Raw genomic sequence first — 55,776 nt, 5'->3', positions numbered from 1 at the left:
TAGACGGTGCCGTGGGCCTGCTCCAGGGCGTGGAAGTCGACCTCGCCGCCGAGTGAGAGGGTCTGCCAGGTCTTCCCGGCGTCGGTGCTCCTGATCAGCCCGCGGTTGGCGGGCTCGTCGCTGCCCTCGGCGGGGTGTCCGCTGCCGAGGAAGGTGTCGGGCCCGGCGACGGCGAAGCCCATGTAGTCGGCGGTGTCGCCCACCCGTTCCGTGCCGCCGTCGTCGTCGACGGCGACGATGCCGTAGTGGGTGGCGACGTAGAGCTTCCCGTCACCGGGGTTGATGCCGAGCCCGTGGACATGGCCGAGACCGGGCTCCGCGGAGTGGGAGTGGGAGTGGCCGTCGTCGGAGGAGCCCCCGGAGGGGGTGGCGGGGCGGTCGCCGGAGGCGGACGAGCAGGCGGTCAGGACGGCCGCGAGCAGGAGCGCGGCGGCCGCGGGCAGGGTGCGGGTGCGGTTGGGCATCGGGGTTCCTCGGATCGGGTTCGCGGTGTCGGCCGCGTGCGGAAGGACGGTGTGCGGCGCACCCCTCCCACCGGGGAGCGGTGGCGGGTGGCCAGGTGTGCCCGGGCGTGCGGCGGAGTGGGACGGGCGTCTCCGGAGGCGTCAGGGGAGCGCGCGGGGATGCCCGTGACCGGCCGCCGGGCCCGTGGTGGCCGGGGCCCGGCGGCTCTGGGACTACTCCCGGCCGAGCAGCCTGTTCATCTTCTCGATCTCGGCGCTCTGCGAGGTGATGATGTCCTCGGCCATGGACCTGGCCGGGCCGTGGGAGCCGTTCTCCCTCTCCTCCTCGGCCATGGCCACCGCGCCCTCGTGGTGCCTGATCATCAGCTCCAGGAAGGCGGTGTCGAAGGCCTTTCCGGAGGACTTCTCCAGTCCGGCCATCTCGCCGGGGGTCATCATCCCCGTCGTGCCGTGGTCACCGTGACCCGAGTGCCCCGAGCGGTCGGCGTGGGATCCGTGGCCCGCGCCGTCGTCCGACTCGGCGGGAACCCGCTCCCCCCAGGACTCCAGCCAGCCGGACAGCGTCTCGATCTCCGGGTCCTGGGCCTTCTTGATCTGCTCGGCCAGGGCCTTCACCTCCGGTGCGGAGGCCCGGGTCCCGGCCAGGTCGGCCATCTCCACCGCCTGCCGGTGGTGGGGGATCATCCCCTGCGCGAAGGTGACGTCGGCGGCGTTGTGATCGCCCGCCGGGAGCGGGGCGGAGGAACCCGGGGCGGCCCTGTCGTCGCGGCCGGAGTCCCCGGCGGGCCGGTCGCCGCCGCAGGCGGCCAGGACGGCGGCGGCGGCCACGGCGGTCACCGCCGCGGCGATCCGGCGCAGGGCGGAGTGGTGCGCGGTCATGGGATACGACTCCTGCGGAAGAGGCTGTGAAGGGCGCTGGGAAGCGCCGGAGGACGCGGCGGCGCGCGCCACCGCCGCCCCGGTGGGCCGGGCGGGGGCGCACGCGGGGGTTCCTATATGCGCAGGAGCTGGAGTTCGCTCAGGGACGGCGGGGCGCGGCTGCCCGCGGTGGTGGCGGGCAGGTGCCGGACGGCCGCCGGGCCGTCGGGCGAGGCCGCCGCGGTGGCGGGGAGGACGGGCGGCTGCGGCGCGGCGGAGGTGCCGCCGGCCGCGCAGGTGGCGTCCGCGTGGTCCGGGTGTCCGCCCGTGCCGTGCGCCGAGTGCGCGCACTGGGCGCCAACGGGTTCGGGGGACGGGGCCACCGGATGCCCGTGGGCGGGCATCGCGTGGTGTGCGGGAGCGGCGTGGTCCGCGGGAGCGGCGGCCCGGACCGGCGGCCCGGGGTAACCCGGCGCCAGCCCGTGCATCGCCACCAGCCCCGCCAGGACGGCCAGGACCAGCGCCGCCAGAACGGGCAGCGGCGACCGGGCCCATGTCCCCGGGGGGAGCGCGGACGGACGCGACCACCGATTCACACGGCCGATCCTACGGGAGCGTCCGTCAGCCGGGGATAAGTGCGTCCCCCGCGCTCCGGCGCCGGGACGCGGAGGTGGCCCGTAGCACTTCCTAATACCCCCGGGGGCATAAACCGGATCCTGCTACGGTTGGCTTCGAAATACCCCCCGGGGTATTTCTCGAAGGAAGCGAGCAGGAGGTCCGCATGGTTCCCGAGATCGACCAGCAGCGGTTCGCCGAGGCGTACGCGGCAGGTGCCCTCGTCCTCGACGTCCGCGACAGCGGCGAGTACCGCGCCGGCCATGTCCCCGGCGCCCGGCCGGCGCCGCTCGGACTGCTCCCCCTGAAGGCGGCCGAGCTGCCCAGGGAGCGCCCGGTCTACGTGATCTGCCGCAGCGGCGCCCGCAGCGCGCAGGCGACGGCGCTGCTGCGCGACCTGGGCTACGACGCCCGCAACGTCAGCGGCGGCACCGCCGCCTGGGTCGACGCCGGGCGTCCCGTGGTCGCCGGCGACGCCCCCGGCGCACCCGCCTCCCGCGCGGCGGGGCCGGAGATCCCGGAGATCACCGTCCTGCCCGTCGAGACCCCCGGCCTGGGCGACCGCGCCTACCTCGCCCACGACGGCTCGGTGGCGCTGGTGGTCGACCCGCAGCGCGACTACGACCGCGTCACCGCGCTGGCCGACGCCGCCGGAGTGCGCATCACCCACGTGTTCGAGACGCACATCCACAACGACTACGTCACCGGCGGCCTGGCCCTGGCCCGGGAGACGGGCGCGCGCTACCTGGTCAACGCCGACGACGAGGTCTCCTACGAGCGCACCCCGGTCCGCGACGGCGACGTCGTCGAGGTCGGCGCCATGCGGGTGCGGGCGATCCACACCCCCGGGCACACCCACACCCACCTGTCCTACGCACTCCAGGCCGGTGGCGAGCAGCTCGCGGTCTTCACCGGCGGCTCACTGCTGTACGGCTCCACCGGCCGCCCCGACCTGCTGGGACCGGACCACACCGACACCCTGGTGCGGGCCCAGTGGCGCTCGGCGCGCCGGCTGGCCGGGGAGCTGCCGGACGACGCGGCCGTCTACCCCACCCACGGTTTCGGCTCGTTCTGCTCGGCCACCCAGTCCGCCGGGCTGTCCAGCACCATCGGCGAGGAGAAGCGCACCAACACCGCGCTGACCGACGACGAGGAGACCTACGTCGAGCGGCTGCTGGCCGGTCTGGACGCCTTCCCGGCCTACTACGCCCACATGGGCCCGGCCAACGCCGCCGGTCCCGGCGCGCCGGACCTGTCTCCGCCGTCCGTGGCGGACCCGGCCGAGCTGCGGCGCCGCATCGAGGCGGGGGAGTGGGTGGTCGACCTGCGAGACCGTACCGCCTTCGCGGCCGGGCACCTGTCCGGCAGCCTCAACTTCGGCCTGGACGGGCAGTTCGTCACCTATCTGGGCTGGCTGATCCCCTGGGGCACCCCCCTCACCCTGCTGGGCGAGAGCGCCGAGGACGTGGCCGAGGCCCAGCGCGAGCTGGTGCGCATCGGCATCGACCGGCCCGCCGCCATGGCCACCGGGGGCCCCGGTGACTGGGCCGGCGGCGAGCCCCTGGCCGCCTTCGGCCGCGCCACCTTCGCCGAGTTGAAGGCCGCCCTCGACCGGAGCGGCGACGGCGGCGAGGACGGGGAGGGGCCCGTCGTCCTGGACGTGCGGCGCGACCAGGAGCGCGCCGGGGCCCACATCCCCGGGTCGCTCCACATCCCCGTCCACGAGATCCTCGCCCGCGCCGACGAGGTCCCCGCCGGCCGCCGGATCTGGGTCCACTGCGCCGGCGGCTACCGCGCCTCGGTCGTGGCCGCCCTGCTCCACGCCCGCGGCCACGACGTCGTCGCCGTCGACGACGGCTTCGACAGCGCCGGCCCGGCCGGCCTGCTCCGACCCCGGTCCCTGACCCCCACCCCGCCCCACCCCCGCCGGTCCGGCCGGACCGGTCCGACAGAAGGAACACCCCGCATGAGCACCCCCGTCACCCGCCACCTGGACACCGGTGAGCTGCGCGCCGGGCTCGCCTCGGACAGCCCCCCGCGGCTGCTGGACGTGCGCAGCCCGGCCGAGTTCGAGGCCGCCCACATCCCCGGCTCCTACAACGTCCCGCTGGACACCCTGCGCGAGCACCGCGAGGAGCTGACGAAGCACCTGGACACCGACGTGGTGCTGGTGTGCCGCTCCGGCCGGCGCGCCGGCCGGGCCGAGCGCGCCCTCGCCGAGGCCGGACTGCCCGGTCTGACCGTCCTGTCCGGCGGCATGGCCGCCTGGGAGCAGTGCGGCGCCCCGGTCAACCGGGGCCGGGAGCGCTGGGACATGGAGCGGCAGGTCCGCCTGGTCGCCGGCTCCCTGGTGCTGGCCGGCGCCCTGGGCAGCTTCGCGGTCCCCGGGATGCAGGTGCTGTCGGCGCTCGTCGGCGGCGGGCTGGCCTTCGCCGCCCTGTCCAACACCTGCGCCATGGGCGTGCTGCTGTCGAGGATGCCGTGGAACCGCACCGCCGCCTTCGACCCGCGCGCGGCCGTCGCGCGGCTCGCCGACAGCGGCAGGTGACGGGCATGACGCCGACGCTCGCCCTGGTACTGGTGCTGGCGCTGCTGGTCGGGGTCTCCCTGGGGCTGCTGGGCGGCGGCGGGTCGATCCTGACCGTGCCGCTCCTGGTGTACGTCGCCGGTATGGACGCCAAGGAGGCCGTCGCCACCTCCCTGTTCGTCGTCGGCGTCACCTCCGCCGTGGGCGTGGTCGGCCACGCCCGCGGCGGCCGGGTCCGCTGGCGCACCGGCGCCCTGTTCGGCGCCGCCGGCATGGCGGGCGCCTACACCGGCGGCCTGGCCGGCGGCCACCTCCCCGGCCTCGTCCTGCTGGTCGCGTTCGCCGCCATGATGATCGTCACCGCCGTCGCCATGCTCCGTGGGCGGCACGGCGCCGCCCCCGGGACCGGCGACGGGACCGGCTCCGCGCACCGGCGGCTCCCGGTGCGCCGGGCGCTGCTGGACGGAGCGGTCGTCGGCCTGGTCACCGGCCTGGTCGGCGCGGGCGGCGGCTTCCTCGTCGTCCCCGCCCTGGCCCTGCTGGGCGGGCTGCCCATGCCGGTGGCCGTCGGCACCTCGCTGCTGGTCATCGCCATGAAGTCCACCGCCGGATTCGCCGGCTACCTGACCACCGTCCCCGTCGACTGGGCGCTGACCGCGGCCGTCACCTCCGCCGCCGTCGCAGGCAGCCTCGCCGGCGCGAAGCTGGCCGGCCGCGTCCCGGCCGCCGCCCTCTCCCGGGCCTTCGCCTGGTTCGTCCTGGCCGTGGGCACCTTCACGCTGCTCCAGCAGGCCCCGGCCGAGCTGCGGCTGCCCGCCCTCGCCGTACTCGCCTCGCTCGGCACCGGAGCGGGCCTGTGCTACGGCCTGGTCGCCCGATGCCCCTTGCGGCGCGCGGTGCACAGCTCCTAGTGTCCGTCGCTCCGCACGGGACATCCCGGCACAACGGGGTATCCCGTACGGAGTGCGCCGCGGGGTGCGGCGGAATGTTCCGCCGCGTCCCGGCGTTCATTACCCCAGGGGGTATCGCATGATGCCGCCCGGACCGATCCGGAAGGAAGCACCACATGAGCACCGTCGCCCTGAGCGCCACCGACTTCGAGAAGACCGTGACGGAAAACGACATCGTCCTCGTCGACTTCTGGGCGTCCTGGTGCGGTCCGTGCCGTCAGTTCGCCCCCGTGTACGAGGAGGCGTCCGAGGCCAACTCCGACATCGTCTTCGGCAAGGTCGACACCGAGGCCGAGCAGGCGCTGGCGGCCGCCGCGAACATCACCTCGGTCCCCACCCTGATGGCCTTCCGCGAGGGCGTCCTGGTCTTCGCGCAGCCCGGCGCCCTGCCCTCGCAGGCCCTGGACCAGGTCATCGACGCCGTCCGCGGCCTGGACATGGACGAGGTGCGCGCCTCCGTGGCCGCCCAGGAGTCCGGCCCCGCGGACTGAGCCCCGCGGACCGAGCACCGCGGGCCGCGCCCGCGGACCGCGCCCGCGGACCGGACAGATCCACCGGGACGAACCGAGACGAGAGGACGGACCGCTGTGGTCCAGCTTCCCCCCGAGAACGTACGATCGGCCGCCAACCGGCTCCGGCGCGCCCAGGGCCAGCTCGCCGCCGTCGTGCGCATGCTGGAGGAGGGACGCGACTGCGAGGACGTCGTCACCCAGCTCGCCGCGGTCAACCGCGCGCTGGACCGGGCGGGCTTCTCGATCGTCGCCAGTGGCCTCAAGCAGTGCCTGGCCGAGGAGGGCGGCGCCGACGGCGTCGACGCCCGGAAGATGGAGAAGCTCTTCCTCTCCCTCTCCTGATCCCGCTCCCGGCCAGGCCCGCCGCACCGCGCGCGCCCGGCCGGCCCCGGCACCGCCGGCGGCCGGCCGGGCGCGGTTCGCTCACGCCGTCCCCGTGCGGGGCAGTCCGAAGCGCTCCCGGGCCTGCTCGGGGACGAGATCGAGGTAGGCGCCGGGATCCTGCTCGACGACCTTGCGGACGTACGAGCAGAACGGCAGGACGGCCAGCCCCCGGCGGCGGGCGTCGTCGAGCGCCGCGGTGACCAGTCGCTTCGCCATGCCGCGGCCGGTGAACTCCGGCAGGGTCTCGGTGTGGGTGAGGGCGATCCTCCCGCCGGTGATCTCGTAGGCGCAGAAGCCCGCCGGCCGGTCGCCGTCGTGGATCTCGTAACGGTTCTCGGCGGTGTTGTCGCGGATGCTGATGCTCATGGTGCGCTTTCCTTCCCGGTCCGCCGGCCGCCGGAGGCCGGACGCGCGCCGCCGCGCTGCCAGTGGGGTGCGGCGACCGGGACGCGCGGCAGGGCGGAGTCCACCCGGCCGAACCGGTCGTCCCGCGCGGCCCAGGAGGCGTGGGCGGCGTCGATCTCCTCCCGGGTGCGGCCGACGAAGTTCCACCACATCAGGATCGGCTCCTCGAACGGCTTCCCGCCCAGCAGGATCACCCGGGCCGGCTCGCGCGCCTCGACGCGGAGCTCGTCGCGGCCCTCGCCCAGATAGCCGAGCCTGCCGGGGCGCAACGGCTGCCCGTGGACGGCGACGGCGCCCGTCAGGACGATCAGCGCGTACTCGAAGCCGGTGCGCAGCGGCACCGTGGCCGGCGCGCGTAGGTCCAGCTCGACGCCGACCAGCGGGGTGTCGTACCGGGCCGGACTGACGGCCCCGCCGAAGTCGCCGACCAGGACGGTCGCCGCGCCCGCGCCGCCGTCCAGCTCGGCCCGGGGCAGCTCGGTGTGGTGCTCGAAGGCGGCCGGGCCGTGCCGGGTGGCCTCGGGCAGGGCGACCCACAGCTGGACGCCCTCCAGGGTGCCGCGGTAGTGGCCGGTGGCCTCCTCGGCGTGGGAGACACCGCCGCCGGCGGTCATCAGGTTGAGCTGGCCGGGCCGGATCACCTGCTCGGAGCCGAGGCTGTCGCGGTGCAGCACCTGCCCGTCGGTGAGCCAGGTGACGGTCTGCAGCCCGATGTGCGGGTGCGGGCCGATGTCCAGTCCGCTGTTCTCGGTGACGTCGGCCGGTCCCATGTGGTCGGCGAAGCACCAGGCGCCGACCGTGCGCCGGCCCCGGCGCGGCAGCGCGCGGCGTACCCGGAACCTGCCCACCGTCGCCTCGCGGCTCTCGCCGACCTCCACGCACGGGGCGGTGGGATGACCGGCGTCGGCCCGGGTCGGGGGTGCGTCGGCCGTGCCGACCGGTCCGCTCATCGCGGCTCCTCTCGTCCCGCTCTCCTCCCGCGCCGCCGTCCGCCGGGCCGGATCCCGGTGAGAAGGCGCGGTGCGGGGGCTGGTGTACCCGGGTACGCGCCCGGTAAAAGGCGGACGGGAGCCCGTACCCCGGCCGGGTGCGTGCCCGCACCCCCCGCGGGGCAGGAAGCGGAGGGCGGTACCGGCTCCCGGAGCGGCGGCGGCCTGCACGGCGCGGCCCTTCGCACACCGCATCGGAAGGGGAACGCAGTGCCCGCGCTTGAATGGATTCATGTGGACGGTGACCGGCTCGCGGACGAACACGGCCGGACGGTCGTGCTGACCGGCGTCGGTCTCGGCGGCTGGATGAACATGGAGAACTTCGTCACCGGCTACCCCGGCAGTGAGGGGGAGATCCGCCGCCTGCTCCGGGCGGCGATGGGCCGGGAGGCGTACCGCGCCTTCTTCGACGCCTTCCTGACCGGCTTCTTCGACGACGCGGACGCCCGGTACCTCGCCTCCCTCGGCATGAACTGCGTCCGCATCCCGGTCAACTACCGCCACTTCGAGGACGACGGCCGGCCCATGGAGTGGAAGGAGGCCGGGTTCGCCGCCCTCGACCGGGTCGTCACCCTGCTGGCGGAGCACGGCCTGTACTCGGTCATCGACCTCCACGCGCTGCCCGGCGCGCAGAACCAGCACTGGCACAGCGACAACCCCACCCACCGCGCCGCCTTCTGGACCCACCGGCACTTCCAGGACCGCGCCGTGGCCCTGTGGGAGGAACTCGCCGACCGCTACAAGGACCGCCCCGAGGTCGCCGGGTACAACCCGGTCAACGAGCCGTCCGACCCGGCCGGCGACGCCCTGCTCGCCTTCTACGAGCGGCTGGAGAAGGCGGTCCGGGCGATCGACACCCGCCATGTGCTCTTCCTCGACGGCAACCGGTACTCGACCGACTTCTCCGTCTTCACCCGCCGCGCCGAGCCGTTCCCCAACTGCGTCTACACCGCGCACGACTACGCCCTGCCCGGCATCGCGGGCGCCACCGCCTATCCCGGAGTGACCCGGGGGGAGTACTTCGACCGCTCGGTCGTCGAGGAGGCCTTCCTGCGCCGGACGGAGTTCATGCGTGAGACCGGGACACCCGTGTGGATCGGCGAGTTCGGGCCCGTCCACCCCACCGACCGGCCGGTGGAGGAGTGGCGCTACGCCCTGCTCCGCGACCAGCTGGAGATCTACCGGGAGCACGGAGCCGGCTGGTCGCTGTGGACCTACAAGGACATCGGCCTGCAGGGACTGGTGCACGCGGCGCCCGACAGCCCCTATCTGCGCCGCATCCGGCCCGCCCTGGAGCAGAAGGCCCGGCTCGGCGTGGACTCCTGGGGCGGCTCGGACGCGGGTGTGCGCGACGTCCTGGACCCGGTCGACGCGCTCTTCGAGCGGGAGTTCCCCGGCTACGAGCCCTACCCGTGGGGCAGACGGCAGCACATCGCCCTGCTGGTGCGGCACATCCTGCTCGCCGAGCCCCTCGCCGAACGCTTCGCCGCGCTCTTCGCGGGGATCACGCCGCAGGAGGCCGCCGAGGCGGCGCACTCCTTCCGGTTCGAGCACACGGTGGAGCGGACGGGCCTGACTGCGGTGCTGCGCGAGCACCTGCTCGGCACCGGGCCGAGCCGGGGGGCGCCGTCCCCAGGGTGAGCCCAGCCCTGGCCGCGGGCGGCACACCGGCCGATCGTGGAACAGGCGCCGGAGACCCGGGCGGCCGGGCGCACCGGCCGCCCGCCCCGGCGTCCCCGGGCCGCGAACGGCCGGGCAGACCCCGCGGAAGGCAGGAGACCCATGCGCGTCGTCACCCAGCACACCCTCGGCGACCCGTCCGTACTCGAGCTCACCGAGGCCGCCCGCCCGGAGCCGGGGCCGGGGCAGGTGCTGATCAGAACCGGCGCGATCGGCGTCAACCCGATCGACGGCCACGTGCGGTCGGGGGCCATGCCGACGCTGGGCGAACCGCCCTTCACCGTCGGCTGGGACGTGGCCGGCACCGTCGAGGTCCCAGGTCCCGGCGTGTCGGCCTTCGCCCCCGGCGACGAGGTGCTCGGCATGCTCGCCCTCCCGGGAGCGGGCAGCACCTACGCCGAGTACGTCCTGGCCTCGGTCAACGAGATCGTCCGCAAGCCGGCCGGCCTCACCGTCGAGCAGGCGGCGGGCCTGCCGATGGCCGGTCTCACCGCCTGGCAGAGCCTCGTCGGCCTCGCCCGGCTCCGGCCGGGACAGCGGGTGCTGGTGCACCGGGCGGCCGGCGGTGTCGGCCATCTCGCGGTGCAGATCGCCAAGGCCCGCGGCGCCCGGGTGACCGGTACGGCGAGCGCGGGCAAGCACGGCCTGCTGCGCCGCCTCGGGGTGGACCGGCCGGTGGACTACCGCACCGAGGACTTCGCCGAAGCCGGCCGGTTCGACGTGGTGTTCGACCTCGTCGGGGGCGAGTACGGCGAGCGCTCCGCCCGCGCCCTCGACCCCGGCGGCGTCCTGGTCAGCGGCTACCCCCAGGACACCGGTGTGACGGCGGAACTGGTCGCCGAGCTCGGCATCCGGCACGCCCTCACCTTCGTGAGCCCGTCCGCGCCCGACCTGGCGCGGCTGGCGGCGCTCGTCGACGAGGGACGGCTCACCGTCCACGTCGACCAGGTGCTGCCGCTGGCAGAGGCGGCCAAGGCGCACGAGCTCGTGGCCGCCGGCTCGGCCACCGGCAAGCTCGTCCTGGTGCCCTGATCCCGGACCCGCTCACCTACCCACCCACCCGCTCACCCACCCGCACCCCGCACACGGACCGACGAGGACGAGGAGCACCCTCATGAAACGACGGACGGCACTGCTCTCCGGCGCCGCCCTGGCCACGGCCCTGACCCTGCCCGCGCGCACACACGCGCACGCGCACACCGCGCCGCCCGGCACGGCGCTCACGCCGCCCCGCCGCCGCGGCTGGCGGACCCTGGCGCCGATCGGGAGCGGACCCCGGCAGGAGCACGGCGTCGCCGCGGTCGGCGACAAGGTCTACGTCATCGGCGGCATCGTCCCCGACCTGGCCGGCGGCTTCACCACCACCGACCGGGTGGACGTCTACGACACCCGGCGCGGCACCTGGTCGCAGGCGGCCCCGCTGCCCGTCGCGATGAACCACCCCAACGCGGCGGTGGTGGACGGCCGGCTCCACGTCCTGGGCGGGCTGTCCGGCGGCGCCTCGTGGCAGGCCCTGCGCGACTGCTTCGTCCTCGACCCGCGCTCGGGCCGCTGGGAGCGGCTGCCGCCGATGCCCGCGGGCACCGAGCGAGGCAGCGCCGCGATGGGGGTGTGCGGGAGCCGGATCCACCTCGCGGGCGGCATGCGCGTCCTGGAACCGACGGGTCCCGGCGGCCTCCAGGACACGGTGGGCGAGGTGTCCTCCTACGACACCGCCACCGGCCGCTGGGAGGCGCTGCCGGACCTGCCGCAGCCGCGCGACCACGTCGGCGGGGCCGTCGTCGGCACGGTGTTCCACGTGGTCGGCGGCCGGGACCGGGGGCAGCTGAACGTACGGGACACCGTCTACGCGCTCGACCTGCGCCACCGGCGCCGCTGGTCCGAACGGACCCCGATGCCGACCGCCCGCGGCGGCCTCGCCGCCGCGGCCGTGGGCCGCTGGATCCACACCTTCGGCGGCGAGGGCAACGTGGTGGACGGCGTGCACACCGTCTTCCCGGAGGTCGAGGCGTACGACACCGTCCGCGACCGCTGGCGGCGGCTCGACCCGATGCCGGTGCCGCGCCACGGCACCGCTGCCGTCGCCGTGCGCGGCACGGTCCACATCCCCGGCGGCGGCACCGCGCCGGGCGCCGCCCCGGTGGACGTCCACGACGCCTACCGTCCGGGGGGTCCGGGCTGGTAACCGCCTCCGCCCGCGGCGCCCCGGGCCGGTGTCCGGCGGTGCCGCGGGCGGGTGCGGACGGCCGGAGCGGCCGACCGCCGGCGGGACCCGGGAACCGTTCCGCGGCACGTTCGGGAAGCGGGCCTTCCCCGGCCGCGCAGTTGCCCGGCCGCAGCCGTCCGGTCGCGGCCGGGGGTGCGCCACGCCGGGGCACGAGGGCCTTTCCGCCGGGCACCGGCGCGGACGCCGTGATCCGCACCGGGCCGGAAGGCCCTCGTCCACCCAGGGCCCCCTCGACCGGGGCCTGCCCCGTCCGTTCACGGCCCCGCGGACGGCACCCCCGGTGCCGAGCCTGATGCCGCGCCGGCCGAGAGCACGGACGGGAGCGGCTGTACGCGGCTTCCGGCAATCGGTTCCCCCGGCCGACGTGCTAGGGCAGCGGTACGAACCCCTCGTGCCGCACCGACCAGCCGGGCCCGAACCCCGGCGCGGTACGCGCCGCGCCGTCCCAGCCGCCGGCCATGAGCGCGACCGCCGCCAGCAGGCCCCCGTTGCCGGGCAGGTACAGCGGCAGCGAGTCGTCCTGCCGGTTGTGGCCGTTGGGCAGATGGCGGTTCTTCGGCACGTCCAGCAGCAGTGCCCGCACCGCCAGGTCCGGGCGGCCCAGCCGGGTGGCGGTCATGGCCGCCATGGGGAAGTCCCAGCCCCAGGCGCTGTCCCAGTCCCAGTCGGCGAGCACCGACTCCAAGGTGCGCTCCATCACCGCCGGGTCCACCAGCGGCGTCGCCGGGACCACCCCCAGCGCGCCGAGCATGCTGGGGTGGTCGGTGCGCAGCGTGTACGGCGGTACGCCGATCGCCGCGTACACGCCGTCGCGCACCCGGAGCGGGACCAGGCCCTCCGCGACCCGCCGCCACCTCTCGCACCCGCGCAGCCCCAGCCGGACCCGCCAGTCGTTCGCCACGCCCAGCGCCCAGGCCCAGTAGGCGAGTTCGAAGGTGGGGTTGCGCAGCCGGCGGCGGTCGGCGGCGTAGGACTCCTGCGCCGGGACCAGCGGCGGGGCGAGTTCGAAGCCGCGCGGGGTCCGCTCGGGCAGCGCGGCCATGAAGGCGGCGGTGTCCAGCACCAGCGGGGCCCACCGCTCGAGGGTCTCCCGGTCCCCGGGGCGGGCCCGGCGGACGAGTTCGGCCAGATGGACCGGGTGCGGCTGCTGCCACAGCAGGAAGGGGCCGATGTCGCTGGGCGTCTCCTCGCCGGACGGGCCCGTCTGCTTGGGCCAGCGCGCCCCGGGCAGGTGCTGCCGGGCGGCGGTGGCGCGGGCGCGCGGCCGGACGGTGTCGTACCAGGCGAGGGAGCGCTCCAGCAGTTCCGGCCGTCCCCAGGCGGGGAAGTGGGCCGCGTGCCACCAGTGCATCTCCAGGTGGAACTTGCCGCGCCAGGAGTTGGCGGTCAGCCCGGTCTCGGCCGGGGGCAGCGACCCGGCGCAGTGGATCCGGGTGAGGTACTGCGAGAGCACGATCCGGCGCTCCAGCTCGGCGGCGCGCGGGTCCGTACTGCCCGACAGGTCCACGGCGGCACCGGAGGACCAGAACGACGCCCAGCCCGACGCGGCGGCGGCGAGGACCTCCTCGCCGGTGAGGTCCGGTCCGTCAGGTGTGCCGCCCGGGGCGAACTCCACGGCGCAGACCAGGCGGCTGCCGCTCCCGCGGACGGTGATCCGGTGGGGACCACCGGTGCCGTCGCCGCCGTCACCGCCGTCGCCGTCCTCGACGGTGAGCCCCGGGCCGTGGACGCGGACGGTGTAGCGGGTGCCGTCGAGCGTGCGCTCGACGTGCCGGCCGCCGCGCTCGCGGCACAGCCGGGTGCGGTGCGCATCGGGGCGCGACCAGTCGGCGGCGTTCCCCCACGCCCCCGAGCCGTAGGGGAACGCCAGCGTCAGACCGACCGCCGCCCCCTCCTCGGCGGTGATCTCCACCCCGACGGCGTCGCGCCGCGGGTGCACGGCCGTCCGGACGGTGAAGCCCCGGCCGCGCAGCCGGAACCGGCTGGTGATCACGCCCCGGGCCGGGTCGAGCTCCTGGCGGACACCGCTCAGGTCCGCGGCCCGCACCGTGCTCCCCGGGCCGGCGGCGTCCGCCGCGTCCGCCGTCCACAGGCCGATCCGGGCGAGGTCCAGCCGGTGCGGGTTGGCCCGCAGCCACTCCTCGGCCGGGGTCAGGCCGTCCTGCGCGGTGGCCGACAGCGTCCCGCCCAGGTCGACGAAGTCGGCCGGGCCGTGCGCCGTGTCGTACCGGCGCATCGTCGAGGCGAGCCCGCGGCCCTCCTCCCCGCGCGGGGGGAGGCAGTGCCAGCCCCACTGCGCCATCGTCGCCAGCAGGGTCCCCGCCCCCTGCCCGTACCGGTCGGGCAGGGGGTAGTGGTCCGGCAGCGACTGCAGGCCGGTCACGTCGACGGTGAACGCGAACTCGCCGTTGCCCACGGCCAGCGGGCACTGCCCGAGGATCCCGCCGGCCACGACGCGGTGGCGCGCGACCACGGCCGCGCGGTCGACCGTCATGCCCGGCCCGCCGCCGTCGCCCGGGGACCCGTCATGCCGGGGCCCGTCACACCGAGTCCAGCGCCTGCTTCATCTCCGCCACCCACTCCTTCGCCGCCTCGGCCGGGGACTTCCGGCCGAAGAGGACCTCGGAGTCGAGCCGGGTGGTGACGTCGTTCAGCGACGAACCGCCGGCCGGGGGCACCGGGGCGGCGGGCGCGCCGTTGCCGGCGACCTGCTCGATGTAGCCGGCGTTGGCCCGGCCGGCCTCGTCCAGGAGCGGGGAGACGGCCTCCCGCACCTCGCTGTTGAACGGCAGCCCGCGGTTGTCGAGGATCTTCTTGCCCGCCTCGGGCGAGTTGACCAGGTAGTCGACCAGCCTGGCGGCGGCCTCGGGGTGCTCGGACTGCTTGGAGATCGCGTAGTACTGGGAGGGCAGGACGGTCGTCCCCGGCTGCTCGTACTGCTTCTCGCCGGGGAGGTTGACGATCCGCAGGTCGGCTCCCGACGCCTTCGCGTAGACGCCCAGCAGGTTCGAGTAGGTGATCGTCATGGCCGCCTTGCCCTGGCCCATGAGCGTCTGCTCCGGCGGGACCGCGGCGCGCTCGGTGACCAGCTCGGCGGGCGGCATGCCCTTGTTCGCCAGCAGCTTCCGCTCCATGGCGAAGTAGTCCTCGACCGTGGCGGCGGACACGCCGAGTTCGCCCTGTTCGTCGAAGATGGGCGTGCCGCGCTGGCCCGAGTAGACCCCGAGGGTGTCGTTGACCCGCGGCTCGAAGCCGTAGGTGCCCCGCGGGCTGCCCGCCGTCACCTCGGCGGCGAGCTCGGTGAACTGCTCCCAGGTCCAGGTGTCGGTGTCGGGCAGCTCCACCCCGGCGGCCTCGAGGACCTCCGGGTTGACGAACATCCCGATGGCGTTGCCGCCGGTGGGCACCCCGTAGAGGGTGCCGTCGAACTTCGCCGCCGCGAGGGTGGACTCGGGGAACTCCGACAGCTCCAGCTCGTCGGAGACCTGTCCCAGGTCGAGCAGTGCGCCCCGGTCGCTGTACTCGCGGGGGTAGGCACCGCCGAGCGTCATCACGTCGGGGGCGTCGCCGGCGGCGGTCCCCGTGGCGAGCTTGTCGAAGTAGGCGTCGATGTCGCTGGTCTCGGTCTCGACGGTGATGCCGGGGTTGGCCTTCTCGAAGTCGGCCAGCACGCTCCTGGTGGTCGCCGCGCGCTCGCTGTCGCCCCACCAGGCGAACCGGATGGTCGCCCTGCCGTCCGAGCCGCCGCCGCCGTCCGTCGCCGAGTCGCCGCAGCCGCCGAGCGTGGCCAGTGCGGCGAGCGCCGCCCCGGCCGCCGCGGCGGTCCGGAGCCCGCGCCGGCTCCTTGAGATGTTCCGGGTGGTCCGCATCGCTGCACCTCGTCTCTCGTGGGCCTCTCGTGGGCCTCTCGTGGCGCGTTCGGGGTGACTCGGCAGCACGCACTCCGACGGAGTGGCTGCATCGTGTTGAATCGTCTCAATGCGGTGGCGGCCGCACCCGGTCCGGGAAATCGATTTCCCGGGGAAGTTAACGGGAGCGCCACATCGTGTCAACGCCCCGGGACGTTCCCGCCGGAAGCCCGCCGGGGCGGACCGGCCGGTACGCCGGCCCTCCGCAGCGGAACTCGGAGAAGAACTCGCGCCGGAACTCACAGGGGTTGACCCACCGGTGACGCGTGCCATACTCGGCGCCCATAAATCGCTTTCCCGGGGAAAGACGCCTGGTCCCACAGGCCGACGGAGGGGGCTGCGCATGAGCGGCATCGGTGAGCTCCGCGCGCTCGCCAGGTCCAGACGGTCCGGACCGCGCAGGACGGCGGGGCTCTCCCCGGGCCCGGGGAGAGCGGAGAACAAGGACAACCGCGTCGCGTACGTCTTCCTGTTCCCCTGGCTGCTCGGCATCGTGTTCATCACCATCGGGCCGGTGCTCGCCTCGCTGTACCTGTCCTTCACGGACTACAACCTGCTCCAGCCGCCCGAGTTCGCGGGTCTGGGGAACTACACCAGGATGTGGGAGGACAGCCGGTTCTGGGCGTCGCTGAAGGTGACGCTCCTGTACGTGGTGTTCTCCGTGCCGCTGCAACTCGCCCTGGCCCTGGGCCTGGCCCTGCTGCTGGACCGGGGGCTGCGCGGCCTGTCGTTCTACCGCTCGGTCCTCTACCTGCCCTCGCTGCTGGGCGGATCGGTCGCGGTCGCGATCCTGTGGCGCCAGGTGTTCGGCAGCGAGGGCCTGGTGAACCAGTTCCTCGGGCTGTTCGGCGTCGAGGGGCCGGGGTGGATATCCAACCCCTCCACCGCGCTGGGCACCATCGTCCTGCTGCACATCTGGACGTTCGGCTCGCCCATGGTGATCTTCCTCGCCGGGCTGCGGCAGATCCCGCGCATGTACTACGAGGCCGCGGAGGTGGACGGGGCCTCCGTCCCGCGCCGCTTCCGGTCGGTCACCCTGCCGCTGCTGAGCCCGATCATCTTCTTCAACCTGGTGCTCCAGACCATCTTCGCCTTCCAGTCCTTCACCCAGGCTTTCATCGTCTCCGGGGGAACGGGCGGGCCGAGCGATTCGACCCTCTTCACCACCCTGTACATCTACAAGGCGGGATTCGGACAGTTCCAGATGGGCTACGCCTCCGCGATGGCCTGGGCGCTCCTGATCCTCGTCGCCGCCTTCACCGCCGTGAACTTCTGGGCCTCGAAATTCTGGGTGTTCTATGACGACTGAGACTGAATCCATTCAGCCGGTGTCGGCCGCAGTCGCCGAGCGCCCCGCACCCGCCTCGCCCCCGTCCCCGGCCCGGCGGCGCACCGGCCGCCGGCGCCTGCTCGGCCTGCTCAAGCACGTCCTGCTCACCGGTCTCGCGCTGACGATGATCTATCCGCTCATCTGGCTGGTCGTCAGCTCCTTCCGGCCGGGCGAGACGATCTTCCGCGATCCGGCGCTGAGCCTTCAGGGCCTCACACTGGAGAACTACGGCAACGGCTGGACGGCCCTCGGCTCGCCCTTCAGCGCCTACCTGTGGAACTCGGCGCTGCTGGTGTTCGGCACGATCGTCGGCAACCTGTTCTCCTGCTCGCTGGCCGCCTACGCCTTCGCCCGGCTGCGGTTCCGCGGCCGCCGGACACTCTTCGCGATCATGCTGGGCACGATCATGCTGCCCATCCACGTCCTGATCGTCCCGCAGTACGTGCTCTTCTCCGAGCTCCACATGCTCAACACGTTCCTGCCGCTGGTCCTGCCGAAGTTCCTCGCCACGGACGCGTTCTTCGTCTTCCTCATGGTCCAGTTCATCCGCTCCCTGCCGCGCGAACTGGACGAGGCGGCCCGCATCGACGGCGCGGGCCACCCGCGGATCTTCCTGCAGGTGATCCTGCCGCTGATGGTGCCCGCCCTGGCGACCACCGCGATCTTCACCTTCATCGGCACCTGGAACGACTTCTTCGGCCAGCTCATCTACCTGACCCGGGAGGAGAACTGGACCGCCCCGCTGGCCCTGCGGACCTTCCTCGACGCGCAGTCGGTCTCCAACTACGGCGGCATGTTCGCCATGTCCGTGGTCTCGCTCCTGCCGCTCTTCCTGATGTTCCTCGTCGGCCAGCGCTGGCTGCTGCGGGGCATCGCGACCACGGGCATCAAGTGACCCGGCCCCGCGCCCGCGTACCCGTGCACCCCGCCACCCCCGCACCCGTCACCCGCACGCAGGAACCGGAAGGAACCAAGGTGCCCGCTTCCGCCTCCCCGTCGTCCCCGCCCTCCCCGCCGCGCTACGCCCTCGTCGGGGCCGGCTCCCGCGCCCGGATGTACCTCGACGCCGTCACCGGACCGCACGCCTCCCGCGCCCGCCTCGTCGCCTGGAGCGACACCAACCCCGGCCGGCTCGACGTGTACGAGCGCCGCCTGCGCGCGGCCGGGGCCGAGGTGCCCGTCCGTTTCGCCCCAGGCGGGACGGCCGACGCGGTGCGCCGCCACCGCATCGACCGCGTCATCGTCACCACCCCCGACGCCACCCACGCCGACCTCGTGACGGCCGCCCTGGACGCCGGCGCCGACGTGATCGTCGAGAAGCCGCTGACCACCACCGAGGAGGGGATCCGCCGCATCGCCGAGGCCGCCGGACGCACCGGCCGGCAGGTCACCGTCACGTTCAACTACCGTTACGCGCCGCGCAACGCCGAACTGAGGCGCGTCATCGCCTCCGGCGCGATAGGCCGGGTCACCTCGGTGCACTTCGAGTGGTTGCTGGACACCGCCCACGGCGCCGACTACTTCCGCCGCTGGCACCGCGACAAGGCCGTCTCCGGCGGCCTGCTGGTGCACAAGTCCACCCACCACTTCGACCTCGTCAACTGGTGGCTCGGCGACCTACCCGCCCGCGTCTTCGCCAGCGGCGGACTGCGCTTCTACGGCGCCGAGGCCGCCGCCGGCCGCGGCCTCGGGCCGCGCCCCGAGCGCGGCACCACCGACTCCCCGCTGCGCGACGCCTTCAGCCTCGACCTGCGCCACGAGCCGCTGTACAAGGAGCTCTACCTGGACCAGGAGCACCACGACGGCTACCGCCGCGACCAGGACGTCTTCGACCCCGGCATCACCATCGAGGACAATCTCTCCCTCGTCGTCGACTACGCCTCCGGCGCCTCCATGGCGTACTCCCTCAACGCCCACGCCCCCTGGGAGGGCTACACCGTCGGGGTCAACGGCACCGAGGGCCGCGCCGAGCTCACCGTCGTCGAACGCGGCTCGGTGCGGGTGGACGCCGACGGCCGTGTGGTCATCGACCCGAGCGCCCGCCCGGACCTCGTCACCGGCGGCACCGACGACGCCGTACGTCCGGTGGGGGAGCGGCTGGTGGTGCAGCGCCATTTCGAACCCGCCCGCGAGGTGGCGATCCCGCGGGCCGGGGGCGGCCACGGCGGCGGCGACGACGTCCTGCTGCGCGACGTGTTCGCCCCCGGCGCGGAGGGCGGTTCCCCCGGTGATCCGCTGGGCCGCGCCGCGTCCTGGCGGGACGGCGTGCGGTCCGTCGCCGTGGGTCTGGCCGCCAACCGCTCCCTCGCCACCGGGCAGGCGGTACGCGTCGCCGATCTCGACCTCGGCGACGCGGCCGCCCTGCTGGCCGTGGACGGCTCCCGGGCCGGGACCTGAAGGCCGTGCCCCGGCCCCGCCCCCTGCACAGGACTCCCTGCCGGTCGCAGTCGGCGCGGCACTGTCGGTGGCGGCTGGCAGCATCGGGCGCATGACGGACACCACGACGTTCGACTGGCGGTCCTTCCTGCTCGGATGGAGCGGGGAGTGGGCGGATTCCCTGCCGGAGGACGAGACGCGGAGCGAGGACGACGAGGCCGCACGGCGGGTCCGCTGGCTGGGGTTCCCGCCCGCGTCCGAGGAGCGGATCGCGGCCGTGGAAGAGCGCCTCGGCCGCCGGATGCCCCCGTCGTACCGGGAGTTCCTCAAGGTCAGCGACGGATGGCGGCACGCGGGCGGGTTCGTGTGGCTGCTGGCGGGGACCGAGAGCGTGCGCTGGCACGGCAACGAGTCGGGTCTCGCGGACATGTTCGAGGAGTACCTGGCCGAGGACGCCGGGCCCGAGGAGCGGCGGGAGGCGGACCTCTGGCGCCGCGGACTGCAACTCGACGTGAAGTCCGACATCACCCACGTCCTGATGGACCCCGAGGATGTGGACGAGGACGGCGAGTGGGCCGTGTACACCTGGGCGAGCTGGCGTGCCGCGCCGCCCGAGCGGCACGCCAACTTCCTGGAGTTCATGCGGGACATGTACCGGGAGTTCCACAGTCTGCGGGCACGCCGTGGTGACGGTGACGAGGAACCGGCGTTCGCCAACGACACCACGCGGGAGCTGGACGCACTCGTGGCGGAGGCCCGGTGTGAGGCGCTGCGCGGCGGGTGGGAGCGGGCCCGGGAGATGCTGGACGAGGCCCGGAAGTACGGCAGACCGCGGGCCGCCGGACTGGGCGACCAGATACGCCGTCTCCTCGGACAGACCTACATGGTGTATTTCGAGGACCTGGTGGCGGACCCGCGGTACGCGCCCGAGCTGCTGCCACCGCTGGTGGCCGAGTACGTGGCGCACTCCTACCGGGACGACTCCACGCTGAAGTACCACCTGCGCGGCGCCGGTGACGATTTGGTGGACCTGGCCTACGCGACGCTGGAGCGGGTGCGGGACGGCACGTACCGGTACACCGCGGCCGGGCCGTTCGGGGAGGCGGTCGAGCGGGCCCGGGAGCTGGCGCGGTGGGGGGACGCCGACGGGGCGTGGCGGGCGCTGCGGGACGCGCTGCCGCTGTGGGAGCCGCTGGGGCCGGACCATCTGGCGCCGCTGGGCTGGGTGGCCGATCCCCTGCTCGGTCCGTTGCTGACCCCGGAGCGGGGCCGCGAGTTGCTGTCCACGCCCAGGGGCGGGCAGGCGGGCGGGACACCGGCCGGGGCGCCGGAGCCGACGGCCGGGCTCGACCCGGACGGCCTGGCGTGGCTCGCGGAACCGGATCCGGGCAACAACCGCACCTCGTACCGGTTCGTCCTGGTGGAGGGGGTGGAGCCGGAGGAGTTGCCCGGGCGCCTCGCGGACGGGAGCGACGCGGCGCTGAACGAGCCCATGACCTCATGGGAGGCGCGCACCAGGCTGCGGGGCGACCGGACCGAGTTCTCGTCCTACGACGACAAGGCGCTCATGGCGGTCGGCCGGGCCGGCGCCGGGTGGAGCTTCGCCTTCGACGGCAGCCCCGCCCCGTTCGGCAGGCAGCGGTTCGTCTCCCCGGCCGCGGCCGCCTCCGAAGGAGGGCGTGCTGTGGTGGTGTGGAGCGGTCTGCGGACAGGGCAGGGGGAATCGTTCTTCCACCTCTCGGTGGCGCGGGACGGTGCCGAGCGGTACGCGTTCACGTTCGCGGACGGGGAGGTCCTGCGGAACGGGGAGATACCGCGGGCGCTGGACCCGGGCCGGTTCTTCGGCGACCCGGCGGGCGGCGGTACGGGGCACGGCGCCGATACGGAACGGCTGCTGCTGGAGGCGGTGGCCCGGGAGTTCGGGGTCACCCTGCCGCGCCACGCCCTCGTGCACGGTCGGCTGCACACGTTCACCACCCGCTCCTGGACGCGACCGCCGCGAGACGGTGAGGGGTACCTGGTGATCCGGGTGGGGCGGGGAGCCGCGGGTCCGGTGGGCGGTGGGCGGGCGGACGGTGAGCGGGCAGGGGGCGAGGGGCCGGGGAACGGATAGGGCACGGGCCGGTGCCGTACGGATCCCGGGGGAGACGGGCACGGAGTGCGGGTGCGGGCGCGGATGCGGTGTCGGGTGGGGTCGGGGCCGGTCCGGGGCGACCGTTCCGGACGGTACGATTTACGGCCGTTGCCGTACCACGTGTTGTCACCCTTTCATTGGCCGCAAATCGTACTTGAGTGTCCGGAACGGTCGCCCCTCCCCGTCCCCTCCCGCCGTCGCCCGGCTGCCGGTTCGAGTTCCGCGATCGTCCGGCTCTGTGGTACCCCGGCGGCTGCTGCCCCACCGGGCAGCAGCCGTCTGCACCGGAGGGGGCCTCGCGTAAACCGTCCACTTCCCGCGGGAGTGCGGGCTGCCGGCAGTGGCCGTACGGTCAGGCGGCAACCCCGCGACGGAACGTGCCCCGGGACGGCAGCCGCAGCAGCACGTGCAGGGGGACCCCGTCCTCGGCCCAGGCCCGCAGCCGCTCCCGGTCGACCCAGTGGACCCGGTGTCGCTCGCCCCAGACCCGGGCGTCCCGGGTGAACCCGCCGTTGGTGACCACCACTGCGACATCGGCTCCGTGCACCGGTTCGGCGGTTCCCTTGACCTGGTACATCACCGGGGAGCCGACCCTGCCGCCGACACGGGTGTGTTTGGCCTGCAGCACGATCCGGCCCCATCGGGGATGCCGGCCGATGACATCGGCCGCCTGATCACCCTGCTGCCCGACCCTCCGGGCCGACCAGCCGTCCCGGACCAGCAGGTCCCGCAGCGCCTCCTCGAAACCCCGGTCCTCCATGGCGTCGATCCGGGCGAGCGGCAGCCGCAGGATCTCGAGCATGCGCGACCGCAGGCGCCGGACCCGCGCCGCGCGCAGTGCGCGCCACAGCCCGTAGCCCAGACCGCCGGCAGCCGCGGCGGCGAGGTACGGCCACCCGCGGACCGCCGTGTCCCGCACGGCCGTGGCCACCTCCGCCAGAAAGGTCAACGCCGCCACGGTGACGATCCCGGCCGCGACGAGCTCACCGGTGTCGCGAGGGGCGCGTACCCGGAGCTGTCGTCTGGCCATCAGCGCTCCGCCGGGACGGAGACGGACGGGCCGGGACGCTCCGGCTCGGCGGTTTCGGCCTCGCCGAAGCCGACGAGCTGCCCCCACAACCAGACCATCCCGACGAGGGCGGCGATCGTCCAGCCACTGAGCCCCCGGGCCCTGGGCCGTGGATTGCGGCGGAGATGACTGCGGACGACGTGGTACCCCTCCGGCGGCATGGCGTCCCCTTTCCTCCCTCGGGGCCGTTCCGATACGGCCCCTGTCCTGAAAACGGTTTAACAGCGGGCACTGACAGGAACTGGCGGATGATCAGGCCGTGCGGGAGGTGGACCTCGCGAATCGGCCATCGGTTCTGTGGGGGCGTTCCTGTCGGGGTGGAGAGGAAGACCCGCCCTGTGAGCTCCGGCTTTGCTCACGGGAGAGTCACCTGAGGGCAAAGGGAACAGCGGTGTCGTTGTGAGGAGAACACGCTCTCTCAATTCACCTGCGAATACTTCAGGTGAAAGCCGCCGCTGCTTCGTCCGTGATTGGCGGAAAAAAATCCAGTGCGCCGTTTCGCGCTGCCCGGCTTGCCTGTCACCCGCCGCAGAACGCGGAACGGTCCGCCGGCGGAGTCGGCGGACCATCATGGGGGGTGAGGTCGGAGAGGTATGAGGGGGACGGCTCCCCGTCTCGCCGCCCCGAGGGACGCTAGTCGAGACAGAACTCGTTGCCCTCGACGTCCTGCATCGCGATGCAGGACTCGTTGTCGTCGTCGGCGGGCAGCAGCTGCACGCGTGCCGCGCCGAGCGCGACCAGCCGTGCGCATTCGGCCTCGAGCACGGCCAGTCGCTCCTCACCCACGAGTCCGGCGCCGACCCGCACGTCGAGATGCACTCGGTTCTTGACGGCCTTGCCCTCGGGAACGCGCTGGAAGAACAGCCGCGGGCCCACACCTGAGGGATCGACGCACGCGAACCATGCCCCCTGGTTCTCAGGCGGCAGCGAGCGGTCGAAGTCGTCCCAACCGGCGAACCCCTCCGGTGGCGGTGGTACGACGTACCCCAGCACCTCGCACCAGAAACGGGCGACGCGCTCAGGCTCCGCGCAGTCGAAGGTGACCTGGAACTGTTTGACCGATGCCATCGGATCAACGTAGCAGCGGGCTCTGCCGCTCACCTTCCGGCGGAGATCCGCGGGATGGTGGGAGGACGGGCCGTGGCTGTGCCGTGCGGGTACAGGGGGACCCACGGGGACCGGAAACGGGCCATCGGAACCCCGCCGCCCCGAACCGGTGCTCTGCCGCGGCAGGGGTCGAACTGCTGTACGTTCTTGGGGCTTGGGATTGCCGGCGGTGCCACTGAGCTGTGCGGTGACGCCACGGGCGCAAGGACCGAGGGCGCGGAAAGGGGAGGGGAACGCGTCGTGGACAAGGGTGGGGAATCCATCTCGGACGAGGAACTGGAGCGGTTCCTGCGGGAGGCCGAGGCCGGGGGACGCGACGCTCCCGAGGAGCCGTCGGCGCGTGCCCGGATGGTGGCGCGGCGGCTGCGGGAGGAGCCCGGCCCGCCGGAGGGATGGCGCACCTACCGGCCGGCCCGGCCCCGGCGGCGCCGGGGCCGGTACCTGGCCGGTCTGGTGGTCGCGCTCGCTCTGGTGGTCGTGGCACTGGCCCCGGGGTGGGTGGCCGGACTGTTCGGAGGCGGGAGCGGCGGGAGCGCGCCGCTCGCGGCGGAGTCGACGCGTCCGGACCAGCCGCCGCCCACGGAGGTGGCGGCCCGGCTGCCCACGGTGGACCAGCCCTTCCGGGGATCACCCGCGGCGCGCTGGGACGACGGCGCGGAGGGGATCCACCTGCCGGTGCCGCGGGCGACCGGCTGGATGAGCAAGGCGCAGGTCGCGCAGGCGCTTGAGCGGACCCGGGACTTCCTCGTCGCCTCCAGCCTGGACACCGGGGTGCTGCGCGGGGAGCGGCCGGGCAGGGCGATCGCACTGATCAATCCGCACCAGCGGGATGTCCGGGACTATCTGGCGGCCGCATTCCGCGAGCCGAGCCGGGAGAACGATCCGCTGCTGCTGTTCAGCCGCTTCACCGGCGAGGTGCGGCTGGTGGGGGACGTGGTCAAGACCCGGGGACGGGTCACCTACCGGGAGGGCGAACGCGGCGCGGTGGAGGTGACCACCGACGTCACGTACGTCTACCCCGTCGTGCGCGCCGAGGCCGGGAGCGACGAGGTCGCGCGCACCATCGTGCGCCGCGAGGTGGTGATGAGCTGGGACGACCCGGCGAAGGTGATCACCGAGCCGGGCACGTTCTCCCTGGTCTCCTACAAGATGGACACCACCAACAGCGGCTGCGACACCTTCACCGGCTACCTCACCCCCGAGTTCATCGCCGACCGCGCGGCCACGGACACGGGAGACGGCCCCGCGGTCGACCCGTACGACCGGAGCACCTCGATGGACGCGCGTATGCGGGAGGCCGGCGAAGCGGGGTGCGGGACCGCCACTCGGTCCTGAGCGGCGGAACCGTCGGCGGCACCCGGCTCGTCCCTGCCGGCAGAACCGACCTCGTCGAGGTGACACCTGCCGATGCCCGACCGTCCCGCCGCCCCGCGGCAGCCGGAGAACCCGGAGAACGCCGTGCTGCGCGCCCGCGACCTCATCGAAGCCGACGATCCGCGTATCCGTGAGGTCGTGGCGGCCCTCGCCCCGGAGCTGTCCCGGGAGACGTTCCCGGACCGGCTGCACTACCTCGCCGCCCTGGCCGTCGCCGCCGTGGACGCCGGTGGCGGGGACCGCCGTGCCGAGCGGGGCTGGGCGTACCACGCCGCGACCGCCGTCGTCGCGGTGATGTTCCTGGTGCTGGGCGTCAGCGCGGTCGCCGCGGTGGTGGCCGGAGTCGTCGCCCTGTGGAAGGCCGTTCTCTGAGCGGTGGCGTGTGCGCGGGCGGGCCCGCCGGGGCAGGGCGCCTGAACGCCGACGGCCGGGGCGGGGACGGGAATCGAGCCCGCCTGCCCCGGCCGAGACGCGTGCTTCGTTCCTGACGGACCGGCTGTCAGGGACGCGTACGTCCTTTTATCCCCGCCACGAACGCACCCCATGTGCTCTCGGGGAACACCAGGGCCGGGCCGCCCGGGTTCTTGCTGTCCCGGACGGGGACAGCGCCCCCGCCCGACAGCGTCCCGGCCCCGCCCGGGGCCGGACCCGAAGCACCCGTCCCGGCTCCGGGGCGGGCAGCGGGCCCGGCTGGACGTCACGGCCGTGCCGGACTACCAGGGCAGCGTGCCCACGGCGGCGTCGAAGTAGCCCCCGGTCGGGCCGTCGGGACCGAGCTGCGCCATGCGGACGATGATCTCGGCGCCCTCCTCGACCGGCTGCGTGCCCCTGTGCTGGTTCAGGTCCGTCGCGGTGTAGCCGGGGTTCACCGCGTTGATCCGCATGCCGGGGAACGCCTTCGCGTACTTCACGGTGATCATGTTGACCGCCGCCTTCGACGCCGGATAGGCGACGCCCTGGTAGGCGTGCTCCGGTGTGCCGGGGGCGGTGGACTCGGTCAGCGACCCCAGGCTGCTGCTGACGTTGACCACGACCGGGGAGGCGGAGCGCCGCAGCAGCGGCAGGAACGCGCGGGTGACGCGCACCAGCCCGAAGACGTTGGTCTCGAACACCGACCGCATCACCTCGTCGGTCGTCTCCGTGGGGCCGAGCTCCTCCCCGTCCGGGGCCCATATCTCGATGCCGGCGTTGTTGACCAGCACGTCCAGCCCGCCGTCCGCCTCGATGGTCTTCACCGCGGCGGCGACCGACGCGTCGTCGGTGACGTCGATCGGCACCGTCCGCACGCCCAGTTGCTCGGCCGCGCGGCGCCCGCGTTCGGCGTCCCGGCTGCCTATGTAGACGGTGTGGCCCGCGGCGGCCAGCCGGCGGGCGGTCTCGAAACCGAGCCCCTTGTTGGCCCCGGTGATCAGTGTTCTCGACGTTCTCGACGTTCTCGACGTTCTCGACGTGGTTGTCGTCATACGGGCCAGGCTGCGGCCCGGCGGCGCGGTCGGCCAGGCTTCCCGTCTTCCTGGGAACACCGGTACCAGGCAGGTCCGTCGGCGAGCGGGGCACACTGGGGGGCATGACGGCGACGGAGTTCGGACAGGCGGTGCGCCGCTGGCGGGACCGCACCCCGCCGGACGCCGCCGGGCTGCCGGCCGGCGGGCACCGGCGCGCGCCCGGGCTGCGCCGCGAGGAGCTGGCCCAACTGGCCGGGATCTCCGTCGACTACGTCACCCGCCTCGAACAGGGCCGCGCGTCCCGTCCCTCGGCGCAGGTCGCCGAGGCCCTGGCCAGGGCCCTGCGGCTGTCGGGAGCGGAACGTGACCACCTGTTCCTGCTGGCCGGGCTGGCACCGCCGGACCTGCGGACGGTGCCCGCGCACCTCACCCCGAGCGTCCAGCGGCTGCTGGACCGGCTGGCCGACACGCCCGTCGCGGTCTACGACGCGGCCTGGACGCTGCTGGTGGTCAACCCCCCGTACGCCGCCCTGCACGGCGACCCCTCCGAATGGCGGGGGAGCCGGCGCAACGGGGTGTGGCGGCACTTCCTCGGCCCGGGCAGCCGGGTCCGGCACACGCCGGAGTCCCGGCGTGCCTTCGAGTCCGCGCTCGTCGCCGACCTGCGCGCGACCGCCGGCCGCTACCCGGCCGACCAGGGGCTGCGGCGGCTGGTCGCGGAACTGCGCGCGCACAGCGACCGGTTCGCCGAGCTGTGGGACTCCGGAGCGGTCGGCCGCCACGAGACCGCCCGCAAGACCGTCGACCATCCGCAGGTGGGCCTCGTGACGCTGGACTGCGACGTGCTCACCGTGTCCGGCAGCGACCTGCGCGTCGTGGTCTACACGGCCGAGCCCGGCACCGAGGACGCCGAGCGCCTCGCACTGCTCACCGTGCTCGGCACCCAGACCCTCACCGGGTAGCGGTTGCGGCCGCGTCGCCGGGGAAGAGCAGCGACTGCGGCGTGAGGGACCCAGCACGCCGAGCCCGGCCGGCAGGAGCTGCACGCCGCCGGTGAACCGGGCCGGCCACTGCGGCGGTACGGCACCCGGGCGGACCGGCCCGGTGGTGTGCGGAGGCGGTCGGGGCACTCATGCCCCACGCCCCGGGGCCGTGTGCGCGAGGGCCGACGGGGTGAGCCGGCCCACGATGGCCGGGGCCTCCCGGACGAGGTCCTCGTTCTCGATCGCCTCGACCATGAACAGCGCGAAGTCGACCCGCCGGGTCCGGTTGCTCGCGAGCACGGGGTCGCCGACGTGCCGACTCCACACCGGCAGTCCCTGGCTCTCGCCCTCCTCCAGGTCGCTGCCGCGCACCACGGTCCAGCGGGTGTCACTGGCGAAGATCCGGCGGCAGGCCTCCACCTGGTCGTCGACGTCGACCATCCTGACCAGCTTCGCCAGGACCTTGACGACGGCCACGGACACCCTGAACCAGCGGGAGTAGACGTCCTTGCCGTCGCGGGTGATGTGCCAGCCGCAGGAGAACACCAGCCGCGCCTCCGGGCGTGCGTGGTCCAGCACGGCCTGCGCGGTGCCGGAGGCGTAGTGGTGCATCCCCCAGGGCGCCAGTACGGTCAGCACCGCGTCGCACCCCTCCACCGCGCGGGCGATGACGGCGCGGTCGTCCGTGGGGCCCGGTACGACGGTGATGCGCCCCTCGAAGCCGGCCAGCTTCCCCACGCTCTGCTCGCGGCACACTCCGACGACCTCGTATCCCCGGTCCAGCGCGTGCTGCACGAGGTAGCGCCCGAGCTTGCCCGAGGCGCCGACGACGCACACCCTCTTCCCCGCTCCCACCTGCCGGATCCCGTCCGGCCGTACTGCCTCCATCGTCCCCGCCCTCCTGGACCTTCCGCTGCCTTACGTTGTAAGCCTACCTTACGCCGTAAGGACGCCTTACGGAGTAAGGTGGACCGCGCCAGTGCCGGACGACCGGACGGTCGAACGAGGGAACGACGGGGAGGCCTTCCGTGCCACCGGAGGGGGCTGCGAAGCCGGCGCGACGCCGCGAGCCGCTGACCCGCGAGGCGGTGCTGCGCACCGCGGTCGCGCTGGCCGACCGTGACGGGGTCGCGGCACTGACGATGCGCAGGCTGGCGGAACGGCTCGGTGTGGAGGCCATGTCGCTGTACCACCACGTCGCCAACAAGGACGCCATCCTCGACGGCATGGTCGACACGGTCTTCGGCGAGATCGAGCTCCCGGCGGCCGACGGCGACTGGCGCACGGCGATGCGGCTGCGGGCGTTCTCCGCGCGCGAGGCCCTCAAGCGCCACCCGTGGGCGGTCGGGCTCCTGGACTCACGGGCCAACCCCGGACCGGAGACGCTGCGGCACCACGAGGCGGTGATCGGCAGCCTGCGCGCGGGAGGGTTCTCGGTCTCCGGCGCGGCCCACGCCTTCTCGGTGCTCGACAGCTACATCTACGGGTTCACCCTCCAGGAACTCGGCCTGCCCTTCGAGTCCACCGGCGACGATCTGGAGACGCTGGGCGCGGCGATGCTCGAACGCATGCCCCGCGACGAGTTCCCGCACCTGACCGAGATGTTCCTCCAGCACGCGCTGCGGCCCGGTTACGCCTACGCCGACGAGTTCGCCGTCGGCCTGGACCTGGTCCTCGACGGCCTCGACCGGCGCCGTGAGGCCTGGCGGTAGCCGCCGCGCGCCGGGCGGGCCGGTGGCCGGCGCCGCTTTCCCACAGGTCCGGAGCAAGACGCGGGGGGACCGCACCGGGAGGCTGGTGCCCATGCGGGGCGCGCCGACGGGTGCCGGGGCCGTACCGGCCCCGTGGACCGGGCGGACCGGTCCGCCCGTACGGCATAACATCGGCGAAAAGGCATGTCCGGAAGGCCCGCGCCGCCCGACGGCGCCCGGGCCTTCCGGCGACGGACGACAGACACCGCTGGGGGAAGGCCCGACCATGACAGCCGAGACGTTCGAGTTCCAGGTGGAGGCGCGCCAGCTCCTCCAGATGATGGTCCACTCGGTGTACTCGAACAAGGACGTGTTCCTGCGGGAGCTCGTCTCCAACGCCTCCGACGCGCTCGACAAGCTGCGCATCGAGGCGCTGCGCGACGACTCGCTGGGCGCCGACGTCTCCGACCTGCACATCGACATCGAGGCGGACAAGGACGCCCGCACCCTGACCGTGCGGGACAACGGCATCGGGATGTCGCGCGACGAGGTCGTGGGGCTCATCGGGACGATCGCCAAGTCCGGCACCGCGGAGTTCCTCCAGAAGTTCAAGGAGGTGCAGAAGGACGGCACCCCCGACGGGGCCGCCGCCACGGAGGGCCTCATCGGGCAGTTCGGCGTCGGCTTCTACTCCGCCTTCATGGTGGCCGACGAGGTCACGCTGCTGACCCGCCGCGCCGGTCAGGCCACCGGCACCCGCTGGACGTCCACCGGCGAGGGCACGTACGGCATCGAGACGGTGGACGACGCGCCGCAGGGCACGTCGGTCACCCTGTACCTCAAGCCGGCGGACGACGAGGACCGGCTCTTCGACTACACGTCCCCCTGGAAGATCAAGGAGATCATCAAGCGCTACTCGGACTTCATCACCTGGCCGATCAGGCTGATCACGGCCGAGGCCGAGGCCGGGGCCGACGGTGAGGAAGGGGAGAAGGGGGACGGGAAGCCGGAGCCGGAGACGGTCAACTCCCGGCAGGCCCTGTGGGCGCGGCCCCGCAGCGAGGTCTCCGACGAGGAGTACCACGAGCTGTACAAGCACATCAGCCACGACTGGACCGACCCGCTGGAGACCATCCGCATCCACGCGGAGGGCACCTTCGAGTACCAGGCGCTGCTCTTCCTCCCCGCCCGGCCGCCGCAGGACCTCTTCACCCAGGGCGGCAGGCACGGTCTCCAGCTCTATGTGAAGCGCGTGCTGATCATGGAGGAGTGCGAGGAACTCGTCCCGCCGTACCTGCGCTTCGTCAAGGGCGTCGTCGACGCCCAGGACCTGTCGCTCAACATCTCCCGCGAGATCCTCCAGCAGGACCGGCACATCCAGATGATGCGGCGGCGGCTGTCGAAGAAGGTCCTGTCCACCGTCAAGGAGATGCGGACCAAGCAGCCCGAGAAGTACACCGCCTTCTGGCGGGAGTTCGGCGCGGTCCTCAAGGAGGGACTGCTCAACGACTTCGACAACCGGGACGCGATCCTCGCCGCCTGCTCGTTCGCCACCACCCACGACGCGGAGAAGACGACGACCCTGGCGGAGTACGTGGAGCGGATGAAGGAGGGGCAGGAGCACATCTACTACCTGACCGGCCCCTCCCGCGCCGCCGTCGAGAACTCGCCGCACATGGAGGCCTTCCGCGACAAGGGCCTTGAGGTGCTCGTCCTGACCGACCCGGTCGACGAGGTGTGGGTCGACACCGTGCCCGACTTCCAGGGCAGGAAGCTGCTCTCCATCGCCAAGGGCGAGGCCGAGCTCGGCACCGAGGAGGAGAAGGAGCAGGCCAAGGCGGAACGCGAGCAGCAGCGGGAGGAGTACGCCGGCCTGCTGGCCTGGCTGGGCGAGCGGCTCGGCGACGAGGTGAAGGAGGTACGGCTGTCCGCCCGCCTCACCACCTCGCCGGCCTGCGTCGTCTCGGACGCCGACGACATGACGCCCGCCCTGCGGAACATGCTCCGCGCCATGGGGCAGGAGGTGCCCGAGAGCAAGCGCATCCTCGAACTCAACCCCGGCCACCCCCTGATCGCCGGTCTGCGCAAGGCGCACGCCGCCGACGCCGCCGCCCCGGAGCTGCCGGACATGGCCGAGATCGTGCACGGGCTGGCACTGCTCGCGGAAGGTGACAGTCCCGCCGACCCGGCCCGCTTCACCCGGCTCCTCGCCGAGCGTCTGGAGCGCACCCTGTAGGCACTGGGTTCGCCGGAGCACTGCGGAAAGGGGCGGGCGGCCCGTGGCCGCCCGCCCCTGGTCAGTCCGCTGCGCCGGGGCGTCCGGCGGTGTGCGAGAGGAACGCTTCCCACTGCCGGTCGGGGAAGCGGAGCACGGGTCCTGGGATGTTCTTGGAGTCGCGTATGTGGACGGTGCCGGGGGCGGTGGCTACCTCGACGCACTCGCCGCCGCTGGTGCCGCTGTGACTGCTCTTGACCCATGACAGACCGGCGGGGCAGACAGTGGCTTGGTGATCATTCATAGTTCTCCCGCTGCGCACTCGATGAGACGGGCTGGCTCCTCAAGGTTGAGGGCCTGCGACCGCAACATTCCATAGCGCAACCAGAAATCGCCGACCTTCCTGGCCTCGTGGACCGTCGAACTGATGTCTTGGGACTCGGTATAGGCGACCCTGCGGTGTTCGGTGGTCTCCAGCAGCACCATCGAACCGTTGAGACCCGAATGCGCTCCGAAGGACGTAGGCATGACCTGCACTTGGACGTTGGGGAGCTGTGCCTGCTCCAGCAGTTTGCGAAGCTGTGCCTTCATCACGGCTGAGCCGCCCACCGGCCTGCGCAGAACGACTTCCTCGATCACGAAGGTGGCCACCAGTGGCGGATTCTTCCGGGACAGCGATGACTGACGTTCCATGCGTGCTTCGACGCGCTGCTCGACGACCTCCTCACCCAACGGCGGGAAGTGGGCGCTGAGCAGCGCTCTCGCGTAGTCCTCCGTCTGGGGTAGCCCGGGCACCACGTAGCCGCCGTACCAGAAGAAGCTGATGGCGTCGGCCTCCAGAGCGGCGAAGTCCCGGAAGAAGACGGGCAGCCGGGCCAGATCCACCTGCTCCTGGAGGGCCAGCAGGTTGCCGCCCGCGTCCAGGACGCGTTCGGCGGTCTCGGTGAAGTGGAGCTTGGCGGGCCGCCGTCCCTGTTCGACGGAGGCGATCTGGTGGAGCGAGTACACCATCGCCTCGGCCAACTGCTCCTGGTTCAGCCCCGCCCGCTTGCGGTGGAGCTTGAGGAGTTTCCCGTAGCCGACCCAGATCGCCGGCGGGTCGTCGTTGCCGTCCGTGCCGCCCTGCCTCGGCAGACGCTTGTCCGTCACGCGCGTCGCACCCCCTAGTGGGATTGGTCCGTCCGGACCAACCGCGCCGCCCGCCTCCGGTCACGGCCCGCGGCCCGTACGGAAAACGCCGCCGGCCTGTACACAGGCGTGTGTGCCGGGGCGGTGGTGCGGTGGTCGGTTACGTTGGCGGACGCGGCAGAACGCGTGCGAAGCGAGCGAGAGGGGAGAGGCATGGCGACCGGCAGGGCGATCAAGACCGTCACCGTGGGCGGAGTGACGATCGGGGAGGGCGCGCCGAAGGTCATCGCGCCGCTCACCGGCGGCACCTCCGAGGAGCTGTACGCCCAGGCGGAGGCCGTCGTCGCGGCGCGGCCCGATCTCGCCGAGTGGCGCGTCGACCTCTTCTCCGATCTCGCCGACTCCAACGCCGTCACCTCCACCGCCCGCGCCCTGGTGAACCGGCTGGCGGGCATCCCGCTGCTGTTCACCTGCCGCACCCGCGCCGAGGGCGGCCGGGCGGAGCTCGACGACGAGGCGTACGGCGAGCTCAACGCCTCGCTCGTCCGCTCGGCCGCCGTGGACCTGGTGGACGTGGAGTACCGGCGCTCGCGCCCCGTGGTGGAGCGGGTCCTGCGGACCGCCCATGAGCACGGTGTGCCCGTGGTCGCCTCGAACCACGACTTCGACGGGACGCCGCCGAAGGACGAGATCGTCGCGCGGCTGCGCGAGATGCAGGAACTGGGCGCCGACATCTGCAAGATCGCGGTGATGCCGCACTCGGCCGCCGACGTGCTGACCCTGCTGGACGCCACCCGCGCCATGCGCGAGGAGCACGCCGACCGGCCGCTGATCACCATGGCGATGGGCGGGCTGGGGCTGGTCTCCCGGCTGTCGGGCCGGGTCTTCGGATCGGCGGCGACGTTCGGCGCGGTCGGCGCGGCCTCCGCGCCGGGGCAGATCGACGTGGCGGAGCTGCGCGGCGCGCTGGAACTGCTGGACCGGGGTGGGGCCGGAGCGGACTGACGGCGGTTTCCGCGGGCGGGGCGCCCGGACGTGCCGAGTGCCGCCCCCGAGAACGCCCCGCCGCCGTCGGCGGGCGGTACCGCCGGGTCGGCCGCCGCCCGGCCGGGGCGCGTGGCCGCGACCGGCGGCGGCGTGCCCGAGGCCGGTCGGACGGCCCGCGCCGCGGGCTCTGTCGGTGTCCTCGCCGGCACTGCCGGGCACCGCCGGCCCGCCGGCGTACGCATGCGGCGTATCCTCGGTCCCGTCACCGACATCCCGCTCCGGGCGCCTTCCGCCGGGACAAGCCCACCCCGGTGGGCAGGACAGCCGGCCCGGCGTCCGGGACCACACGCCGGCCCGGACCCGGACGACGCCACCCGACCCCGTGCCCACCGCGCCGACAGCCCTCACCGCCCGGCCGGGCCCTGTCCCACGGCCCGCGTCTCCCGGCACCGCGCACCCGTCAGCCCGCAGAACCCGCTTCGGAGGTACCGTGTCCGCCCTTCCCGGCCCGCGCTCCCTGCTCCGCGCCCTCGGCAGAGCGCCCAGCGGTGAACGCCTGGCGCGCATCCGCAGGTCGCCGCACTTCGAGGACGGCGCCTTCACCAACCCCGGCGGCCCGTCGCGCATCCGCCCGTCGGGCTCGATACGGGACTTCGCCAAGATCTACTTCGACAGGGAGCAGCGGCTGCGCCGTACTCCCGGCACGGTGGTGCCGGTCCACGGGGACACGCTCGCCGACCTCGCCCGGCCCCCCGCCACCGGGCTGCGGCTGACCTGGATGGGCCACTCCAGCGTCCTCGCGGAGATCGGCGGGCGCCGGGTCCTCTTCGACCCGGTGTGGAGCGAGCGCTGCTCCCCGTTCTCCTTCGCCGGGCCCAAACGGCTGCACCCGGTGCCCGTTCCGCCGGCCGCGCTCGGCCCGGTCGACGTCGTCGTCATCTCCCACGACCACTACGACCACCTCGACATGCCCACCATCAAGGCGCTGGCCGGCACCGACACCCTGTTCGCCGTCCCCCTCGGCGTCGGCGCCCACCTCGAGCACTGGGGGGTGCCGGCCGGCCGGCTGCGCGAGCTGGACTGGCACGAGCGGACCGAGGTCGACGGCCTCACCCTGACGGCCACTCCGGCCCGCCACTTCTGCGGCCGCGGCCTGCGCAACCCCCAGCACACCCTCTGGGCGTCCTGGGTGGTCGCCTGCGAGGAGCACCGGATCTACCACAGCGGCGACACCGGCTACTTCGAGGGTTTCAAGGACATCGGTGCCGCCCACGGCCCGTTCGACGCGACGATGATCCAGGTCGGCGCCTACAGCGACTTCTGGCCCGACATCCACATGACGCCCGAGGAGGGCATGCGCGCCCACCTCGACCTCCAGGGCGGACAGCCGCACGGCGTCATGCTGCCGATCCACTGGGCCACCTTCAACCTCGCCCCGCACCCGTGGTCCGAACCGGGCGAGGGCACCCTGTCCGCCGGGCAGGACGCCGGGGCCCCCGTCGCACTGCCCCGGCCGGGCGAGCCCTTCGAGCCCGCCGCCGTGCGCACCCCTGCCCAGCCGTGGTGGCGTGCCGCGGCCCCGGTGCCGGTGGAGGGCGTGTAGCAGCGTGAGCTGCCCGCGCCCGCCAGGGCCCGCGGAGTCCCGGCGCCGGTTTCCGAACCGGTGTTCTCCGGTTTCGAATGCGGCTTTTCCGCGCGGTTCGCTCTCCGATCCGGCGGAAGGCGTATCCGACTTCCGGATTCCGGAGGAATTCGTCGACTGGATGCCGGAGTGAGGTCCGTCGGTGAGGACGGGAAAGGACACCTGGGGAAAACCGGTCGATTGAGTCGTTCTCCTTGACCCTTCGAACAAAACTTCGCAATACTGAACGCTCCCAGAAAGCGCTTACCGCATCTCCCCATGTCCACGGCCGCTCAACCACCGCCTTTCCCGACCGGGCACGGAAGTACCCGGGGCGACCGGACGGCCGGCCCGGACGCGCGGTAGGCACATCCCCCCACGAAGGAGTCCCCATGGGAAGCGGAGCCGTGAAGTCCGTCAGAAGACGCGCCCTGAGCGTCATGGCCGCGGGCCTGCTGGCGGCGGGCACCCTGGCGGCCGTACAGGGCACGGGCGGGGCCGCCGAACCCTCGGCGTCCCCGGCCCCCGCGCGGGCCGGCACCGGGGCGGCGCTCGCCTGCGGCGACGGCTCGTACCACGCCGAGGCCGTCCAGAGCGGCGGCACCTGGACGGCGCGCCGGGGCGGCAGCACCGTCTACACCGGCAGCAGCATGCGCGACGCGATGCAGGCCGCGGTCAACAGCCTGACGCCGAACCGCGGTGCCAAGGAGCGGGTGGTGGTGCGCGGTTCGGGCTCGATCAGCGCCGGCACCCGGGTGTCGCTGCCCAGCAACACCGCGATCGACGTGTGCGGCACCATCGACGTCACCGGTTCCGGCTCGGGCGACCAGGCCCCGATCTACGCCCGCGGGGCGTCGAACATCGAGGTGGGCCATCTGACCCTGACCGGGTCCCCGCTGTACGGGATCTTCATGCGGAACGTCAGCGACGTGGTGCTCGGCCAGATCGACATGCGGCTCTCCGGCGGCCTGGGCATCCGCATCGACAACCACGGCAACCGCGCCGAGCGGTCGCGGAACATCCGCATCGACAGCGCCTACGTCTCCGGGGCCTCCAACCACGCGGTGGAGACCTACGGCGTGGACGGGCTGACGGTGGGCACGGTCACCGCCCGCAATGTCGGCTACTCCGGACTGCTGCTCAACGACACGATCAACGCCACCGTGACCAGGGTGGACGCCGAGAACACCGCGGCGGGCACCGGCTACGCGGCGTTCCGCATGGCCAACCGCAACGGCCGGGTCGGGGACAGCTACCCGACCAACATCCGGGTCGGCGAGGTGATCGCCCGGGGCGGTGGACGCGGGGTGTTCTGCGTCTCCGAGAGCGGCGGCGCGGTGATCGACCGGGTGACGCTGACCAACACCGGCAACAACGCCGTCCTGATAGAGAACTGCTACAACGTCACCATCGCCGCCCAGAGCGGCACGATCAGCGGCGGTGGTGAGGTCCGGCTGGCGGCGCGCAGCGACATGCCCGGCAACCGGGACATCACCCTGCAGAACCTGACGCTGACCAACACCTCGCTGCGGGAGAGCCCCTGCGGTACGAACATCACCTACCGCAACCTCACCCTGGACAACACCAGCCGCAGCACCTGCTGAGCGGACGTTCCGCGCGGAGCCGCACGGAGCGGTGACGAGGCGTCCCCCGCCCGGGAACGGGCGGGGGACGCCTCGCGGTGTCCGCCTCATCCGGCACCACTACCGATCGGCGGAGTTCACGGGGCGCGCGTCAGGGCCGGTCGGCCGGGCCGCCGGGCACGACGCAGGACCGCTGGTCCTCCCAGCCCCAGCCGTCGCCGTCGGGGTCGGTGGCGCTGCCGTCGACGCAGTACGGGTAGCCGTTCGGCGCGGTCCCGCCGGTCCCGCCGCCGTTGTTTCCGCCGGTGGTGCCGGTGCCGCTCCCGCCGGTGCCGGCGTAGATCGTGGCCTCCTTCGCGGTCGCGGCGATGCCGTCCGGGCCGTCGAAGAGGCGCTCGCCCCAGGGGGTCATGGCGTTCGGGTCGAAGTTCTCGACCATGTCGAGGTACTCGACGCCGCCGCCGTTGCCGCTCCAGGACCAGCCCAGGTAGCCCAGGCCGAGCCGCTCGGCGGTGGCCAGGATGGCGTCCTCGTCCGGGTTGCCGTCGGAGTGGTCGTGCCCGAACTCGCCGACGACGAGGGGAAGTCCGGCGCTGACGAAGGAGTTCAGGTAGTCCTGGACCCTGGCCGCGGTGTTGTAGACCCCGTACATGTGGATGGAGAAGATCGTGTTGCGGTCGGGGTCGGATTCGAAGACCGTGCGGGCGTTGTCGCGCATGGTGTTCGACCAGTCCTGGCCCCAGTTGGGCGCGTCCACCATCAGGGCGTGGTCGAAGCCGGCGTCGCGCAGCTTGCGGATGGCGCCGGAGGTGTCGGCGGCCCAGCGCTCGTAGCCGTTGTTGCCGTGCGGCTCGTTGCCGATGTTGACGACGACGTGGTTCTCCTGGCCGTCCAGCGCGCTCTTGACGCTGATCCAGTAGTCGGCTGCCTGGGAGAGGGTGGCGGCGCCGCTCTGCTCGCCGTAGCCGGTGGTGTCGTGCACCTCCAGCACGCAGATCAGCCGGTTCCGCTTGCACAGGCCGACGATGTCGGAGACCTCGGCGGCGCCGGTCCTCGTCCACCGCTGGCCGCTGCTGAGGACGACGCGGACGGTGTTGGCGCCCTTGGCCTTGATGTGGGAGAAGGCGTCGGTGCGGCCGGTGTACCAGGCGTGCGGGTGGTTGACGCCGCGCATCACGAAGCCGTTGCCGTTGGCCTCGACGACGCGTCCGCCGCTGACGCGGATGCCGGTGGCGGCGGCCGCCTCGTCGGCCGGGCCGAACACGGGTAACAGCAGGCCGACCAGGCCCGCGATCGCCGTGGCCGCCACTGTGAGCAGCAGGTGCCGTGATCTTTTCAGCATGTTCCTCTCCTCAGGAGTGCCTGTCCCGAGCGGTACCCGTGGGGAGGGACTCGGGATGCCCGCGGCCGGTTGTCGGGGCCGCGGGTCAGGGGGGTGAGCGGTTCCGGGAGACGGCGGTCCGGAGAGGGGTCGTCTCCGGGCATGCCGACTGGGGCGGACATCGTTGTCAGGTGAGACAACGTTGTCGCATCGTGCTGGACCACCGGGAGTGCCGCCGAGTCCACCGGTACCGCCCCGGTGGGCGGAGCGGAGCCGGTTGCCGGAGGTACGTGCCGCACTGCCCTGCCGGCCGCCCGGCGGTGGCGCCGCGGCGGGGTGGTGAGGCCGCCGCCCCCATATCAGGCCCGATCCTTCCAACCGTGTCAATACCGGTGCCGCGGGTTTCCGGGGGCCGCCGCCGCGCGGCCGGGAGCGCGACGGGGCTCCGCCGGGCGGCCGGGTGGGGCGCTCCCCTGCCCGTACGCGCCGGTGCGGGTCGGCGCGTGCCCCTGCGCCGACTTCCCGCCGTCCCCTCGTAGAGTCCCTGGTGTCCGCCTCTGCCGGTTCCTCATGAGGAGCACCATGACCTATCTCGCCGCCGACACGCGGTACGACGCCATGCCCTACCGCCGGGTCGGCCGCAGTGGACTGAAGCTGCCCGCGATCTCCCTGGGGCTGTGGCACAACTTCGGCGACGACCGCCCCCTGGAGACCCAGCGGGCCATCCTGCGCCGGGCCTTCGACCTGGGCGTCACCCACTTCGACCTGGCCGACAACTACGGCCCGCCGCCCGGCGCCGCCGAGGCCAACTTCGGCCGGAACTTCGCCCGCGACCTGCGCCCGTACCGCGACGAGATCATCCTCTCCACCAAGGCCGGCTATCTGATGTGGCCCGGCCCGTACGGCGAGTGGGGCTCGCGCAAGCACCTGCTGTCCGGCCTGGACCAGAGCCTGCGCCGCATGGGCGTGGAGTACGTCGACATCTTCTACTCGCACCGCCCCGACCCCGACACGCCCCTGGAGGAGACCATGGGCGCCCTCCACACGGCGGTGCAGCAGGGCAAGGCGCTGTACGTCGGGGTCTCCAACTACACCCCCGAGCAGACCCGCGAGGCCGCCCGCATCCTGGCCGGGCTCGGCACCCCGCTGCTGATCCACCAGCCCTCGTACTCGATGTTCAACCGCTGGGTGGAGGACGGTCTGCTCGACACCCTGGACGAGACGGGCGCGGGCTCGATCGCCTACTCCCCGCTGGCCCAGGGCCTGCTGACCGACCGCTACCTGTCCGGCGTCCCCGCCGACTCCCGTGCCGCGGGCGCCAGCCCGTTCCTGACCCGCGAGGGCATCACCGAGGAGACCCTCGCCAAGGTCGGCGCGCTCAACGAGATCGCCCGGCGGCGCGGCCAGACCCTGGCCCAGACGGCGCTGGCCTGGGTGCTGCGCGGCGGGCGGGTGACCTCCGCGCTCATCGGGGCCAGCAGCGTGGCGCAGCTGGAGGACAACGTCGCCGCCGTCGGGAACCTCGACTTCACCGACGACGAGCTCGCCGAGATCGAGAGCCACCTGCGCTAGCCGTGCCGGCCCGCGCCGCGGTGCCGGCCCGCCGTCCCCTGTGCGGCGGGCCGGCACCGCGGTAGCGTGCCGTGGTCCGCCCGCGGAGACCGGGCGCCCGGACGGCAGCCGGACGGCAGGGGGAGAAGGCATGACGATCACCACCCGGCGGCTCGCCGAAGCCGTGGACGCCCTGCTGCCCGCCGACGGGCCGGTCATGGTCCACTCCTCGCTGAGGTCGTTCGGGCAGCCCGTCGAGGGTGGCGCGGACACGGTCCTGGACGTGCTGCTCGCGGGCGGGCGCACGGTGCTGGTGCCGTCCTTCAGCGGGAGCCACTGCGCGGTCTGGGTGTCCGAGGGCGACGGGCCGCGCCCCCGGCGCAACGGCATGGTGTACGCGGACCCGTCCGGCGGCCCGGCCGGCGTGCCGTACACCACCGACTGCGGGCTGATCGACGCGGACATGGGCGCCCTGCCCGCCGCGCTGATCGCCCGGCGGGACGCGCACCGCGGCGACCACCCGATCAACTCCTTCGCCGCCGCCGGACCGCTGGCCGCCGAACTGATCGCCGCCCAGCGCCCGGACGACGTCTACGGCCCGCTGCGCGCCCTGGCCGAACGCGGCGGCGACGTCCTGCTGCTGGGGGTCGGCCTGAACCGGATGACCGCCCTGCACCTGGCCGAGCAGCTCGCCGGCCGGCGGCTGTTCGTCCGCTGGGCCCGCGCGGCCGACGGCGCGGTGGTGGCGGTCGAGGCGGGCGGCTGCTCCGAGGGCTTCCCCGGGCTGGCACCGCACCTCGCCCCCCACGCGCGCACCGCCTCGGTGGGCGCCTCCCGGTGGACCGTCCACCCGCTGCGGGAGGCCCTCGCCACGGCCGCCGCCGCGATCGCCGCCGACCCGGAGCTCACCCGCTGCGCCGAGCCCGGCTGTCTGCGGTGCGAGCACGCGATCGCGGGCGGTCCGCTGTAGGGACACGGGAGGTCCCGGCCCGGGGATCGCGGCCCGGAGGTCCGGCCGCGCCGGGCCGCCTGGGCAACCTTCCGGTGCAGACGGGTGCCGTGACGTGCGCGGACGTGCCTATGCTGCGGGAAGCATCCGCTGCAGGGGAGAGAAGGCCATGGCGACGAAGCACGGCACCGGGCAGTCGGTCGAGCTGGTCTACCGGCCGGCGCCGGAGGACGGCGAGGAGTGCCTGCGGATCGTGACCCGGCTGTCCCTGCGCACCTTCGTGCTCCGCTATCTGCGCAGGTCCGCCGTGCTGATGATCGCCGCGGTCTTCCTGACCCTGGTCACGGACGTCCTGATCCTCCTGGTGGGCGGTGCGGTCGGCGCGGCCGTCGGCCTGCTGCTGGGCTTCCTGCGCTTCCGGGCCGCCAAGGGCGCGCTGGCCCGGCGGCTGTCCGAGTCGGCAGGGGCGGGGGAGGGCAGGCAGCGCCTGGTGGTCGACGGTTCCGGGGTCCGCCGCGCGGCGGCCGGGGAGCAGACCGTCTCCGGCTGGGACCGCTACCCCCAGTACGTCGAGACCACGGACCTGTTCGTGCTGCTGGGGGAGGACCAGGAGGGCCTCCTCGTCACCCCGCTTCCCAAGCGCGGCGCCCGGGGCACGGAGGGCGTGAACCGGCTGCGGGAGATCCTCGACCGGCACAGCGCCCTCGCCGCCTGAGCGGCCGGACCGCCGCCCGGGCGGCCACACGTCGCGGGGCCGTCACGGCGATGCTTGAAGGAGGCAACTATGCTCCTGGGCCATTCGAGCGGAGGGGGCGGACGCATGTCCGATGCGGAGGTGCGGCTGGTGACCTGAGCCGCCAGGGGGGGCGCCGCTCCGGCCGCCGCCCCCCGGCCCCGGCCCGCTCAGCGCTTCGCCGCCAGCCGTCCCGTCGCCAGGCCGTCGCTGAGGTCGCGCACCAGCCGGGAGCCCAGCTCCGCCAGCCGCGCGCGGTGCTCCTCGAACGCGGCCAGCTGCCGGAAGACCTCGCTGTGGCGCAGCTGCTCGGCCGGCGGGAGCTGGAGGACCCGCAGCCGCCGTACGTCCACCCGGGAGGTGCTGGAGGCATGGGTGCCCGCCTGCCGGCCGTTGGCCGGCGCCCGCAGGCAGCCCGCCAGGAACCAGGCGTCCACCTTCTCCGGGTCCACCCGCAGGACGTACAGCTGGGGGCCCAGCGCCACGGGCGGGCCCTGGTGCACCCAGGCGGTGAAGGTGCGGATCACCCCGGCCACCACGACGTCGCCGGCCTCGGCCAGCACCACCTCCGGTTCCACCGCGTCCGCCCGGCGCAGCCGGCCCGTAGGACCGCCGCCCCGCACCAGATCCGCCACGGTCAGCAGCGGCACCCCGTCGTCCGTGCCGCCGTCCTCCCCGGAAGGGGCGCCGGCGCGCACCGTCCCGTCCGGAGGCTGCCGGCCGCCGCGCAGGGTGAGGGCCCCGGCGCGGACGAGTTCGCCCACGGTGGTCGTGGGGTGTCCGGCGCCGCCCGCGCCCGCAGGTTCGAGGGCGGCCAGCGACTTCCCGGTGGTCCGCAGCCCGGCGACGGCCTCGGCGAACTCCTGCCAGGTTTCCGCCAGTCCGAGGTCCGCCTCGTCCTCGGCGGGGGAGACGTACCGCCCCGGGGTCAGGTCGACCTCCTCGTCCAGCAGGTCGATGACGGCCATCCGGCGGGCGCCGTCCGGCAGTTCCCGCTCCCGGTGCTCGAACGCCCCGACCGCCGACCGTACGAAGCCGCCCAGCGCCTCCCAGTCCACGCCCTCCCGGCCGGCCTGCTGCCGGGAGCCCGACGCGTCGGCCAGCAGCACCCCCGGGTCCGCGGCGGGGCGGGCGCCGCCGGGAGCACGCAGCAGCCACAGGTGCAGTGACACGCTGTGCGGCTGGGCGCAGCCCGGCGGCAGGGCGATCACGGCGCGCAGCAGTCCGGTGCGCAGCAGCGCCCCGCGGATACGGCGTCCGGCGCGGCGGGAGGCCACGGCGGGCGGCAGCAGCAGCACGGCGGCGCCTCCCGGGCGCAGCCGGGACAGGGCGTGCTGGACCCAGGCGAGTTCGGACTCGGTGCGCGGCGGCAGGCCGTGCACCCAGCGCGGGTCGGTGGAGAGCTCCTCGTAGCCCCAGTCGCGCTCGTTGTACGGCGGGTTGCACAGGACGACGTCCGCGGCGGCGGAGGGGTGCGGATCGGCCCGCAGCGAGTCGCCCTCGCGCACGTCCGCGCTCACCGTGCCGCTGCCACTGTCGGCGCCGTCCCCGTCCCCGTCCGCGTCCCCGTCCCCGTCCGCGGCGAACGCCAGCCGGGCGCCGGCCAGCGCGGCCAGCGCGGGGTCGCGGTCGCAGCCCAGCAGGGTGACCGGCTCCGCCCCGGCCGCCGTGGCCGCGTGCGCGGCGGCGGCCAGCAGATGGCCCGCGCCGCAGGCCGGGTCGAGCACGGTCAGCGGGGCACCGGCCGCGGGCGGCCGGACGGTGCGGGCGACCTCGGCCATCAGGTCCGCCAGCGGGCGGGGGCTGGCGCTGACCTGGCGGACATGGGCGTCCAGCCAGCGGCGCAGCAGGAACTCGAAGGTCTCCCGCGTCCCCTCCGCGCGGCCCAGCGCCACGGCCTCGCCGACCAGTTCGCGGGCCCGCTCCGACAGCCGCGGGTCCGGGACGCGGACCCGCTCGCCGCGCATGCGGCGCCCGGCCTCGGCGACGGCCAGCCCCGTCTCGTCCCGGCTGCCGAGCGCCTCGAACCCGGGCCAGAGCAGCTCGCGGCCCCCGACGTCCCCGAGCTTGCCGTTCTCCCGCAGCCACCGCTCGACCTCGGCGAGGGAGAACTGAGGGCTGGTGTCGGTGCCGCCGATCCGGGCGGGGAAGGTGTCGTGGCGGCGGCGCCAGTTGCTGACCGCGGCCCGCCCCACCCCGGCGATCCGTGCGATCTCCGCGAGAGTGACCGGGACTGCGCGCTGTGAGGGCATCGGGATCTCCGGGATCGTCTACGGGCCGGTGGGGGCGGCTGTTCGAACTCGGAGGGTTCGGAAGTGCTGACCGGCACCACGATTCGAACAACCCGTGCTGCCGGGAAGGTTACTACGCTCATTGACACCGTTCACAAGGCAAGGACGTGGAGCCCGCCGCGGGCGCCGCACCGTCTCCGGTGTGGACTCCCTGTGACCGTATTCGTGCACAGAGTGAGACAATCCGCGGAGGGCGTGGCATCCCGCCGCGCCGTGCGCGTCCCCGGCCCGGGGCGCGGCCCCTCGGACAGCTGTCCCTCTTCTCCGTTCCGCGCCGCCGCAACCCCCCACCCCGCCGGTGGCGCGGACAGCGATCACTCACCACCGCATGCGAAAAAAGGGGGGATCCATGGACGTTGCCGCGTACCGCAGGGTCGTGTCCACCGTGTGGCACCGCGCCGTCGTCGTCGCCACCACTGCCGGCGGCCTGGTCACCGGACGGTTCTCCGGCGGGGGCCACGGCGCCACCGCCGTCGACGGGGGCCACGACGGCACAGGTCCGCGCGCCGCCCCGGACCGTGCGGCGGGCGTCCCCGCCGGTCCGGCCCGCCGGCAGGCCGCCCGCCGCCCGTTGTCCGGGACGCCGGCCCGGGTGCCCGCGCGGCGCCCGGGCCCGGCCGCCGATCGCGGCACCGGGCCCGCCCGCTCCGCCCCGGACACGCCGCCGGCAGCGGCGACACGGGCGGGGGAGGCCCGGAACGAGCGACCACGCGAGGCCGGGGCTTCCCCGCCCGCGGCGAACCCGCCGACGGAGGAGCCCCGCGCCGAACCGCGCGGCACCCGGCGGCGCGGCCGGGCCCCGCGGCGCCGCCCGCGCGACACCGCCCGCGCCCCGGCGGCGGGGAAAGGCGGCTCCCCGCCTCCCGGCAGCTTCACCGAACTCCTGGAACGGCTGGACGAGTTCCCGACACTGCGCTTCACCGGCGACCGGAAGGTCACCAGGCGGCTGGACGAGAGAGCGATGCCGAACTGGATCGTCACCTGCTGGGACGCCCTGAAGGCGCTGGAGGACTTCGCGGCGGACTCCGCGGCCGGCCGGGCCGGGGGGAACTTCCGCGCCTGGTGCCGGAACCTCCCGCCGGGGCGGCATCCCTTCCCGGCGGGAAAGGTCAGGATGAAGGAGTCCGAGACCGTCCGGTGCAAATCGGCCTGGCGCAGGGAGCGGATGCTGCCCGTACCGAGGACGGTCCACCCCTCCGGCCGGGTCTACATGGAGGCGCACCTGCGCATCGGCGCCGGGAACGCCGTCTCGCCGCGGCTGCACTTCCACGACGACACGGCGGGCACCGGGCTGCTCTACATCGGCTACATAGGCCCCCATCTGACCAACACCCGGACCACCTGAGCCCCCGGTGACGCACCGGCCGCCGGGTGCCGTCCGCCGCCGCCCGGGTGCGCTCCCGCACCCGGGCTTGCCCCTGACGCGCGGGTCAGGGGTTAGCGTCGCGGCCCCGGCACGGCCCCCGCGCCGTGCGCCGACACCGCAGGTGCCACCGGCCTCGCCGGTCACCGCAGAGGAGCGCCGCCATGACCGCCCCGTCCGGCTCGTCCGCCCCACCCGCCCTGCCCCGTACCTCGCGCGAGGTCCGGCTGCGGTCCCTGCCGGACGGGCTGCCCGCGGTGGAGCACTTCGAGGTGGCCGAGGTGCCGCTGCCCCGGCCCGGCCCCGGCGAGGTGCTCGTACGGAACCGGGCCTTCCTCGTCTTCGCCGCGCTGCTGCGCACGGTGATCGACGGCCACTACCCGGGAGCGGTCCTGCGGCCGGGTGACACGCTGTTCGGCCCGGCGGTGGGCGAGGTCGTCGCGGCGCCCACGCCGGGCGGGCCGTCCGGTGGCGGGCCGCGCCCCGGTGACACGGTCCTGCACCAACTGGGCTGGCGGGAGTACGCGGCGGTGCCCGCCGGGCAGTGCACCGTGGTGGGCCCGGAGCTGCCCGACCCCGTCGCGCACCTGTCGCAGGGCTGGACGGCGTACGGCGCGCTCACCCGCGCCGCCGAGGTCCGGCCCGGGGACACGGTGTTCGTCACCGGCGGAGCCGGCGCGGTCGGCTCGCTGGCCGGGCAGCTCGCCCGGCTGCTGGGCGCGGAACGGGTGATCGGAAGCACCGGCTCGCCGGACAAGGCGCGGCGGCTGGTGGCGGAGCTGGGCTACGACGCGGCCGTGGTGCGCGGCGCGGAGCCCGTCGCCGACCAGCTGGCGAAGGCCGCGCCGGACGGCGTCGACGTCCTGCTGGACACCGTCGGCGGGGAGCAGTTGCGGGCGGCGGTCGCGGCGGCCCGGCCCGGAGCCCGGTTCGTCCTGGTCGGCGGCCTGGCCGCGCAACTGGCCCCTGAGGGCCTCGGCGGCACGCCGCCGGCCGGGGTGGACTGGGTCAGGGTCGTCCTCAACCGGGTGACCCTGCGCGGGTTCAACGCAGCGGACCACCCCGACGCGCTGCCCGAGTGGAACCGGCGCTTCGGCGACTGGCTGCGCTCGGGGAGAATCAGTTTCCCGCACACGCGCCTGGCGGGCATCGAAAGCGGCCCCCGGGCGTTCCGGGAAGTGATCGAGGGCCGCCGTCTGGGGGCCGTGGTGGTGGAGCCGTAGCAGCGGGCACGGCACGGAGGAGACACACATGCGGATCGGTGACGCGGCGGCGGCAGCGGGGACGACCCCCCGGGCGCTGCGGTTCTACGAACAGCGCGGCCTGCTGCCCCCGCCCCGGCGCACCGCGACCGGGCAGCGGCTGTACGGGGCCCGGGAGGTCGCCCGGGTCCGTCTCGTCCGGGAACTGCTGGCCATGGGGCTGACCGTCCAGGACGTCCGCGACTGCCTGCGGGATCCGGTGGTCGTGTTCGACGGCGACACGCTCCCCGCGTGCGACTCCCCGGAGTGCGCCGCCACGCACACCGCCCGGGTGATCGCGGACCGGCTGCGCGCCGTCGACGCCGAGATCGCCCGCCTCACCGGACTGCGCGAGCGGCTCGCCCGGCTGGTGGGCCTCCCCGGCGAGCCGCTCGAACCGGCGCGCTGACCGGGGCGGGACCGGGTGGACCGCGCCGCGGCCCGGACGGTGGGGCGGGGGCCTGCTGTCCGGAAGCACGGACTTGCCCCCTTCTGTCGGCGTGCCTGTGCGGCCTTCGCCGTATGAGTGACACGATCGGCGTCGACGAGGCCCGGGCCGGGCTTCACGGTCTCGTACGGCGGGCCGCCGTACGCGGGGAACGCATCGTCCCCACCGAGCACGGACAGGTCGCCGCGGTGCTGATCAGTCCGCAGGAACTGGCCGACCTCGAGGACGGCCTCGCTCTCGCCCGGTACGAACCGGAGAAGGCCACCGGAACTGTCGACACCGTCTCCCACGACCAGGTAGTCAGCGAGGCCAGGGGAGAGGCGCGGAGCCGGGCGGCGTGAGCTACCGGGCCGAGTGGCGTACACCGGCGAAGAACCGGCTCATCGGGTTCCGGAAAACCGATCCGGACGGCGTGGACCAGGTGTTCGACGCGATCAACGCCCTGATGAGCGATCCCGGGCCGACCGGAGCCCGGCAGTACGGATAGCCCGGTGTCCCCCGTATCCACATCGGACGTCACCGGCTCATGTGCGAGGTCCGCGACGCCGCCGTCACCGTGGTGCACATCGGCCGTACGCCGTGACACCCCCCGGCCCGGCGGCCACGGCGGTGCCCTCAGCCGCGCTCGGGGAGCGGGTCGGCGAAGTGCCAGCCGCGGGCGAGCAGGTCGTCGACGGCCGCCACGGCCGCGCGCAGCCGTTCCTCGCGGGAGCCGGCCAGGACCAGGTGAGGCAGGCCGCGCCGGGTCAGCTCGGTGCGGAAGCGGCCGGTCATCCAGGCCCGCAGATGCTCCCCGTCGCGCAGCCCGTCGTCCTCGAACGGCACACCCTCGTGGTCGGTGAGCAGCCACAGGTGGTGGCGGCCCCGGGCGGCGACCGCCTCCACCGCCGGGCTGCGGCCGCCGGTGTAGCGCTCGTGCCAGACGGTGGTGGCCAGGGCGTCGGTGTCGCAGAACAGCACGGGTGATCCGTCGCGGGCGGCGTCCTCCTCCCCGGCGAGCTGGCGCTCGGCGATCAGTTCGAACTCGGCCGACCCCCAGACCAGTTCCCCCAGCGCCGCACCGGGCCGCTCCGCGCGCAGCCGCGCGTACTTCTCCGCGCTGTACCGCCGCCCGTACTCGGGCACCCAGCGGGTGCCGGCCCACACCCCGCCGCGGGCGCGGTAGTGCCCGGCCAGGGCGCGGGCCAGGGTGGTGGTGCCGCTGGACTCCGCGCCGACCACGACCACCCGGCGGGCCAGGGCCGCCCGCACCGGGGCGGCCAGGTACTCCCAGCAGCCGACCGGGTCCTTGCGGACGGCGGTGCCGGAGACCGGGTACGCGGCGCGGTCGGCGTCGACGGTGACCGCCGCCGCGCCGAAGCGGCGGCCGAGCTCGGCGCCGTACGCCTCGGAGGTGAAGACGGCGTCGACCGGCCCGGGGACGGCGGCCCGGAAGACCGCCATGTGGGCGTCCCAGATGCCGGGGTCGGAGTAGTCGACGGGCACGTCGTCGACCGCGCCGACGACCTCGACGCCCTCCCCGGGGTGCACCTCGCGCAGCCACGCCACCCGCTCGGCGAGCGGCACCGACTCCACCGACGAGGCGCACACCAGCACCGTGAGCCGGTGGCAGCGCGCGGCGGCGGTACGGATCAGATGGTGGTGGCCGGCGTGCGGCGGGTAGAACTTGCCCAGCACCAGCCCGTGTCCGAACTCCCGCCGCGCGGAGGGGCTTTCCACCCCGTTCCCCGTCCCGCTCACGCCACGGCCTCCACCGCCGCGGGTCCGGTGCCCTCCCGCGCCTCCCGCCCGGCCAGCTCGCGCCGCCAGCCCAGCAGCCCGACCACGCACAGGGCCATGAAGCCGAGGTAGAGCAGGGCGGTGAGGTACAGACCCTTGTGGGCGTACAGCGGGACGTAGACGACGTCGGCGGCGATCCACAGGTACCAGGACTCGACCTTCTTGCGGCACTGGCCGTAGGTGGCGGCCAGCGACAGCGCGGTGGTCAGGGCGTCCCAGAAGGGCACGGTGGAGTCGGTGGCCCGGTCCAGCAGCAGGGTCAGCGCGGCGGTGGCGGCCGCGGTCGCGGGCAGCAGCACCCACCAGGTGCGGGCGGTCGTGCGGGTGACCGGCAGCCGTCCGCCGGCGGCCGCCGGGCCGCCGGTGACCCACGACCACCAGCCGTAGACCGCCAGCGCGATGTAGACGATCTGCAGCCCGGCGTCCGCGTACAGCCCGGCACCGGTGAACAGCAGGATGAAGAACAGGTTGTTGGCGATGCCGATCGGCCAGTTGGCGATGTGCTGCCGGGCGACGAGCCACACGCACAGCGCGCCGCTGCCGAAGCCCAGCACCTCCGTCCAGCTGACGGGGGTGTCCAGCAGGGTGAACAGCGGCTGCTGGAGGGGAGCGAGCAGGTCCGCGACGGTGTCGTTCACGCGACGACCTCCTTAAATGTCAGAATGACGATAAAGGGGTCGTGGTGCGGCGACAAGAGCACGGGGCGGGTTGGCGGCCCGTGAGGCCGGTCACGTGCGGACCGTGTGCCCGCCGGGGACCGGGCGGCTGCCCGGAAGCCCCCGGGAGAGCCGAAAGGGCCGCGCCCGGAGGCGCGGTCCCGGAAGGGGTGGGCCGTACGGGCACCGGGGCAGGGCTCGAACCTGCGTCCACCCGGTCCCGAGCCGGGCGCTCCACCGCTGAGCTTCCCGGTGCCCGTACGGCCCGTGCGACGGAGGCAGGGCTCGAACCTGCGTCCACCCGGTTGAGAGCCGGGCGCTCCACCACTGAGCTTCTCCGTCGGCGGACCTGATCCTGTCGGCGGGGCCACCGGCGGGGCAAACGGTTTTACGGGTCGGCCCCGCACCGACCGGCCCCGCCCCCCTCAGGCCCGGTCGGCGCGGGGCGCGAGCTCCCGGGCCGCCGGGCGCGGGGGCCTGCCGGAGAAGAAGCCGGCCGACCGCAGCACCCCGGCCAGCACCGGGTCGCCGACCGTCACGCCGTGCACCAGTTCCGGGGTGGGCCGGAACGGCACCGGGCGGACCCGGTCGCGCGGCCCGGTCCAGCCGCCGGTGACCGGGTCGACACCGTGGCGGCGGCACACCTCCGCCACCAGTGACCGCGGACAGTCCGCCGTACCGCGCAGCACCTGCCACGGCAGCGGCAGTTCGGCCCACACTCCGGTGTCCGGATGCAGCCCGCCCCCGGTCCGCCGGTGCCAGGCGGCCACGTCGGCGGCCACCAGCAGCGGCACCTTGCCGGGGCAGAGCCGTTCGGTGATCTCCTCGGCGCCCATGGCGCGCAGCAGCGCGAACCAGTTGGCGCGGGCCTTCGTCCAGGCGCGGGCGGCCTGGTTCCAGGTCGTCGAGTCGTCCCCGCGGCGCACGATCATCGTGGCGCGGTCCAGCGGCCGGCGGTGCCAGGCCGTCTCCAGCAGTTCGGCCACGTCCAGCAGGAAGCGGTACCAGAACGCCAGCAGCCGACCCCGCTGACCGTCCGTCAGATGCCCGAGCACCTCGGCGGTCGGGTGGACGTGCGCGACCGCGTACCAGTTGGTGCGGCCGGTCTCGTTCCGCAGCCGCCGGAACAGCGCGTCCGCCACCTCGTCGTAGGCGCGCTGCTGCCCGGAGACCGTGAACTCGCTGCGCAGGTTGGCGCGCGCGGTGAGGTAGGCGACGAAGGCGGCGGTGCCGGGGTCGGCGGCGAACTCCCCGTACGGCAGCCGCGAGGCCAGCCCGCTCCTGCCGACCATCGTCACCTCGCGCTTGCGCCGCTCGACCACCAGCCGGGCCAGCTTCACCTCCATCCGGCGCAGCAGCCGGAACCGCTTGTTGTACTGCCGCTTGGACAGTTCCCCGAGGCCGGCCGCCGCGCGCTGGGCCCGGTTGAGCCGGTCGGCCAGGAAGTCGCTCGCTCCGAAGTGCTTGGAGATCTCCCCGCCCGCGGCCCGGATCGCCGCCTCGATCCGCTCGGGGTCGTCACCGGCCGACTCCGGCAGGGCGAGCAGCTCGGGCAGCGCCGGGAACAGTTCGGCGGCCCGGGAGAGCTGGCGCCGGGCGCCGACGGGGCGTGCGAAGTCCTCCAGCATCGAGGTGTAGCCGTGCCAGAGGTTCCGCAGCGAGCCGCGGGCCGCCTTCTCCAGGGCCTTCCGGGCGCGGCGGTCGAGCGGCCGCCCGCCGTCCCGCCCGCCGCCGTCCTCGAACAGCCGCAGCACCAGGTGCGCGACGTCCTCGGGGCGCCTGCGCTGCCCGAGGGAGGCGTGCAGTTCCCGCAGGAGCGGGCTCTCGGCGTGGTGGTGCGTCTCGTGGGACGCCTGCTGGGACATGGCGCACAGCGTGGCGTACGCGGCCGGGCGGGGACCAGTGAATAAGACGACGGCGCACCATCGCGCCGCCGCCGTCAGCGGCGGGACTGGAACCAGACCACGGCCAGTCCCACCAGGGCGGTGCCGGCCCCGGAGCAGACGCCCCGGAGGAAGTGTCCGACCGCGATGTGCCGGCGCCGTACGCCCCACCGGGCGAGGCGCCTCGCGGTGGAACCGATCCGCCGCCCGCGGGCGGTGCCGTTGCGCCTGATCTGCATGAGCGGTGTTCCTCTCGGCGTCTGAGGGGTGCCGGGCACCCGGGAGGCACCGTCCGGCCCGGCGCTCCGGACGGCCGGGCCGGGACCGGGAGGAAAGCCGTGACGTTGCGGACGGTGCGGTTCGGGTGGGTGGGCTCGGGAAGGCCGGGTGGCCAACTCCCCTGGAGCATAACGAGGTTCACGTGCTTATGCACGCCCTGCTGCACATGCTGAAGCGCGTGCAGATGAAATTGCAAAAATGCTCGCGCGTCCGGTGCCCGTCCGGGCGGACCCGGACTGGTCACCCGGCGACCATGGTGTCGTACGGAGAGTGCGGAGTCGTACGGGGTTCGCGCGGGTTCAGCGCGGTGTCGGCGCCGCGCCGCCCGCCACCATCTCGACCCCCACCCCGGGCAACCCGCCGCCCCACCGCCGGGCGAGGGCGGCGACGGTGGCCGCCCCCGGCGGGGTGCGGCCCAGACCGACGGCGTAACGGACCAGGCCCGGACCGGTCTCGACGGGGCGGGGCCAGGCGTGCGCGTCCGCCGCGCCGGCCTCCTCCAGGGCGGTGAGCAGGGCCCGCATCCGGCCCCGGACGGCGCCGAGCACCTCCTCGAGGTCCTCGCCCGGCGGCGGGGCCACGGTCAGCACCGCCACCAGGTCCACGTCCGCGCCGGGCAGGGCGCAGCCCGTCCGTCGCGAGCCGACGAGGTGGACGGTCCCCTCGCCCAGCGCCTTTGCCACCCGCCGGACGATCCGCCCGGCCCGGTCGCCGTCCCCGGGCCCGTCCGCCGGGTCGGCGGACGCCACGCCGGACGCCTCCTCCCGGTCCTCCGGGACGCCCGGCGGCCCGCCGTCCCCGTCCGGCCGCAGCACGGCCGCCACCCCGTAGTGGTCCGACACGTACAGCCCCTGCGGCGTGGGCTTGTCGCCCAGCAGTTCCGCCCCGGCGACGCGGAGCCCGTCGCCGCGCGGCAGGATCCGGTCCAGCCGGGCGGCCCGGCCCGACAGCGAGGCGAGGGCGGCCAGCGGTTTGGCGCCGGGATCGAAGGTGGGGGTGTGGTCGTGCGGCCCGTGGACCTCCGTCCAGGCGTCCCGCAGTCCGAGTACGGCGGCCGGGCCGTCGGGCCCCTCTCGCCAGTCGTTGAGGTCGCCCAGCAGGACCAGGTCCCCCGCCACCCCGGCCAGCCCCTCGGCGAGCCGCTCCAGTTCGGCCTGCCGCCGGGCCGGGCCCTCGGCGGAGTGGTCGCTGCTCAGATGGGTGGCGGCCACCGTCAGTGGACCGGCGGCGGTGGTCACCACGACGGCGGTGACGGCCTTGTGCGGGCGCAGCACGTGCACGGCCGCCTCCCGCACGGGGAGCCTGCTGAGCAGCAGCAGGCCGTGCTCGTCGGCGTCCCGGCCGTAGGGGTCGGTGCCCAGGGTGCATCCGGCCCGCACCCAGGGCGCGGCCAGCAGCATCTCCAGCAGCCCGGCCTCCACCTCCTGGAGCGCGATGACGTCCGCGCCGGATTCGGCCAGGGCCGCCAGCAGCAGCGGGCGGCGGCCTCGCCGTCCAGTCCGGCGAGCGCCTCCCGCAGCCCCGAGCGCAGCCACTCCAGCGGCGCCTCGCCGTCCAGCCCGGCCTCCCCGGCGTGCAGCGCGGACCACTCCACCTGCTCGCGCGCCGCCCGTGTACGCCCGGCCGGGACCGACGCGGCGAGCGCGTGCAGCACCCCCAGGTCGGCGGCGAACGACATCCGCACCAACCCGGCCCGGCGCTCCTCGTCCGGGTACGGGCGGTGCAGGCCCGGGTGGAGCCCGACGAGATCGGCGACACGCCGCGCGAGCGGCATGCCCAGCGGCACGGCCAGGCGGGTCGCCACCCGGGCCCGCGGCATCCGGTGCAGCAGCGCGGCCAGCACCCCGGCCAGCCGTGCGTCCCCCGTCCGGCCCAGCGCGTCCAGCCGGTCCGTCACCCCGGCCACGGCCGCCCCGGCGGCGTCCGCTGTGTCCCCGGCGTTCCCGGCGTCCCCGGCGTCGCCCGCGTCCGGGCCGTCCGGCCGCACCCCGACGGCGGCCGACAGGGCGGAGGCCCCGGCCGCCGCACCCGACCGCACCGCCCACAGCGCGGCGGCCGGGCCCAGCCCGTTGGGGACGACGGCGGCGTGCAGCCAGTGCGTGTCCGTCCGCACGTGCCCCGGCCGCACCCACTTGGCCACCCGCCGCCCGAACTCCTCCCGGGGGAAGCCCTCGGCGGTCCGCACCACGTAGCCCTCCTGCCGCTCGGGATCCACCCGCAGCGCCCGCTCACCCCGCCCGTCGAGGACCCCCCGCCACAGCACGCGCGGCACCGGCACGCCGACGCGCCGCAGGAAGCGCACGGTGTGGTCCCAGTCCAGGCAGCGGTCGCGCTCGTCCCAGACGGAGAAGCCGTAGAAGAAGCCCGCCAGTTCCCGGTAGCCGATCGAGTGCCGGGCGTAGAGGTTCTCCCCGCACACCCGCCACCCGGGCGGTATCGCCGCGCCGATCCGCCCCTGCAGGGCCTTCACCCAGGCCCGTGACGGATGGTGGCCCGAGTCTAGGGAGCGGGCGTGCAGCCCGTCGCGGTAGAGGGTGGTGTTCTCCCCGTCGAGCTTCTCGGTGACCACGACCTCCGCGCCGCGCAGCCCGGCCAGACCGGCGGCCCGTACGTCGTCCGGGGACACACCGGGTGACCAGGGCAGGTGCGGTGTACGGGGGTAGTGCGCACGCATGATCCGCTCCTGTCGGCGCCACCGGGACGGCGGTCACTGACGGTCACTGTAGGAAGCGGCGGGGAGCGCGGCCAGCGAATAACCATCGGGGACGGTACGGGCGTGCGGGAGGGCGGCGCGCCACGCGCTCCTCCGCCCCGGGGACCGACCGGGCCGGGGTCCTCGGAACGGCGGTGCGGCCCGCGGCCCGGCGCACCGGCGGCCGACGCCGCGTACGTCACCGGTCCCCGTCCGCGGGACGGCGCGTCCGCCCGGCGGTGACCGCCGCGACCGCAGCCGCCACCGCCGGGGGCAGCGCGGCGAGCAGCAGCCCGGCGGAGACCGACACGTGTTCCACCAGCGCTCCGGCGGCCAGGGCACCGGCCGCGGTGCCCAGGGCGTTGGTGGAGAAGAACAGCCCGAACGCCTCGCCGTGCCGGCCGGGCGCCACCCGCTCGGGGACGAGGGCGAAGGTGAAGCCGATGCCCGGTCCCAGGAAGCAGCCCGCCGCCAGGACGACCGCCAGCGCGCCGGGCAGCGGGGGCAGCAGCGCCAGCGGCAGGAGCAGCAGGCCGTAGCAGGCGTGGCACACCACCGTCCGCCGTATGCCGCGGCCGTCGCCGCCCGTCCCGCCGCCGAGGAGGCGCCCCGCCACGGGGGTGGTGAGCAGCAGGACGGCGAGCGCGCTGGACAGCGAGAGCGCCGCGATGAGCAGCCCGCCGCCCGCGGGGGCCGAGCCGCGGCTGTGCAGCAGGGCCGGCAGCCCGACGTCGAGGGCGCCGAGGTTCACCCCGACACCGAGGCTGAGCAGGAGCAGCGGCCAGACGGCGCGCAGCAGCCCGCCGGTACGCTCCCGGGAGACCGGGCCCGCCGGGGCCCGGCGGCCGGGCACCCGCCGTACCGCCGGCACCGCCACCAGCCAGAGCACCGCCGCGCAGGCGACCGGCGCGACGGGACCGGCCTGTGCGAACAGGGCGGCGGCGAGTGCCGGCCCGGCGATCCAGGTGATCTCCGTGACGGCCGAGTCTCCGGCGAAGGCGCGGGCCGCGGCGCGTCCGCCCCACAGCAGCGGCAGCAGGCTCCGCAGCCCGCCGGGCACCCCGGCCGTGGCGACGGCGGCCCCGGCGGCCAGCGCCGCCGCCACCGGCACCGGGGCCCGTACCGCCAGGGCGGCCCCCACCGCGGCCAGCAGCAGCGCCCCGCACACCAGCGGGACCGTCAGCCCGCCGGGCAGCGGCGCGCGGTCGAGCCGCCTGCCGCGCCACGGGGCGCTCAGCGCGACGGCGGCCGCGTACGCGCCGGCGACGACGCTGCCGGAGGCGAAGGAGCCGGTGAGGGACTGCCCGGCCAGCACCAGTCCCAGCGGGAGCATCGTGCCGGGGAGCCGGGCCGCCGCCGCGGCCGACGCGTACAGCAGCCACCGGCGGTCCGTCCACAGCCGCTCGCCGGCCGGCGGCGGCGCGGCGGGCGGTGGGTGGGCGCGCTCGCTGTGTTCGGTGTGCTCGGTGCGGTGGGCGTGATCGGCGCGGTCGGCGGGCATGGCGTGATTCTTCCCCGGCGACCGCCGGAAGGGGTGAACCCGCCGGGCGGAGTGACCGTGGGGGAGGAGGGGACGGCTTCGGCCGCTCCCGTGTTCCAACCGCTGAGAGAACTGGAGAACGTATGAAGCGCTCGCTCAAGCGAGTCATGGTGGCGGCCGCCGCGGCCGTCGCGGTGTCGGCCGTCGTCCCGATGAGCAACGCCGCCGCGATCAACACCGTCGGCTGCGGCGACCGGACCGACTTCGTCAAGATCGAGTACGGCAGCGGCGGGAGTCAGAAGCTCTGCTACGCCAACGCCGGCAGCGTGGGCCTCCACCTCCCCGACGCCTACCGGATCTCGTCCGGCAACAACCGGATCACCGTCAACTCGACGATAGGGGCCATCACCCTGGAGAAGTGGCAGTCCAAGCGGGTGGTCGACGGTTCGGTGACCATCACCCACCTGCGGATCCACTGACGCGCCCACGCCTCCGAGGCACGGCACCGAAGGGCGGGGCCCCGCGGCCCGGGCCGCGGGGCCCCGCCC

Annotated in this window: 51 protein-coding genes, 2 tRNA genes and 1 pseudogene (1 of these 54 only partly in view); 28 read left to right on the top strand and 26 right to left on the bottom strand. The window is 74.4% G+C overall.

The features are described from left to right. The 3 genes from V1L54_RS26575 to V1L54_RS26565 form a co-directional block, all read right to left on the bottom strand. Nucleotides 1-464, bottom strand: the 5' end (the start) of a protein-coding gene (locus V1L54_RS26575; protein WP_330120686.1) for a F510_1955 family glycosylhydrolase. It extends 466 nt beyond the left edge of the window; 464 of the gene's 930 nt are visible here — the first part of the coding sequence; the start codon lies at nt 462-464; its stop codon lies off the left edge, out of view. A gap of 213 nt (nt 465-677) precedes the next feature. Then, complete coding sequence (locus V1L54_RS26570; RefSeq protein ID WP_330120685.1) at nt 678-1,343, bottom strand: DUF305 domain-containing protein; 666 nt, start codon at nt 1,341-1,343, stop codon at nt 678-680. 113 nt (nt 1,344-1,456) lie between these two features. Beyond that, nucleotides 1,457-1,918, bottom strand: coding sequence for a DUF6153 family protein (locus tag V1L54_RS26565; protein ID WP_330120684.1), 462 nt, complete (start codon nt 1,916-1,918; stop codon nt 1,457-1,459). Between the two features lie 185 nt (nt 1,919-2,103). Here V1L54_RS26565 and V1L54_RS26560 point away from each other — a divergent pair, with 185 nt between their 5' ends. From V1L54_RS26560 to V1L54_RS26545, 4 genes are all read left to right on the top strand, one after another. Next, a complete protein-coding gene (locus V1L54_RS26560) occupies nt 2,104-4,485 on the top strand; it encodes a rhodanese-like domain-containing protein (RefSeq protein ID WP_330120683.1) in 2,382 nt (793 codons plus the stop codon). A gap of 5 nt (nt 4,486-4,490) precedes the next feature. Next, complete coding sequence (locus tag V1L54_RS26555) at nt 4,491-5,375, top strand: sulfite exporter TauE/SafE family protein (RefSeq protein ID WP_330120682.1); 885 nt, start codon at nt 4,491-4,493, stop codon at nt 5,373-5,375. A gap of 155 nt (nt 5,376-5,530) precedes the next feature. Beyond that, a complete protein-coding gene (gene trxA, locus V1L54_RS26550) occupies nt 5,531-5,905 on the top strand; it encodes a thioredoxin (RefSeq protein WP_330120681.1) in 375 nt (124 codons plus the stop codon). 96 nt (nt 5,906-6,001) lie between these two features. Further along, nucleotides 6,002-6,268, top strand: a complete 267-nt coding sequence (locus V1L54_RS26545) for a metal-sensitive transcriptional regulator (protein WP_100203573.1) — start codon at nt 6,002-6,004, stop codon at nt 6,266-6,268. Nucleotides 6,269-6,349: 81 nt separating this feature from the next. On the opposite strand, the gene V1L54_RS26540 is transcribed toward V1L54_RS26545, so the two are convergent. Then, the gene (locus tag V1L54_RS26540) at nt 6,350-6,676 is read right to left on the bottom strand and encodes a GNAT family N-acetyltransferase (RefSeq protein ID WP_330120680.1); all 327 of its coding nucleotides are present in this window, start codon (nt 6,674-6,676) and stop codon (nt 6,350-6,352) included. Then, nucleotides 6,673-7,665, bottom strand: a complete 993-nt coding sequence (locus V1L54_RS26535) for a pirin family protein (protein ID WP_330120679.1) — start codon at nt 7,663-7,665, stop codon at nt 6,673-6,675. The genes V1L54_RS26540 and V1L54_RS26535 overlap by 4 nt, the downstream gene beginning before the upstream one ends. 249 nt (nt 7,666-7,914) lie before the next feature. Here V1L54_RS26535 and V1L54_RS26530 point away from each other — a divergent pair, with 249 nt between their 5' ends. The 3 genes from V1L54_RS26530 (at nt 7,915) to V1L54_RS26520 (ending at nt 11,569) form a co-directional block, all read left to right on the top strand. Beyond that, nucleotides 7,915-9,345 carry a glycoside hydrolase family 5 protein gene (locus V1L54_RS26530; protein ID WP_330120678.1) on the top strand — a complete coding sequence of 477 codons (1,431 nt, stop codon included), beginning with the start codon at nt 7,915-7,917 and terminating at the stop codon, nt 9,343-9,345. A gap of 141 nt (nt 9,346-9,486) precedes the next feature. Further along, complete coding sequence (locus tag V1L54_RS26525) at nt 9,487-10,416, top strand: NADP-dependent oxidoreductase (protein WP_330120677.1); 930 nt, start codon at nt 9,487-9,489, stop codon at nt 10,414-10,416. An 82-nt stretch (nt 10,417-10,498) separates the two neighbouring features. Next, on the top strand, nt 10,499-11,569 hold the full coding sequence (locus tag V1L54_RS26520) for a Kelch repeat-containing protein (RefSeq protein WP_330120676.1): 1,071 nt from the start codon (nt 10,499-10,501) through the stop codon (nt 11,567-11,569). 409 nt (nt 11,570-11,978) lie between these two features. On the opposite strand, the gene V1L54_RS26515 is transcribed toward V1L54_RS26520, so the two are convergent. Continuing rightward, the gene (locus V1L54_RS26515) at nt 11,979-14,105 is read right to left on the bottom strand and encodes a hypothetical protein (protein ID WP_330120675.1); all 2,127 of its coding nucleotides are present in this window, start codon (nt 14,103-14,105) and stop codon (nt 11,979-11,981) included. A 46-nt stretch (nt 14,106-14,151) separates the two neighbouring features. Further along, on the bottom strand, nt 14,152-15,480 hold the full coding sequence (locus tag V1L54_RS26510; protein WP_330120674.1) for an ABC transporter substrate-binding protein: 1,329 nt from the start codon (nt 15,478-15,480) through the stop codon (nt 14,152-14,154). Between the two features lie 382 nt (nt 15,481-15,862). On the opposite strand from V1L54_RS26510, the gene V1L54_RS26505 reads away from it, so the two are divergent. From V1L54_RS26505 to V1L54_RS26490, 4 genes are all read left to right on the top strand, one after another. After that, nucleotides 15,863-16,828, top strand: coding sequence for a carbohydrate ABC transporter permease (locus tag V1L54_RS26505; RefSeq protein WP_330120673.1), 966 nt, complete (start codon nt 15,863-15,865; stop codon nt 16,826-16,828). Between the two features lie 19 nt (nt 16,829-16,847). After that, nucleotides 16,848-17,744: a carbohydrate ABC transporter permease gene (locus V1L54_RS26500; protein WP_330120672.1), complete on the top strand. Its 897-nt coding sequence runs from the start codon at nt 16,848-16,850 to the stop codon at nt 17,742-17,744. A gap of 80 nt (nt 17,745-17,824) precedes the next feature. Continuing rightward, nucleotides 17,825-19,246, top strand: coding sequence for a Gfo/Idh/MocA family protein (locus tag V1L54_RS26495; RefSeq protein ID WP_330120671.1), 1,422 nt, complete (start codon nt 17,825-17,827; stop codon nt 19,244-19,246). 91 nt (nt 19,247-19,337) lie between these two features. After that, the gene (locus V1L54_RS26490; RefSeq protein ID WP_330120670.1) at nt 19,338-21,338 is read left to right on the top strand and encodes an SMI1/KNR4 family protein; all 2,001 of its coding nucleotides are present in this window, start codon (nt 19,338-19,340) and stop codon (nt 21,336-21,338) included. A gap of 373 nt (nt 21,339-21,711) precedes the next feature. Here V1L54_RS26490 and V1L54_RS26485 read toward each other — a convergent pair whose 3' ends face one another. From V1L54_RS26485 to V1L54_RS26475, 3 genes are all read right to left on the bottom strand, one after another. Next, nucleotides 21,712-22,389: a restriction endonuclease gene (locus tag V1L54_RS26485; RefSeq protein ID WP_330120669.1), complete on the bottom strand. Its 678-nt coding sequence runs from the start codon at nt 22,387-22,389 to the stop codon at nt 21,712-21,714. Continuing rightward, complete coding sequence (locus V1L54_RS26480; protein WP_330120668.1) at nt 22,389-22,589, bottom strand: hypothetical protein; 201 nt, start codon at nt 22,587-22,589, stop codon at nt 22,389-22,391. Before V1L54_RS26480 ends, V1L54_RS26485 begins: the two co-directional genes overlap by 1 nt. Before the next feature lie 472 nt (nt 22,590-23,061). Then, nucleotides 23,062-23,496: a VOC family protein gene (locus V1L54_RS26475; protein ID WP_330120667.1), complete on the bottom strand. Its 435-nt coding sequence runs from the start codon at nt 23,494-23,496 to the stop codon at nt 23,062-23,064. A 279-nt stretch (nt 23,497-23,775) separates the two neighbouring features. On the opposite strand from V1L54_RS26475, the gene V1L54_RS26470 reads away from it, so the two are divergent. Together V1L54_RS26470 and V1L54_RS26465 are read left to right on the top strand one after the other, a co-directional pair. Further along, complete coding sequence (locus V1L54_RS26470) at nt 23,776-24,870, top strand: hypothetical protein (protein WP_330120666.1); 1,095 nt, start codon at nt 23,776-23,778, stop codon at nt 24,868-24,870. Nucleotides 24,871-24,942: 72 nt separating this feature from the next. Further along, a complete protein-coding gene (locus tag V1L54_RS26465; RefSeq protein ID WP_330120665.1) occupies nt 24,943-25,281 on the top strand; it encodes a hypothetical protein in 339 nt (112 codons plus the stop codon). A gap of 127 nt (nt 25,282-25,408) precedes the next feature. On the opposite strand, the gene V1L54_RS26460 is transcribed toward V1L54_RS26465, so the two are convergent. Beyond that, nucleotides 25,409-25,531 carry a DUF397 domain-containing protein gene (locus tag V1L54_RS26460; protein ID WP_443076801.1) on the bottom strand — a complete coding sequence of 41 codons (123 nt, stop codon included), beginning with the start codon at nt 25,529-25,531 and terminating at the stop codon, nt 25,409-25,411. A gap of 91 nt (nt 25,532-25,622) precedes the next feature. Continuing rightward, the gene (locus V1L54_RS26455; RefSeq protein WP_330120664.1) at nt 25,623-26,372 is read right to left on the bottom strand and encodes an SDR family NAD(P)-dependent oxidoreductase; all 750 of its coding nucleotides are present in this window, start codon (nt 26,370-26,372) and stop codon (nt 25,623-25,625) included. 104 nt (nt 26,373-26,476) lie between these two features. Between V1L54_RS26455 and V1L54_RS26450 the strand changes: the two genes are divergently transcribed. After that, a complete protein-coding gene (locus tag V1L54_RS26450) occupies nt 26,477-27,316 on the top strand; it encodes a helix-turn-helix transcriptional regulator (RefSeq protein WP_330120663.1) in 840 nt (279 codons plus the stop codon). Nucleotides 27,317-27,484: 168 nt separating this feature from the next. On the opposite strand, the gene V1L54_RS26445 is transcribed toward V1L54_RS26450, so the two are convergent. Then, the gene (locus tag V1L54_RS26445; protein ID WP_330120662.1) at nt 27,485-28,225 is read right to left on the bottom strand and encodes an NAD(P)-dependent oxidoreductase; all 741 of its coding nucleotides are present in this window, start codon (nt 28,223-28,225) and stop codon (nt 27,485-27,487) included. 140 nt (nt 28,226-28,365) lie between these two features. On the opposite strand from V1L54_RS26445, the gene V1L54_RS26440 reads away from it, so the two are divergent. Next, complete coding sequence (locus V1L54_RS26440; protein WP_330120661.1) at nt 28,366-29,049, top strand: TetR/AcrR family transcriptional regulator C-terminal domain-containing protein; 684 nt, start codon at nt 28,366-28,368, stop codon at nt 29,047-29,049. A gap of 265 nt (nt 29,050-29,314) precedes the next feature. Next, nucleotides 29,315-31,264 (top strand): molecular chaperone HtpG, encoded by a 1,950-nt coding sequence (gene htpG, locus V1L54_RS26435; protein ID WP_330120660.1) that lies wholly within the window; start codon nt 29,315-29,317, stop codon nt 31,262-31,264. A 61-nt stretch (nt 31,265-31,325) separates the two neighbouring features. Here htpG and V1L54_RS26430 read toward each other — a convergent pair whose 3' ends face one another. Together V1L54_RS26430 and V1L54_RS26425 are read right to left on the bottom strand one after the other, a co-directional pair. After that, on the bottom strand, nt 31,326-31,547 hold the full coding sequence (locus tag V1L54_RS26430; protein ID WP_330120659.1) for a DUF397 domain-containing protein: 222 nt from the start codon (nt 31,545-31,547) through the stop codon (nt 31,326-31,328). Beyond that, complete coding sequence (locus V1L54_RS26425; RefSeq protein ID WP_330120658.1) at nt 31,544-32,392, bottom strand: helix-turn-helix domain-containing protein; 849 nt, start codon at nt 32,390-32,392, stop codon at nt 31,544-31,546. The genes V1L54_RS26430 and V1L54_RS26425 overlap by 4 nt, the downstream gene beginning before the upstream one ends. A 192-nt stretch (nt 32,393-32,584) precedes the next feature. Between V1L54_RS26425 and aroD the strand changes: the two genes are divergently transcribed. The 3 genes from aroD to V1L54_RS26410 all read left to right on the top strand — a co-directional run bounded on the left by aroD (nt 32,585) and on the right by V1L54_RS26410 (nt 36,583). Further along, on the top strand, nt 32,585-33,376 hold the full coding sequence (gene aroD, locus V1L54_RS26420; protein WP_330120657.1) for a type I 3-dehydroquinate dehydratase: 792 nt from the start codon (nt 32,585-32,587) through the stop codon (nt 33,374-33,376). Nucleotides 33,377-33,848: 472 nt separating this feature from the next. After that, a complete protein-coding gene (locus tag V1L54_RS26415) occupies nt 33,849-34,961 on the top strand; it encodes an MBL fold metallo-hydrolase (protein ID WP_330120656.1) in 1,113 nt (370 codons plus the stop codon). 410 nt (nt 34,962-35,371) lie between these two features. Then, nucleotides 35,372-36,583: a right-handed parallel beta-helix repeat-containing protein gene (locus tag V1L54_RS26410; protein WP_330120655.1), complete on the top strand. Its 1,212-nt coding sequence runs from the start codon at nt 35,372-35,374 to the stop codon at nt 36,581-36,583. Nucleotides 36,584-36,713: 130 nt separating this feature from the next. On the opposite strand, the gene V1L54_RS26405 is transcribed toward V1L54_RS26410, so the two are convergent. Next, nucleotides 36,714-37,904: a cellulase family glycosylhydrolase gene (locus V1L54_RS26405; RefSeq protein WP_330120654.1), complete on the bottom strand. Its 1,191-nt coding sequence runs from the start codon at nt 37,902-37,904 to the stop codon at nt 36,714-36,716. Between the two features lie 561 nt (nt 37,905-38,465). On the opposite strand from V1L54_RS26405, the gene mgrA reads away from it, so the two are divergent. From mgrA to V1L54_RS26390, 3 genes are all read left to right on the top strand, one after another. Continuing rightward, complete coding sequence (mgrA, locus tag V1L54_RS26400) at nt 38,466-39,455, top strand: L-glyceraldehyde 3-phosphate reductase (protein WP_330120653.1); 990 nt, start codon at nt 38,466-38,468, stop codon at nt 39,453-39,455. 130 nt (nt 39,456-39,585) lie between these two features. Next, a complete protein-coding gene (locus V1L54_RS26395; protein WP_330120652.1) occupies nt 39,586-40,404 on the top strand; it encodes an AAC(3) family N-acetyltransferase in 819 nt (272 codons plus the stop codon). Between the two features lie 148 nt (nt 40,405-40,552). Beyond that, nucleotides 40,553-41,098 carry a hypothetical protein gene (locus V1L54_RS26390; protein WP_330120651.1) on the top strand — a complete coding sequence of 182 codons (546 nt, stop codon included), beginning with the start codon at nt 40,553-40,555 and terminating at the stop codon, nt 41,096-41,098. A 188-nt stretch (nt 41,099-41,286) separates the two neighbouring features. On the opposite strand, the gene V1L54_RS26385 is transcribed toward V1L54_RS26390, so the two are convergent. Beyond that, nucleotides 41,287-43,368, bottom strand: a complete 2,082-nt coding sequence (locus tag V1L54_RS26385; RefSeq protein WP_330120650.1) for an N-6 DNA methylase — start codon at nt 43,366-43,368, stop codon at nt 41,287-41,289. A 388-nt stretch (nt 43,369-43,756) separates the two neighbouring features. Here V1L54_RS26385 and V1L54_RS26380 point away from each other — a divergent pair, with 388 nt between their 5' ends. From V1L54_RS26380 to V1L54_RS26360, 5 genes are all read left to right on the top strand, one after another. Then, on the top strand, nt 43,757-44,752 hold the full coding sequence (locus V1L54_RS26380; RefSeq protein ID WP_330120648.1) for a hypothetical protein: 996 nt from the start codon (nt 43,757-43,759) through the stop codon (nt 44,750-44,752). A gap of 182 nt (nt 44,753-44,934) precedes the next feature. Beyond that, the gene (locus V1L54_RS26375; protein WP_330120647.1) at nt 44,935-45,993 is read left to right on the top strand and encodes an MDR family NADP-dependent oxidoreductase; all 1,059 of its coding nucleotides are present in this window, start codon (nt 44,935-44,937) and stop codon (nt 45,991-45,993) included. A gap of 28 nt (nt 45,994-46,021) precedes the next feature. Next, nucleotides 46,022-46,420 carry a MerR family transcriptional regulator gene (locus V1L54_RS26370; protein WP_330120646.1) on the top strand — a complete coding sequence of 133 codons (399 nt, stop codon included), beginning with the start codon at nt 46,022-46,024 and terminating at the stop codon, nt 46,418-46,420. Between the two features lie 113 nt (nt 46,421-46,533). Then, entirely contained in the window at nt 46,534-46,800 is a 267-nt protein-coding gene (locus V1L54_RS26365; RefSeq protein ID WP_330120645.1) for a type II toxin-antitoxin system Phd/YefM family antitoxin, read from the top strand. Then, nucleotides 46,797-46,946, top strand: a complete 150-nt coding sequence (locus tag V1L54_RS26360) for a hypothetical protein (protein WP_330120644.1) — start codon at nt 46,797-46,799, stop codon at nt 46,944-46,946. Before V1L54_RS26365 ends, V1L54_RS26360 begins: the two co-directional genes overlap by 4 nt. 128 nt (nt 46,947-47,074) lie before the next feature. Here V1L54_RS26360 and V1L54_RS26355 read toward each other — a convergent pair whose 3' ends face one another. The 9 genes and pseudogenes from V1L54_RS26355 to V1L54_RS26315 form a co-directional block, all read right to left on the bottom strand. Then, on the bottom strand, nt 47,075-48,199 hold the full coding sequence (locus V1L54_RS26355) for an AAA family ATPase (protein WP_330120643.1): 1,125 nt from the start codon (nt 48,197-48,199) through the stop codon (nt 47,075-47,077). Then, nucleotides 48,196-48,876, bottom strand: coding sequence for a nicotinamide riboside transporter PnuC (pnuC, locus tag V1L54_RS26350; RefSeq protein ID WP_330120642.1), 681 nt, complete (start codon nt 48,874-48,876; stop codon nt 48,196-48,198). The genes V1L54_RS26355 and pnuC overlap by 4 nt, the downstream gene beginning before the upstream one ends. 200 nt (nt 48,877-49,076) lie before the next feature. Further along, nucleotides 49,077-49,150, bottom strand: a tRNA-Pro gene (locus tag V1L54_RS26345). A 14-nt stretch (nt 49,151-49,164) separates the two neighbouring features. After that, nucleotides 49,165-49,236: transfer RNA gene (locus V1L54_RS26340), tRNA-Glu, on the bottom strand. A gap of 83 nt (nt 49,237-49,319) precedes the next feature. Beyond that, complete coding sequence (locus V1L54_RS26335; protein WP_330120641.1) at nt 49,320-50,759, bottom strand: hypothetical protein; 1,440 nt, start codon at nt 50,757-50,759, stop codon at nt 49,320-49,322. A 74-nt stretch (nt 50,760-50,833) separates the two neighbouring features. Beyond that, nucleotides 50,834-51,016, bottom strand: coding sequence for a hypothetical protein (locus V1L54_RS26330; RefSeq protein ID WP_330120640.1), 183 nt, complete (start codon nt 51,014-51,016; stop codon nt 50,834-50,836). A gap of 339 nt (nt 51,017-51,355) precedes the next feature. After that, nucleotides 51,356-52,477, bottom strand: coding sequence for an endonuclease/exonuclease/phosphatase family protein (locus V1L54_RS26325; protein WP_443076794.1), 1,122 nt, complete (start codon nt 52,475-52,477; stop codon nt 51,356-51,358). Between the two features lie 50 nt (nt 52,478-52,527). Next, a pseudogene (locus V1L54_RS26320) lies at nt 52,528-53,730 on the bottom strand (RNA ligase family protein); the annotation flags it as partial. A gap of 217 nt (nt 53,731-53,947) precedes the next feature. After that, nucleotides 53,948-55,249 (bottom strand): hypothetical protein, encoded by a 1,302-nt coding sequence (locus tag V1L54_RS26315; protein ID WP_330120639.1) that lies wholly within the window; start codon nt 55,247-55,249, stop codon nt 53,948-53,950. A gap of 122 nt (nt 55,250-55,371) precedes the next feature. On the opposite strand from V1L54_RS26315, the gene V1L54_RS26310 reads away from it, so the two are divergent. Continuing rightward, nucleotides 55,372-55,707, top strand: a complete 336-nt coding sequence (locus V1L54_RS26310; RefSeq protein ID WP_330120638.1) for a beta/gamma crystallin domain-containing protein — start codon at nt 55,372-55,374, stop codon at nt 55,705-55,707. Nucleotides 55,708-55,776: the final 69 nt, after the last annotated feature.

This window comes from Streptomyces rubellus (assembly GCF_036323805.1).
In the GTDB taxonomy this organism is placed as follows: Bacteria; Actinomycetota; Actinomycetes; order Streptomycetales; family Streptomycetaceae; genus Streptomyces.
The sequence above is the reverse complement of the archived record's forward strand: the minus strand, read 5'-3'. Positions and strand labels throughout refer to the sequence as shown.

Coding starts and splice junctions, on each gene's coding strand:
- V1L54_RS26570 (WP_330120685.1), bottom strand. CDS start 1,343: ATGACCGCGCACCACTCCGCCCTGCGCCGGATCGCCGCGGCGGTGACC.
- V1L54_RS26560 (WP_330120683.1), top strand. CDS start 2,104: ATGGTTCCCGAGATCGACCAGCAGCGGTTCGCCGAGGCGTACGCGGCA.
- V1L54_RS26555 (WP_330120682.1), top strand. CDS start 4,491: ATGACGCCGACGCTCGCCCTGGTACTGGTGCTGGCGCTGCTGGTCGGG.
- trxA (WP_330120681.1), top strand. CDS start 5,531: ATGAGCACCGTCGCCCTGAGCGCCACCGACTTCGAGAAGACCGTGACG.
- V1L54_RS26540 (WP_330120680.1), bottom strand. CDS start 6,676: ATGAGCATCAGCATCCGCGACAACACCGCCGAGAACCGTTACGAGATC.
- V1L54_RS26535 (WP_330120679.1), bottom strand. CDS start 7,665: ATGAGCGGACCGGTCGGCACGGCCGACGCACCCCCGACCCGGGCCGAC.
- V1L54_RS26525 (WP_330120677.1), top strand. CDS start 9,487: ATGCGCGTCGTCACCCAGCACACCCTCGGCGACCCGTCCGTACTCGAG.
- V1L54_RS26520 (WP_330120676.1), top strand. CDS start 10,499: ATGAAACGACGGACGGCACTGCTCTCCGGCGCCGCCCTGGCCACGGCC.
- V1L54_RS26515 (WP_330120675.1), bottom strand. CDS start 14,105: ATGACGGTCGACCGCGCGGCCGTGGTCGCGCGCCACCGCGTCGTGGCC.
- V1L54_RS26510 (WP_330120674.1), bottom strand. CDS start 15,480: ATGCGGACCACCCGGAACATCTCAAGGAGCCGGCGCGGGCTCCGGACC.
- V1L54_RS26505 (WP_330120673.1), top strand. CDS start 15,863: ATGAGCGGCATCGGTGAGCTCCGCGCGCTCGCCAGGTCCAGACGGTCC.
- V1L54_RS26490 (WP_330120670.1), top strand. CDS start 19,338: ATGACGGACACCACGACGTTCGACTGGCGGTCCTTCCTGCTCGGATGG.
- V1L54_RS26485 (WP_330120669.1), bottom strand. CDS start 22,389: ATGGCCAGACGACAGCTCCGGGTACGCGCCCCTCGCGACACCGGTGAG.
- V1L54_RS26480 (WP_330120668.1), bottom strand. CDS start 22,589: ATGCCGCCGGAGGGGTACCACGTCGTCCGCAGTCATCTCCGCCGCAAT.
- V1L54_RS26475 (WP_330120667.1), bottom strand. CDS start 23,496: ATGGCATCGGTCAAACAGTTCCAGGTCACCTTCGACTGCGCGGAGCCT.
- V1L54_RS26465 (WP_330120665.1), top strand. CDS start 24,943: ATGCCCGACCGTCCCGCCGCCCCGCGGCAGCCGGAGAACCCGGAGAAC.
- V1L54_RS26455 (WP_330120664.1), bottom strand. CDS start 26,372: ATGACGACAACCACGTCGAGAACGTCGAGAACGTCGAGAACGTCGAGA.
- V1L54_RS26450 (WP_330120663.1), top strand. CDS start 26,477: ATGACGGCGACGGAGTTCGGACAGGCGGTGCGCCGCTGGCGGGACCGC.
- V1L54_RS26445 (WP_330120662.1), bottom strand. CDS start 28,225: ATGGAGGCAGTACGGCCGGACGGGATCCGGCAGGTGGGAGCGGGGAAG.
- htpG (WP_330120660.1), top strand. CDS start 29,315: ATGACAGCCGAGACGTTCGAGTTCCAGGTGGAGGCGCGCCAGCTCCTC.
- V1L54_RS26430 (WP_330120659.1), bottom strand. CDS start 31,547: ATGAATGATCACCAAGCCACTGTCTGCCCCGCCGGTCTGTCATGGGTC.
- aroD (WP_330120657.1), top strand. CDS start 32,585: ATGGCGACCGGCAGGGCGATCAAGACCGTCACCGTGGGCGGAGTGACG.
- V1L54_RS26410 (WP_330120655.1), top strand. CDS start 35,372: ATGGGAAGCGGAGCCGTGAAGTCCGTCAGAAGACGCGCCCTGAGCGTC.
- V1L54_RS26405 (WP_330120654.1), bottom strand. CDS start 37,904: ATGCTGAAAAGATCACGGCACCTGCTGCTCACAGTGGCGGCCACGGCG.
- mgrA (WP_330120653.1), top strand. CDS start 38,466: ATGACCTATCTCGCCGCCGACACGCGGTACGACGCCATGCCCTACCGC.
- V1L54_RS26395 (WP_330120652.1), top strand. CDS start 39,586: ATGACGATCACCACCCGGCGGCTCGCCGAAGCCGTGGACGCCCTGCTG.
- V1L54_RS26390 (WP_330120651.1), top strand. CDS start 40,553: ATGGCGACGAAGCACGGCACCGGGCAGTCGGTCGAGCTGGTCTACCGG.
- V1L54_RS26385 (WP_330120650.1), bottom strand. CDS start 43,368: ATGCCCTCACAGCGCGCAGTCCCGGTCACTCTCGCGGAGATCGCACGG.
- V1L54_RS26380 (WP_330120648.1), top strand. CDS start 43,757: ATGGACGTTGCCGCGTACCGCAGGGTCGTGTCCACCGTGTGGCACCGC.
- V1L54_RS26375 (WP_330120647.1), top strand. CDS start 44,935: ATGACCGCCCCGTCCGGCTCGTCCGCCCCACCCGCCCTGCCCCGTACC.
- V1L54_RS26370 (WP_330120646.1), top strand. CDS start 46,022: ATGCGGATCGGTGACGCGGCGGCGGCAGCGGGGACGACCCCCCGGGCG.
- V1L54_RS26365 (WP_330120645.1), top strand. CDS start 46,534: ATGAGTGACACGATCGGCGTCGACGAGGCCCGGGCCGGGCTTCACGGT.
- V1L54_RS26335 (WP_330120641.1), bottom strand. CDS start 50,759: ATGTCCCAGCAGGCGTCCCACGAGACGCACCACCACGCCGAGAGCCCG.
- V1L54_RS26330 (WP_330120640.1), bottom strand. CDS start 51,016: ATGCAGATCAGGCGCAACGGCACCGCCCGCGGGCGGCGGATCGGTTCC.
- V1L54_RS26315 (WP_330120639.1), bottom strand. CDS start 55,249: ATGCCCGCCGACCGCGCCGATCACGCCCACCGCACCGAGCACACCGAA.
- V1L54_RS26310 (WP_330120638.1), top strand. CDS start 55,372: ATGAAGCGCTCGCTCAAGCGAGTCATGGTGGCGGCCGCCGCGGCCGTC.